The sequence below is a fragment of the Streptomyces sp. CC228A genome, from assembly GCF_021390935.1.
GTDB lineage: Bacteria > Actinomycetota > Actinomycetes > Streptomycetales > Streptomycetaceae > Streptomyces.
This window is the reverse complement of record NZ_JAJPUI010000002.1, coordinates 115,344-173,014: the sequence shown is the minus strand read 5'-3', so window position 1 is coordinate 173,014 and position 57,671 is coordinate 115,344. Positions and strand designations below refer to the sequence as shown.

Genomic DNA, 57,671 nt, shown 5'->3' with positions numbered 1-57,671 from the left:
ACCGCAAGCGCAAGGAGAAGGCGCTGCGGAAACTCGACGCCATGCAGGCCAACCTCTCCCGCGTGCAGGACCTCGCCGACGAACTGCGCCGCCAGCTCAAACCCCTCGGCCGCCAGGCCGCCGCCGCCCGCCGCGCCGCCGTCATCCAGGCCGAACTGCGCGACGCCCGCCTCCGGCTCCTCGCCGACGACCTCGTACGGCTCCGGGCGGCCCTGCAGGCGGAACTCGACGACGAGGCCGCCCTGAAGGAGCGCAGACGGGCCGCGGAGGCCGCGCTGCGGGAAGCCCAGGAACGCGAGGCGGCCCTTGAGGAGGAGGTGCGCCGCCTCACCCCGCGCCTCCAGCGCGCCCAGCACACCTGGCACGAGCTGTCCCGCCTCGCCGAGCGGGTCCGCGGCACCGTCTCCCTCGCCGACGCGCGCGTCAAGAGCGCCACCGGCCAACCGCCCGAGGAGCGCCGCGGCCGCGACCCCGAGGACCTGGAGCGCGAGGCCGCCCGCGTGCGGGAGCAGGAAGCCGAACTGCAGGCCGCGCTGGAGGCCGCCGAGCGGGCCCTGGAGGACACCGTCGCCCACCGCGCCGAGCTGGAGCGCGCCCTCGCGGCGGAGGAGCGGCGCCTCAAGGACGCCGCCCGCGCCCTCGCCGACCGGCGGGAGGGCCTCGCCCGGTTGACCGGCCAGGTCGGCGCCGCCCGGTCCCGGGCCGCGGCCGCTCAGGCCGAGATCGACCGGCTGGCGGCCGGCCGCGACGACGCGCGGGAACGCGCCGCCGCCGCACAGGAGGAGTACGAGCGGCTCAAGGCGGAGTCCGACGCCCTCGACGCGGGCGACGCGGAGCTGACCGCCGCCCACGAGGCCGCCGAGCGCGAACTGGCCGAAGCGGAAGCCGCCTTCACCGCGGCCCGCGAAGCCGCCACCGAGACGGAGCGCCGCCGCGCCGCCGTCCAGGCCCGCCACGACGCCCTCGCTCTCGGGCTGCGCCGCAAGGACGGCACCGGCGCCCTGCTGGACGCCCGCGACCGGCTCACCGGCCTGCTGGGGCCCGCCGCCGAACTGCTCACCGTCACGCCGGGGTACGAGGCTGCCGTCGCCGCCGCCCTCGGGGCCGCCGCCGACGCGCTCGCGGTGAGCGGTCCCGCCGCTGCCGCCGAGGCGCTGCGGACCCTGCGGAAGCAGGATGCGGGCCGGGCGGCGCTGCTGCTGGCGGGCGCGCCGGAACCCGTACCGGAGCCGGGCCGCGCCGACGGCGCCACCCTCGCCGCCGACCTCGTGCGGGGCCCCGCCGAACTGCTGCCCGCCGTGCGCAGGCTGCTGCGGGACGTCGCGGTGGTGGACACGCTGGACGACGCCGAGCGGCTCGTGTACGCCAGGCCGTCGCTGGTCGCCGTCACCGCGGAGGGGACGTGCTCGGCGCCCACTTCGCGCAGGGCGGCTCCGCCGGGGCGCCCAGCCTCCTGGAGGTGCAGGCGTCCGTCGACGAGGCCGCCGCCGAACTGGCTGACCTGGCCGTACGGTGCGACGACCTCGCCGTACGCCAGGAGGAGGCGTCCCGGCGGCGGCGGGCCTGCCAGGACCGCGTGCGGGACCTGGGGAGCGGCGCCGCGCGGCCGACCGGGAGCGGTCCGCCGCCGCCCAGCAGGTCGCCCGCCTCGCCGGGCAGGCCCGCGCCGCCGCCGGGGAGGCCGAGCGGAGCGGAGCCGCCGTCGCCCGCGCCCAGGAGGCCCTGGAGCGGGCGGTGGAGGAGGCGGAGGAGCTGGCCGAGCGGCTGCTCGTCGCCCAGGAGGTGCCCGCGGAGGAGGAACCCGACACCTCCGTGCGGGACCGGCTGAGTGCCGACGGCGCCAACGCCCGCCAGACCGAGATGGAAGCCCGCCTCCAGGTCCGCACCCACGAGGAGCGGGTGAAGGGCCTGGCCGGCCGCGCGGACTCGCTCGACCGGGCCGCGCGCGCCGAGCGGGAGGCCCGTGCCCGCGCCGAGCAGCGCCGCGCGCGGCTGCGCCGCGAGGCGGAGACCGCCGGGGCCGTCGCCGCGGGCGCCCGCCGGCTCCTCGCGCACATCGAGGTGTCGCTCGTACGCGCCGAGGAGGAGCGGTCCGCCGCGGAGGCGGCCAGGACCGCCCGGGAGCAGGAGCTGGCCGCCGTCCGCACCGAGGGCCGCGACCTCAAGGCGGAGCTGGACAAGCTGACCGACTCCGTGCACCGCGGCGAGGTGCTGGGCGCGGAGAAGCGGCTGCGCATCGAGCAGCTGGAGGGCCGGGCGCTGGAGGAGCTGGGCGTCGAGCCGGCCGCGCTCGTCGCCGAGTACGGCCCCGACCAGCCCGTACCGCCCGCGCCGCCCGCCGGCGGCGAGGCGCTGCCCGACGACCCGGAGCACCCGCGCAACCGGCCCCGGCCCTTCGTGCGGGCCGAGCAGGAGAAGCGGCTCCGGTCGGCCGAACGGGCCTACCAGCAGCTCGGGAAGGTGAATCCGCTGGCCTTGGAGGAGTTCGCCGCGCTGGAGGAGCGCCACCGGTTCCTCAGCGAGCAGCTCGACGACCTGAGGAAGACCCGCGCGCACCTGCTCCAGGTGGTGAAGGAGGTCGACGAGCGCGTCGAGCAGGTGTTCACCGAGGCGTACCGGGACACGGCACGCGAGTTCGAGGGCGTCTTCTCCCGCCTGTTCCCGGGAGGCGAGGGCCGCCTCGTGCTGACCGACCCGGACGACATGCTCACATCCGGTGTGGACGTGGAGGCGCGGCCACCGGGCAAGAAGGTCAAGCGGCTGTCGCTGCTGTCGGGCGGCGAGCGGTCGCTCACCGCCGTGGCCCTGCTCGTGTCGATCTTCAAGGCGCGGCCGAGCCCGTTCTACGTGATGGACGAGGTGGAGGCCGCGCTGGACGACACCAACCTCCAGCGGCTGATCCGGATCATGCAGGAGCTCCAGGAGAGCTCCCAGCTCATCGTGATCACGCACCAGAAGCGGACGATGGAGGTCGCGGACGCGCTGTACGGCGTGTCGATGCAGGGAGACGGCGTCTCCAAGGTCATCAGTCAGCGGCTCCGCTGATCAACTCTTCAAGATCAATTCAACTCATGAATCCAGGGTTCCTGCAGTGCCGTGAGCTACTGGGTACTGGGCTGACAGTCACGCGGGGGAAGTTGTTCTGATCCAAGTATTGACTTCACAACTTGAAGGCATAGTCTCTCCAGCGTTGCATTTACCTTCAAGTGGTGGGCGGCGTGAGGTTGTGCGCCACTGGAAGGGCCCCGCCCCCACACCCGGCGACGAGGCCGGGTCAGGAGTACTCGTGACCAGCACCGCACGGACCCCGGCGCCGGGCGCCCGGCAGGCCCACCCGGACCACCTCAGCCACGTCGTCTTCATCACGGCGGCAGCCGCCATGGGCGGCTTCCTCTTCGGCTACGACAGCGCCGTCATCAACGGCGCCGTCGAAGCGATCCGCGACCGCTACGACGTCGGCTCCGGCACGCTCGCCCAGGTCATCGCCATCGCGCTCATCGGCTGCGCGGTCGGCGCCGCGACCGCGGGCCGCCTCGCCGACCGCATCGGCCGCATCCGCGTCATGCAGATCGCCGCCGTCCTCTTCACCGCCAGCGCCGTCGGCTCCGCCCTGCCCTTCGCCCTGTGGGACCTCGCCCTCTGGCGGGTCGTCGGCGGCCTCGCCATCGGCATGGCCTCGGTGATCGGTCCGGCGTACATCGCCGAGGTCGCGCCCGCCGCCTACCGCGGCCGCCTGGGCTCCTTCCAGCAGGCCGCCATCGTCATCGGCATCGCGGTCTCCCAGCTGGTCAACTGGGCCATCCTCAACGTCGCCGACGGGCGCCAGCGCGGCGAGATCCTCGGGCTCGAAGCCTGGCAGTGGATGCTCGGCGTCGAGGTCCTGCCCGCCGTGCTGTACGGGCTGCTGTCCTTCGCCATCCCCGAGTCGCCGCGCTTCCTCCTCTCCGTCGGCCGCCGCGAGCGCGCCCGCGAGGTCCTCGCCGAGGTCGAGGGTCGCGCCGTCGACCTGGACGCGCGCGTCGCCGAGATCGAGCAGGCCATGCACCGCGAGCACAAGTCCACCTTCCGGGACCTGCTCGGCAACCGCTTCGGCCTGCTGCCCATCGTCTGGGTCGGTATCGGCCTGTCCGTCTTCCAGCAGCTCGTCGGCATCAACGTCGCCTTCTACTACTCCGCGACCCTGTGGCAGTCCGTCGGCGTCGACCCGTCGGGCTCGTTCCTCTACTCCTTCACCACGTCGATCATCAACATCGTCGGCACGGTGATCGCGATGGTCCTCGTCGACCGCGTCGGCCGCCGGCCGCTGGCCCTCGTCGGCTCCGCCGGCATGGCCCTCGCGCTGGCCTGCGAGGCGTGGGCGTTCTCCGCGGACCTGGTGGACGGCAGGCTGCCCGAGACGCAGGGCGTCGTCGCCCTCGTCGCCGCCCACGCCTTCGTCCTCTTCTTCGCCCTGTCCTGGGGCGTGGTGGTCTGGGTCCTGCTCGGCGAGATGTTCCCCAACCGCATCCGCGCCGCGGCCCTCGGCGTCGCCGCGTCCGCCCAGTGGCTGGCGAACTGGCTCATCACCGCCACGTTCCCCTCGCTCGCCGAGTGGAACCTGTCCGGCACCTACGTGATCTACACGGTCTTCGCCGTGCTCTCCATCCCCTTCGTGCTCAGGTTCGTGAAGGAGACCAAGGGCAAGGCGTTGGAGGAGATGGGCTAATCCCCGCTGCCCCTCTCCTCGTTCTTCCGGCTGCCCCGTCCCGCCTCTTCCGTGCGGGCCGGGGCAGCCGACCCTTTCTGCCCCGGCGCCCGCTCCCGTGCGGCGCGGCGCGCCCGCAGTCGTCCTCCAGGCCCTGCGAGCAGGGCGCCCGCGCCGTACACCAGCGCCGCCACCCCGGCCGTCAGCACCCAGCCCAAGCCGTGCCGGCCCGGCCAGCTCCCCGCGAGCGGTCCCGCGAACCACTCCACCCGCGTGAAGAGCAGCCCCACCGCCAGCCCCGCGTTATGTTTTCTGCGGCTCCGCAACGGGGCCGCTGGCCTCCGGGCCCGGCATGACTGTTGCCCCCTGTCGAAGGCATGACCTGGGGGGTGGTGTCACCGGGTCCGGGGGTGTTCGTCGGAGACGCTGATCAGAGGTCCGGCCACCGTCCGGTCCGGCGCAATGCCGGACAGTTCGCGGGCGGCAGGTCTGCATAACGTGGATGCGCGAGCACGACACCCGAGCCGAGGCCGGCACCGCCAACACCCCCTGGGAAGGGGCACGATGTTCGAGATCGAAGACGTGGGCGTGTTCCTGGGCCTGGACGTCGGCAAGAGTGCCCACCACGGTCATGGGCTCACCCCGGGCGGGAAGAAGGTCTTCGACAAACCGCTGCCCAACAGCGAGCCCAGGCTGCGGGCCGTCTTCGACAAGCTGCGCGACAAGTTCGGCACCGTCCTGGTGATCGTGGACCAGCCCGCCTCCATCGGCGCCCTGCCGCTGACCGTCGCCCGCGACGCCGGCTGCCAGGTCGCCTACCTGCCCGGACTCGCGATGCGCCGGATCGCCGACCTCTACCCGGGCGAGGCCAAGACCGACGCCAAAGACGCCGCCGTCATCGCGGACGCCGCACGGACTATGCCGCACACCCTGCGCTCGCTGGAACTGACCGACGAGATCACTGCCGAGCTCACCGTGCTCGTCGGCTTCGACCAGGACCTCGCCGCCGAGGCCACCCGCACCTCCAACCGGATACGCGGTCTGCTCACCCAGTTCCACTCCTCGCTGGAGCGCGTCCTGGGCCCGCGCCTGGACCACCAGGCCGTGACCTGGTTGCTGGAGCGCTACGGATCCCCGGCCGCCCTGCGCAAGGCAGGCCGCCGCAGACTCGTGGAGCTGATCCGCCCGAAGGCCCCGCGCATGGCCACCCGGCTGATCGACGACGTCTTCGACGCGCTCGACGAACAGACCGTCGTGGTCCCGGGCACCGGCACCCTCGACATCGTGATCCCCTCCCTGGCCGCCTCGCTCACCGCTGTTCACACCCAGCGCCGGGCGATGGAAGCCCAGATCAACGCTCTGCTGGAGGCTCACCCTCTTTCCCCGGTCCTGACGTCGATGCCCGGCGTCGGCGTCAGGACCGCCGCCGTCCTGCTGGTTACCGTCGGCGACGGCACCAGCTTCCCCACCGCAGCCCACCTCGCCTCCTACGCCGGCCTCGCACCCACCACGAAGCAGTCCGGGACCTCGATCCACGGCGAACACGCACCCCGAGGCGGAAACCGGCAGCTCAAACGGGCGATGTTCCTCTCGGCCTTCGCCTGCATGAACGCCGACCCGGCCTCCCGCACCTACTACGACAAGCAACGAGCCCGCGGCAAAACCCACACCCAGGCACTCCTCCGCCTCGCCCGCCAACGCATCAGCGTCCTGTTCGCCATGCTCCGCGACGGCACCTTCTACGAACCCCGGACACCGACGGACGTCGAACTCGCCGCATAGCTTCAGCAAGCCCGAACCACCCGAAACCCGACAGAGGTGCCTTGACGAAAGACATAGAGGCACCCCCCACCCGGTCACCGCCCGCCACGCGAAGCCGCCCCGGTACCAGTAGCCACTCGACCGGGACGTGTCCAGCAGCGCCCCCGCGTCGTACGACCCGCGGCGCAGCATGTCCGCGCCGAACACGCCGATCCACGCCGAGAACGCCACCCCCAGCAGCGTCAGGAACGACACGAACGCCGCCAGGAAGCCCTGCGCCACCAGCATCAGCACCCCGCCCGCCAGCGCGCTGATCACCGCGTTCAACCCCACCGCCCACGCCCGCCGCAGCCGGAAGCCCAGCGTCTGCGCGGTGAAGCCCGCCGAGTACATCGACATCGCGTTGATCAGCAGCGTCCCCACCAGGGCGATCAGCAGGTACGGCACCGACAGCCACAGCGGCAGCAACTCCCCGATGAACGACACCGGGTCCCGCGCCGACGCCAGCCCCGGCAGCGAGTCGGCCATCACCGCCCCCATCAGCACCAGCGGGACCACCACGACCGCCGCCCCCGCGACGGTCGCCCCCACCACCGCCGCCCCCGACGCGTGCCGCGGCAGGTAGCGGGTGAAGTCCGGCGCCGACGGGGCCCAGCTGATCGCCCCGGCGGCGAGCGTCCCCACCCCCACGACCATCAGCGCCGCCGGCCCCGACGGGCGGCCGAGCACCGCGCCCCAGTCGGTCCGCGCGACCAGATGGCCCAGCACCAGCAGCGAGAACGCCCCGAACAGGTACGCCGACCAGCGGCAGCACCACCGCAGCGCCCCGATACCGAGCCCCGACACGAGGAACGTGCCGCCGACGAAGAGCAGCAGCGCCAGGACCGACGGCAGCACCCCCGGCCGCACCCCGGACAGCAGGTCGACGACCGTCAGCAGGGCGTACGCGCCGGTCACCGCGTTCACGGCCTCCCAGCCCCAGCGCGCCACCCAGATCACCGCACCCGGCAGCAGGTTCCCGCGCTGCCCGAACACCGCCCGCGACAGCGCCATGCCCGGCGCCCCGCCCCGCTTCCCGGCGATCGAGACCAGCCCCACGATCCCGTACGACACGACCGGCGCCGCCGCCGCGACGACGAGCACCTGCCAGAAGTTCAGCCCGTGCAGCACCACCAGGCCGGCCCCCATGGTCAGGAGCAGGACGGAGATGTTCGCCGCCACCCACGTGGGGAACAGTTCGCGGACCCGGCCCACGCGCGCTGAGTCGGGCACGGGCTCCAGCCCGCGACTCTCATACATTCCCCGCAGAATTCCCTAAAAGGGGATATCCGGGCAAGGAGGTCAGGGGTGGCCGGAGGGTCTCGCGCATACTGGACGCACCATGGAATACGTCATCCTCGCTGTAGTCATCGCCCTGGTCACGGCCGGAGTGGCCGGCTACCTCCTGGTGAGCGGCCGCCGCAGCAAGCAGCTGCCGCCGCCCGAGGCGCCGACCGCCACCCCCACCATCACCGCCCCGCCCGCCGAACCGCGCGTCGGCGAGGAGGCGGAGACCCCGCGGGAAGAACCGCGCCGCACGATCGAGGAGGTCGGCCTCCCGACCGCCGACGAGATCGTCACCGAACCGACCGCCCTCGAAGACCCGGTCATGGCCGCGCCCCCGGCCCCCGAGGTCGAGGTCCCGGCCCCCACCGCCGGCCGCCTGATCCGGCTGCGCGCCCGGCTCGCCCGCTCCCAGAACGCCCTCGGCAAGGGCCTGCTGACCCTGCTCTCCCGGGAGCACCTCGACGAGGACACCTGGGAGGAGATCGAGGACACCCTGCTGACCGCCGATGTCGGCGTGAAGCCCACCCAGGAGCTCGTGGAGCGGCTGCGCGAGCGCGTCAGGGTCCTCGGCACCCGCACCCCGCAGGAACTGCGCACCCTGCTCCGCGAGGAGCTGCTCGCCCTCGTCGGCACGGACTTCGACCGCACGGTCAGGACCGAGAGCGACCTCGACACCCCCGGCATCGTCATGGTCGTCGGCGTCAACGGCACCGGGAAGACCACCACCACCGGCAAGCTGGCCCGCGTCCTCGTCGCCGACGGCCGCTCCGTCGTCCTGGGCGCCGCCGACACCTTCCGCGCCGCCGCCGCCGACCAGCTCCAGACCTGGGGCGAGCGCGTGGGCGCCCGCACGGTGCGCGGACCCGAGGGCGGCGACCCGGCCTCCGTCGCGTTCGACGCGGTGAAGGAAGGTATCGCCGAGAGCGCCGACGTCGTCCTGATCGACACCGCAGGCCGCCTCCACACCAAGACCGGCCTCATGGACGAGCTCGGCAAGGTCAAGCGCGTCGTCGAGAAGCACGGCCCGCTGGACGAGGTCCTGCTCGTCCTGGACGCCACGACCGGGCAGAACGGCCTGGTCCAGGCGCGGGTCTTCGCGGAGGTCGTCGACATCACCGGCATCGTCCTGACCAAGCTGGACGGCACCGCCAAGGGCGGCATCGTCGTCGCCGTCCAGCGCGAGCTGGGCGTGCCCGTCAAACTGATCGGCCTCGGCGAGGGCCCCGACGACCTGGCGCCCTTCGAGCCGGAGGCGTTCGTCGACGCCCTGCTCGGCGACTGACCGCCGCCTCCTCCGAAGACCCCGGCCCCGGCGCTCCGTCGGCCGCCTCCCCGCTCAGGGGAGGCGCCCAGCGGAGCACCGGGGCTTTCGTACGGGGGAGCGGGCTTCCGTCCGGGGGAGTGCCAGGGCTTTCCGCACGGAGGAGCCCCGGGATTTCCGTACCGAGGAGCGCCGGGATTTCCGTACGGAGGAGCCCCGGCCGGGGCGTTCCTTGCGTGCCCGAGCGGGGCCTTCGGCCTCAGCGCCGGGCCCGCGGGGTCACGCGCGGTGGCAGATGTACGCCAGGGTGCCCAGCAGCAGCCGCGCCTGCGGAGGCGTGTGCGGCGCGTCCAGGGACGGGGGCCGCAGCCAGCCGACCGGGCCCAGACCGCCCAGGTCCGACGGCGGCGCCGTCACGTACGCGCCCGGCCCCAGGCACCGCAGGTCCAGGTCCGCGTCCTCCCAGCCCATCCGGTACAGCAGCCGCGGAAGCTCCGCCGCCGCCCCGGGCGCCACGAAGAACCGCACCCGGCCGGTGGGCGTCACGCACACGGGCCCCACCGGCAGGCCCATCCGCTCCAGCCGCACCAGCGCCCTGCGGCCCGCCTCCTCCGCCACCTCCAGGACGTCGAACGCCCGCCCCACCGGAAGCATCAGCGCCGCACCCGGGAACCGCGACCAGGTCTGCGCGACCACGTCCAGCGGCGCGCCGGCCGGGACCACCGGCGCGAAGCCCAGCGGGTGCGCCCCGGGAGCCGTGCACGCGGTGTCACCGCAGGAGCACTCGCCTGCCGAGGCGCGGGCACCCGGCACGACGTCCCAGCCCCACAGACCGGTGTACTCCGCCGCCGCCGTGCACTCCGCCGAGCGGGCCGCCCGCCGGCGGGACGCCGTGAACGCCGTGAAACCGGTGAATCCCGTCCACCCGGAACGCCTGTCGCGGATGCGCGTGCCGCCGATCGTGAAGCCCATGCCCCCTCCAACGGGTCGAACTCGCCGGTGGTTACGACTCGGAGTGCCGGCGTGACACTGCGTTGTGCTGTCCCTCGTTCGGGTGGTACGCAGAAGCGGTCGCGGTGGTGTGTGACCCCGCGCGCGCTGGCCGTACACCTCAGTGCGCCCGGCTCCCGATCGCCGTATGCCCAGTCAATCGCGCCCCGTGCTCCGCGCGTTCATTCGAAGGGGTGGCGAATGGTGGCGTTTAGCGAAACGGGCTCGCGGGGCGGGTGATCGTAGGATTACTTTCGGTGCACGAACTCCGGGTAGCGTTCCGGCTCATGGGTATGCCGGAGGCAAGCGGATTCCCGTGCGGGGCGGCGTGAAGGGGAGGGTTCCCGGACAGCGGCCCACGGCACACGGCAATCTGACAAGGGTTCGGCAACACGGCGACACGGCAGATGGGGGCCTTCCAGTGGGCGGCAGCGGCGCAGACGGTCCTACGGCTACCGGGAAGCGCCCGAACGAGCAGCTCGGCTCGTGGTTCGTGCGCAGCGGCTGGTCGAAGGGCGAACTCGCACGGCAGGTGAACCGCAGGGCGCGCCAGATGGGCGCACACCACATCAGCACCGACACCTCGCGCGTCCGGCGCTGGCTGGACGGCGAGCAGCCCCGCGAGCCCATCCCGCGCATCCTCTCCGAGCTGTTCTCCGAGCGGTTCGGCGCGGTCGTCGGCATCGAGGACCTCGGCCTGCGCCCCGCACACCAGTCACCCTCCGTCTCCGGGGTCGACCTGCCCTGGGCCGGCCCCCAGACCGTGTCGCTGCTCAGCGAGTTCTCCCGCAGCGACCTCATGCTCGCCCGCCGCGGCTTCCTCGGCACCTCCCTCGCCCTCGCCGCCGGACCCGCGCTCATCGAGCCCATGCAGCGCTGGCTGGTACCCGCCCCCGCCGCGGACCGCGTCGAGCCCGCCGGAGCCGGCCGCCGCCCCAAGCTCTCCAGGGCCGAAGTGGAGATGCTGGAGTCCACCACCGTCATGTTCCGCACCTGGGACGCCCAGTGCGGCGGCGGACTGCGCCGCAAGGCCGTGGTCGGGCAGCTCCACGAGGTCACCGACCTCCTCCAGGAACCCCACCCGGCCCCCACCGCCCGGCGCCTCTTCCGCTGCGCCGCCGAACTGGCCGAGCTGGCCGGTTGGATGAGCTACGACGTGGGCCTCCAGCCCACGGCCCAGAAGTACTTCGTGCTCGCCCTGCACGCCGCCAAGGAGGCCGGCGACAAGCCCCTCGGCTCGTACATCCTCTCCTCCATGAGCCGCCAGATGATCCACCTCGGGCGGCCGGACGACGCCCTCGAACTCATCCACCTCGCCCAGTACGGCAGCCGCGACTGCGCCACCGCGCGGACCCAGGCCATGCTGTATGCGATGGAGGCCCGGGCCTACGCCAACATGGGGCAGCCCAGCAAGTGCAAGCGCGCCGTCCGCATGGCCGAGGACACCTTCGCCGACGCCGCACTCGACGACGACCCCGAGCCCGACTGGATCCGGTTCTTCTCCGAGGCCGAGCTCAACGGCGAGAACTCCCACTCGTACCGCGACCTCGCCTACGTCGCCGGGCGCAGCCCCACGTACGCCTCCCTCGCCGAACCCGTCATGCAGCGGGCCGTCGACCTCTTCTCCACGGACGATGAGCACCAGCGCTCCTACGCCCTCAACCTCGTGGGCATGGCCACCGTCCACCTCCTCAAGCGGGAGCCCGAGCAGGCCGCCGTCCGCGCCGAGCAGGCCCTCACGGTCGCCAAGCGGGTCCGCTCCGAGCGCGTCAACACCCGGCTCCGCAAGACCGTCGCCAACGCCGCGCGGGAGTTCGGGGACCTGCAGGAAGTCGTCCACCTCACCGAGAAGCTCGCCACCGAACTCCCGGAGTCCGCGGAAGCGGTCTGACCCCGCCCGCGGCCCCCACCACCCCGCGCAGCCGCCACCTCCCCGCCCGCGCCCGCAGACTCCGGCCGCGGCGGTCCACCCCGTGCAGCCCGACTCGGTTCCCCCACCGCCAGGTCAACGGGTGCGACCGCCGCGGCCGGTCCGCGTGCCCGCGGCCGCGGGCGACAGCGGCAGAGGATAGCGCCGTTACCCAACCGTGATGCGGCAGTTCATGGTGACGTAACACACCCGAAGGGTTCGTCACCGCGCCGAAACAACGGGCGGCATCGACGGAAACCGCGCTGCGCGAATCTCCTGCGTCATAACCGGCCACCTCCCAGCCGCGCAGCCTCCCGGCGCGCACCCCCGCACAGGCCGACCGACGACGAGGAGACCGCCGCGATGTCCCCAGGCATCCTGACGCTCGCCGCAGAGGAAGCACCCGCGCTCTCTGCCGCCAACACCGGATTCATGCTCATCTGCTCCGCCCTGGTGATGCTCATGACGCCGGGCCTGGCCTTCTTCTACGGAGGCATGGTCCGCGTCAAGAGCACCCTCAACATGCTGATGATGAGCTTCGTCAGCCTGGGGATCGTCACCGTCCTCTGGGTGCTCTACGGCTTCAGCATCGCCTTCGGCGCCGACACCGGCTCAGTCATCGGCTGGTCCTCCGACTACGTCGGGCTCAGCGGTATCGGACGCGACGAACTGTGGGGCGCCACGACCATCCCCGTCTTCGTCTTCGCCGTCTTCCAGCTGATGTTCGCGATCATCACGCCCGCCCTCATCAGCGGCGCCCTCGCCGACCGCGTCAAGTTCGGCGCCTGGGTCCTCTTCATCACGCTGTGGGCCACCGTCGTCTACTTCCCCGTCGCCCACTGGGTGTGGGCGGAGGGCGGCTGGCTCTTCGACATGGGCGTCATCGACTTCGCCGGCGGCACCGCCGTCCACATCAACGCCGGCGCCGCCGCCCTCGGCGTCATCCTCGTCATCGGCAAGCGCGTCGGCTTCAAGAAGGACCCGATGCGCCCGCACAGCCTCCCCCTCGTCATGCTGGGCGCCGCCCTCCTGTGGTTCGGCTGGTTCGGCTTCAACGCCGGCTCGTGGCTCGGCAACGACGACGGCGTCGGCGCCGTGATGTTCGTGAACACCCAGGTCGCCACCGCCGCCGCCGTCCTCGCCTGGCTCGCCTACGAGAAGGTCCGCCACGGCGCCTGCACCACGCTCGGCGCCGCCTCCGGCGCCGTCGCAGGACTCGTCGCCATCACCCCCGCCGGCGGCTCCTGCTCCCCGCTCGGCGCGCTCGCCATCGGCGCCATCGCCGGCCTCGCCTGCGCCATGGCCGTCGGCCTCAAGTACAAGTTCGGCTACGACGACTCCCTCGACGTCGTCGGCGTCCACCTCGTCGGCGGCATCATCGGCTCGGTCCTCGTCGGCTTCTTCGCCACCGGTACCGTCCAGTCCGACGCCAAGGGCCTCTTCTACGGAGGCGGGGTCGACCAGCTGGTCAAGCAGGTCATCGGTGTCGTCGCGGTCCTCGCCTACTCCCTGGCCGTCTCCGCCGTCCTCGCCCTCGTCATCCACAAGACGATCGGCATGCGCGTCAGCGAGGACGACGAGGTCGCCGGCATCGACCAGGTCGAGCACGCCGAGACCGCGTACGACTTCAGCGGAGCGGGCGGCGGCGCCGCCCCCCGCAAGACCGTCCTCGCCGCGGCCGAGACCGCCGCGGCAGAGCAGCAGAACAAGAAGGTGGACGCATGAAGCTCATCACCGCCATCGTCAAGCCGCACCGGCTCGACGAGATCAAGGAAGCCCTCCAGGCCTTCGGAGTGCAGGGCCTGACCGTCACCGAAGCCAGCGGCTACGGACGCCAGCGCGGTCACACCGAGGTCTACCGCGGCGCCGAGTACACCGTCGACCTCGTCCCCAAGATCCGCATCGAGGTCCTCGTCGAGGACGACGACGCCGAGCAGCTCGTCGACGTCATCGTCAAGGCCGCCAGGACCGGCAAGATCGGCGACGGCAAGGTGTGGAGCGTCCCCGTCGAGACCGCCGTACGCGTCCGCACCGGCGAGCGCGGACCCGACGCACTGTAAGGAGCTGCCGGGTGTCGAGCATCGACCACACCTCAGGAACCTCAGGCATGTCAGAGACCTCGGGAACCTCAGGAACCGAACACTCGGGACCCGGCGGCTACGCGGCGGCCCGGCTGAGCCTCCTCCACCAGGAGGCCCGGCCCGGGCCGTCGCGCCGTGCCGAGCTGGCCCGCCTCACCGACCACTGGCTGGCCGCCCTCTTCGCCGCCGCCGCCCCGCCCCGCGGCACCGCCCTCGTCGCCGTCGGCGGCTACGGCCGCGGCGCGCTCTCGCCCCGCAGCGACCTCGACCTGCTGCTCCTCCACGACGGCACCGCCGACCCCGCCGCCGTAGCCGCCGTCGCCGACCGCGTCTGGTACCCCGTCTGGGACCTCGGCCTCGCCCTCGACCACTCCGTACGCACCCCCGCCGAGGCCAGGAAGACCGCGGCCGACGACCTGAAAGTCCAGCTCGGCCTCCTCGACGCGCGGCCCCTCGCCGGCGACCGCGGCCTCGTCGCCGCACTGCGCACCACCGTCCTCGCCGACTGGCGCAACCAGGCCCCCGTCCGCCTCCCCGCCCTGCGCGAACTCTGCCGGGAGCGCGCCGAACGCACCGGGGAACTGCCCCACCTGCTGGAACCGGACCTCAAGGAGTCCCGCGGCGGCCTGCGCGACGCCACCGCCCTGCGCGCCGTCGCCGCCTCCTGGCTCGCCGACGCCCCCGCGACGGCCTCGCCGACGCCACCCGCACCCTCCTCGACACCCGCGACGCCCTGCACCTCACCACCGGCCGCGCCACCGACCGCCTCGCCCTCCAGGAGCAGGACCAGGTCGCCTCGGCCCTCGGCGTCCCGGACGCCGACGCCCTGCTGCGGCAGGTCTACGAAGCGGGCCGCACCATCGCCTACGCCTCCGACGTCACCTGGCGCGACGTCCAGCGCGTCCTGCGCGCCCGCTCCGCCCGCCCCCGCCTGCGCGCCCTCCTGGGCGGCGCGAAACCCCCGCCGGAACGCACCCCCCTCGCCGAAGGCGTGGTGGAGATGGACGGCGAAGCCGTCCTCGCCCGCACCGCCCGCCCGGAACGCGACCCCGTCCTCCCGCTGCGCGCCGCCGCCGCAGCGGCCCAGGCGGGCCTGCCGCTGTCCCGGCACGCCGTACGGCACCTCGCGACCGCCGCGAAACCCCTCCCCGCACCCTGGCCCGCGGAGGCCCGAGAGCAGCTCATCACCCTGCTCGGCGCGGGCGAGCCGACCCTCGCGGTCTGGGAGGCACTCGAAGCGGAGGGCCTGGTCACCCGCCTCCTCCCCGACTGGGAGCGCGTCCGGTGCCGGCCCCAGCGCAACCCCGTCCACACCTGGACCGTCGACCGCCACCTCGTCGAGACGGCGGTGCGCGCCGCCGCCCTCACCCGCCGCGTCGGCCGCCCGGACCTGCTGCTCGTCGCCGCCCTCCTGCACGACATCGGCAAGGGCCGGCCAGGCGACCACTCCCTCGCCGGCGAGGCCATCGCCCGGGACACCGCCGTGCGCATCGGCTTCGACGCCGCGGACGCCGACGTCGTCGCCGTCCTCGTCCGGCACCACCTGCTCCTCGTCGAGACTGCCACGCGCCGGGACCTCGACGACCCGGCCACCGTCGAGTCGGTCGCGAAGGCCGTCGGGTCCCTGTCGACCCTTGAGCTGCTGCACGCCCTGACGGAGGCGGACGCCCTGGCGACCGGCCCGGCCGCCTGGTCCTCGTGGCGGGCCTCCCTGGTCGCCGACCTCGTCAAGCGGGTGGCCGGCGCCCTCGCGGGGGACATCCCGCAGGTGGCCCGGCCCGCGGCGCCCGGCGCCGCGGAGGAGCGGCTCGCCGTGGAGGCCCTGCGGACCGGCGAACCCGTGCTGGACCTGCACGCCGAAGCGGCCCCGCAGGACGGCGCACCCGAACCGGTCGGCGTGGAGCTGCTCATCGCCCTGCCCGACCAGCCGGGCGTCCTCCCGGCCGTCGCCGGCGTCCTCGCCCTGCACCGGCTCACCGTGCGCTCGGCCGACCTCCGCGCCATCGACCTGGACCCCTCCTTCGGCGGCCCCGCCGTGCTGGTCCTCAACTGGCGGGTCGCCGCGGAGTACGGCTCCCTCCCGCAGGCCGCGCGGCTGCGCGCCGACCTGGTGCGGGTACTGGACGGGTCCCTGGACGTCGCGGCCCGGCTGGCCGAGCGGGACGCCGCGTACCCGAGGCGGCGGGGGTCCCGGCCCCACCGCCTCGGGTGACGGTCGCCCCCGCGGGCTCCGCCGCCCGCGCGACGGTCATCGAGGTGCGGGCCCAGGACGCCCCCGGGCTGCTGCACCGGATCGGCCGGGCGCTGGAGGGCGCCGCCGTCCGGGTGCGCAGCGCGCACGTGAGCACGCTGGGCGCGAACGCGGTGGACACCGTCTACGTGACCAGGGGCGACGGCACACCGCTCGCGGGCGAGGAGGCGGCGGAAGTCGCCAGGGGACTGGAACAGGCGCTGTCGACGGCGTGACCGGACAGTGCGTCGGCCGTTCCGCTCGGGTGGCTCGGGTGGCTCGGGTGGCTCGGGTGGCTCGGGTGGCTCGGGTGGCTCGGGTGGCTTGGGTGGCTTGGGTGGCTTGGGTGGCTTGGGTGGCTTGGGTGGCTTGGTTGGCTGGGGTGGCTTGGGTGGCTTGGGTGGCTTGGGTGGCTCGGGTGGCTCGGGTGGCTCGGGTGGCTTGGGTGGCTCGGGTGGGGGGCGGGGGCCCGGGACCGCGGTGGCGGTGCCCCGCGCGGTGGCGTCTCTTCCGCGTACGCGGGGGACGCGCCCCCGCCCGTCGGATCCGGCGGGCGAGGGCATCCTCGTCGCGCGGCCGGATACCCTTGACTCCGACTGTCCGCTTGCCCCCTAGACCCGAGGATCCGCGACCGCCGTGTTCGATACGCTCTCCGACCGCCTCAGCGCGACTTTCAAGAACCTCAGGGGCAAAGGTCGCCTCAGCGAGGCCGACATCGACGCCACGGCACGTGAGATCCGTATCGCGCTGCTCGAGGCGGATGTCGCCCTGCCCGTCGTGCGCGCCTTCATCAAGAGTGTGAAGGAGCGGGCGCTGGGGGCGGAGGTGTCCAAGGCGCTCAACCCCAGCCAGCAGTTCATCAAGATCGTCAACGACGAGCTGGTGGGCATCCTCGGCGGCGAGACCCGCCGGCTCCGCTTCGCCAAGCAGCCTCCGACCGTGATCATGCTCGCCGGCCTCCAGGGCGCCGGCAAGACCACGCTCGCAGGGAAGCTCGGCCGGTGGCTCAAGGGCCAGGGCCACACCCCGCTGCTCGTCGCCTGCGACCTCCAGCGGCCCAACGCCGTCAACCAGCTCAGCGTCGTCGCCGAGCGTGCCGGTGTCGGCATCTACGCCCCGGAGCCGGGCAACGGCGTCGGCGACCCGGTCCAGGTCGCGAAGGACTCGATCGAGTACGCGCGGACCAAGCAGTTCGACATCGTGATCGTCGACACCGCCGGCCGCCTGGGCATCGACCAGGAGATGATGCAGCAGGCCGCGGACATCCGGGACGCGGTCTCCCCCGACGAGATCCTCTTCGTCGTCGACGCCATGATCGGCCAGGACGCCGTCAACACGGCGGAGGCCTTCCGCGACGGCGTCGGCTTCGACGGCGTCGTCCTGTCGAAGCTCGACGGCGACGCCCGCGGCGGTGCCGCGCTCTCCATCGCGCACGTCACCGGCCGCCAGATCATGTTCGCCTCCAACGGCGAGAAGCTGGACGACTTCGACGCGTTCCACCCGGACCGCATGGCGTCCCGCATCCTCGGCATGGGCGACGTCCTGTCGCTCATCGAGAAGGCGGAGCAGACGTTCAGCCAGGAAGAGGCCGCCAAGATGGCCTCCAAACTGGCGAGCAGCAAGGGCAAGGACTTCACCCTCGACGACTTCCTGGCCCAGATGGAGCAGGTCCGGAAGATGGGCAGCATCTCGAAGCTGCTCGGCATGCTGCCCGGCATGGCCCAGATGCGGGAGCAGATCAACAACATCGACGAGCGGGACGTGGACCGCACCGCGGCCATCATCAAGTCGATGACCCCGGCCGAGCGCCAGGACCCCACGATCCTCAACGGCTCCCGCCGCGCCCGCATCGCCAAGGGCTCCGGTGTGGACGTCAGCGCCGTCAAGTCGCTCGTCGAGCGGTTCTTCGAGGCCCGCAAGATGATGTCCCGCATGGCGCAGGGCGGCGGGATGCCGGGCATGCCGGGCATCCCGGGCATGGGCGGCGGCCCCGGCCGGCAGAAGAAGCAGCAGAAGCAGGCCAAGGGCAAGCGCCGCAGCGGCAACCCGATGAAGCGGAAGGCCGAGGAGCAGGCGGCTGCCGAGCGCCGCGAGCAGGCGCAGGCCCAGCAGGCCGGCGCGGCGTTCGGGCTGCCGCCGGGCGAGCCGGGCAAGGACTTCGATCTGCCGGACGAGTTCAAGAAGTTCATGGGCTGACGGCCCGGCACCGCAAGGGCCCTGCGCCCGCACGACCTGCCTGCGCGTAAGGGGTGCCCCTCCCTGGGAGGGGCACCCCTTACGCGTACCGGCAATCGGGGCCGTCGCAGGTCACGTACGCCCGCCCGCGGCCGCCGGGTGGGCGGCCGGTCGAACGGGCGAATGCCGGGTAGGGGCGGCCCCCCGCCGCCCCGCCCTCGTCCGCGGACCCGCTACGGGATCCTGGCGACGAGGTACCGGAACACGTTCGACATCCACACCGTGCCGTCGGGGCGGACATGCGGGTGCAGCGCCTCGGTGATCTCCTTCTCCACCGTCGCCAGGTCGCAGGCCCGTACCGCCGCATCGAAGTGCCCGGTCGACAGCAGGCCGCGTACGGCGCTGTCCGTGTCGGCGTAGCCGAAGGGGCAGGACACGCGCCCCGAGCCGTCCGGCCGCAGGCCCGCCCGCGCGGCGACGTCCTCCAGTTCGTCGCGCAGCGCGGGACGCCAGGCGTCCTGCGGCCGCAACCGCTCGGTGAGGCGGCCGGCGACCCGCAGCACCCCGGTGGTCGCGCAGCGCTCCGGAGGGCCCCAGCCCGCCAGGACGACGGCGCTGCCCCGCTCGGCGAGGCGGGCGGCCGCGCGCAGCGTGGGCACCAGCCCCTCCGCGTCGTCCGCGGTGCACCCGATCGGCTGAAGCGCCGTGACGAGGTTGTACGCAGGACGGGCGGGATCGGCGGCCTGCGCCGCCTCGTCGGGCCCGCCGTAGAGCAGCGCGGTCTCCAGTCTCATCCCGGGCCCGCCGCCGGGCCCGGGATGCGCCCCGGGATCCGGCAGCAGCCGCTGCCTGGCCAGGTCCACGCGTGCGTGGTCCGTGTCCACCCCGGTGACCTGCGCCCCGCGCGTGGCGGCCATGAGCAGGGCGAGCCCCGAGCCGCAGCCGAGACCCAGGAGCCGCGTCCCGGTGCCGACCTCCAGGTGCTCGTACACCGCTTCGTAGAGCGGCACCAGCATCCGCTCCTGGATCTCCGCCCAGTCGCGGGCGCGGCTCGGCGCACGCGACGGCGCCGGGGAGGCCGGGGCCGGGTGGGGGTGGTGCTGGACGAGCATAGGTGTCATCGAAAGCGCCCCAATCAGCCGAGAGGTGCATCTGTGCGTCCGTGCCCTGATTGACAGCCCCCGTGTGCGCGCTCGCACGTCCGTGAAGCCAGAGAACTCCGCATTCGCCATCGCGTCCAGGGGGTGGGCAGCGCAATGCTCGCGTGCTCCGGTCGTGCGCCCCCTGGCCCGGCACGAACCAGTTCCATAGTGAGGGCGCCGCGCGAATCCCGCCATGCAAGCCGGGCCGGTGCCCCGCACACCGGGCCGCCCGGGTACTGTCACCTCCGCGAACACCGGCCGCGGACGCACCGGGCGCCGCTCAGCACCGTGCGGCGGACCGTGCGGCTGCCCGGCCGCCCGGGGAACCGGCGCTCGCTGCTGCGGCCCGCGAGCATCGCGATCCTCCGCACCACCCCGCACACCCCCGTACTCCCCTGCACTTCCTGGTAGTTCCTCGCAGAACCTGGTAGATCCTCCGCAGATCAGCGCACTGACCCTCGTCAGGACGCATGAACGGCAACTGACGGGTACGTGCAAATTATTTGGGATGCCCCGTAATGGAACCCCCTGGCTCTCCGGCTCGTTGTCACGACGTGAGCACGACACCACCTGTCCTCGCCGCAGAACTGGCACAGGCGTGGGCCGACATTCAGCGGCACCACCCCGAGCTGCCCGATCTCGCCGCGCCAGAGTCCCTGATCGGAGAGTCGTCGTCCGCCTGCGGCGCCGAGCTCTCCTTCGAGCGACTGCTCCACGAGGCAGTCCACGGCATCGCCGCCGCGCGAGGTGTCCGCGACACCTCACGCGCCGGCCGCTACCACAACCGACGCTTCCTGGCGATCGCCGAGGAGATGGGCCTGGACCACGCGGAGGAGCCCCACCCCAGCAGCGGCTTCTCCCTGGTCACGCTCAGCCCCGAGGCGAAGCGCCGCTACCGCCCCACCATGGAGCGGCTGCAGCGCGCCCTCAAGGCGCACAGCGCCGCGACGGCCGCCGACACCAAGCGCTCCTTCCGCGGGCCCGCCGCCCGGCACGGCTCCTCCGGCGGCGGCGTGCGGGTCAAGGCGGTGTGCGACTGCGGCCGCAATGTCCGGGTCGTCCCCTCGGTGCTCGCCCAGGCGCCGATCCTGTGCGGCAGTTGCGGGAAGCCGTTCCGTATCCCGGAAGCCGTCGGCGCGGCCCGGTGACCGTACGGGTGCCGCACCCCGCGGCCGGGCGGATGCGCGGGGTGTGGCACAATGGCTAGCTGTACTCGACAGTCGAACAGGACCCCTCTCTCCTCCGGCTGACGCGTCCATCGGGCACTCGGGTACCGCAACCCCACGTGGCATCTCGTCGTGCCCACCACGTCAAGACCAGGAGACACCACACCCGTGGCAGTCAAGATCAAGCTGAAGCGTCTGGGCAAGATCCGTTCGCCTCACTACCGCATCGTCGTCGCCGACTCCCGCACCCGCCGTGACGGCCGGGCCATCGAGGAGATCGGTCTGTACCACCCGACGTACAACCCGTCGCGCATCGAGGTCGACTCGGAGCGTGCGCAGTACTGGCTGTCCGTCGGCGCCCAGCCGACCGAGCCGGTGCTCGCCATCCTGAAGCTGACCGGCGACTGGCAGAAGCACAAGGGCCTGCCCGCCCCGGAGAAGCCGCTTCTGGCCCCGGCCACGAAGGACGAGAAGCGCTCTTCCTTCGACGAGTTCGCCAAGACGCTCGAGGGCGACGACACCAAGGGTGAGGCGATCACCCCCAAGGCCAAGAAGGCTGACAAGAAGGCGGACGAGGCCGAGGCGGCCGAGTCCACCGAGTCGACCGAGGCCTGAGCATGCTCGAAGAGGCGCTTGAGCACCTCGTGAAGGGCATCGTCGACAACCCCGACGACGTGCAGGTGGCCGCGCGCAACCTGCGCCGCGGGCGCGTGCTGGAGGTCCGGGTCCACCCCGACGACCTCGGCAAGGTGATCGGCCGCAACGGCCGCACCGCGCGTGCTCTGCGCACGGTCGTGGGAGCCATCGGCGGCCGAGGCGTCCGGGTCGACCTCGTCGACGTGGACCAGGTTCGCTGAGCGAAGTTGAACACCGGCGCACGGGCCGGGGAGGGCATGCGCCCGCCCCGGCCCGTCGTCGTCCGACCAGGAGAATTCGAAAAGTGCAGCTGGTAGTCGCGCGGATCGGCCGCGCCCACGGAATCAAGGGCGAGGTCACCGTCGAGGTACGCACCGACGAGCCCGAACTGCGGCTCGCCCCCGGCGCCGTACTGGCCACCGACCCGGCCGCCGCCGGGCCTCTCACCATCGCCACCGGCCGCGTCCACAGCGGCCGGCTCCTGCTGCGCTTCGAGGGCGTCCACGACCGGAACGCCGCGGAGGCGCTGCGCAACACCCTGCTCATCGCGGACGTCGACCCCGACGAGCGGCCCGAGGAGCCCGACGAGTACTACGACCACCAGTTGATCGACCTCGACGTGGTACTGGCCGACGGCACCGAGGTCGGGCGGATCACCGAGATCTCCCACCTGCCGTCCCAGGACCTCTTCATCGTGGAGCGGCCCGACGGCAGCGAGGTCATGATCCCCTTCGTGGAGCAGATCGTCACCGAAGTCGACCTGCACGCCCAGAGGGCGGTCATCGCACCGCCGCCGGGGCTGATCGACGACCGTGCCGAAGTCGCCTCCACCCGCGAAGCCGGGACTCAAGCGGAGCCCGGTGCCGAGGCCGCAGGCGCCTCCGCGGGTGCGGAGGCCGGAGCCGGAGACGAGGCCGGTACTGCCGAGGCGGCCGGATCCGGGACCACGGCTGAGGCCGTGGACGGAGCCGGCTCCGTTTCGGACACGGCGACCGGCGGGGAGTCCCCGGGCGGCAGCGGGCCGGCCGGCAGCAGCGGGGCCGCCGACACCGGTGAGGACGAGCGCTGATGCGACTCGACGTCGTCACGATCTTCCCCGAGTACCTCGAACCGCTGAACGTGTCCCTCGTCGGCAAGGCGCGCGCCCGCGGCCGGCTGGACGTACACGTCCACGACCTCCGGCAGTGGACGTACGACCGCCACCACACCGTCGACGACACCCCCTACGGCGGCGGGCCCGGCATGGTCATGAAGACCGAGCCCTGGGGCGACGCACTGGACCACACCCTCGCCGCCGGATACGAGGCCGGCGCCCACGGACCGGCCCTCGTCGTCCCCACGCCCAGCGGCCGGCCCTTTACCCAGGAGATCGCCGTCGAACTGTCGCAGCGGCCGTGGCTGATCTTCACCCCGGCCCGCTACGAGGGCATCGACCGCCGCGTCACGGACGAGTACGCCACGCGGATGCCCGTCTACGAGCTCTCCATCGGCGACTACGTCCTGGCCGGCGGGGAGGCCGCCGTCCTGGTGATCACCGAGGCCGTGGCCCGGCTGCTGCCCGGCGTCCTCGGCAACGCCGAGTCCCACCGCGACGACTCCTTCGCGCCCGGAGCCATGGCCAACCTCCTCGAAGGGCCCGTGTACACCAAGCCTCCCGAGTGGCGCGGCCGCGGCATCCCCGACGTCCTCCTCAGCGGCCACCACGGCAGGATCGCCCGCTGGCGCCGCGACGAGGCGCTCCGCCGCACCGTGCAGCACCGGCCGGACCTCATCGAACGCTGCGACCCCGCCGCCTTCGACAAGAAGGACCGCGAGATCCTGTCCATCCTGGGCTGGGCCCCCGACCCCGAGGGCCGATTTTGGCGCCGGCCGCAGGCCGTGGAAGAATAGGCCGCTGCTGTACGTCCGGACGGCGCCCCTGCCACAGGGGGACGCGCGCCGGCCCCCGACGCACAGCCATCCCACTCTCCGTTTCTCGTTGCCGCTGATGACCTGTGGCATCAGTGAGGAAGCAGACACACATGTCTCACCTGCTCGACTCCGTCAACTCCGCCTCCCTGCGGACCGACATCCCGGCGTTCCGTCCCGGTGACACCGTGAACGTCCACGTCCGCGTCATCGAGGGCAACCGCTCCCGTATCCAGCAGTTCAAGGGTGTCGTCATCCGCCGCCAGGGCGCGGGCGTCTCCGAGACCTTCACGGTCCGCAAGGTCTCCTTCTCGGTCGGCGTCGAGCGCACCTTCCCGGTGCACAGCCCGATCTTCGAGAAGATCGAGCTCGTCACCCGCGGTGACGTCCGCCGCGCCAAGCTGTACTACCTCCGTGAGCTGCGCGGCAAGGCCGCGAAGATCAAGGAGAAGCGCGACAACTGAGCTCCCGCTCACCTCGCACAGCGCCCACTTCGGATGAGTCCTCACAGGGCGGCCGGTTAGGCTCAGGCCCTCATGGACACCGAAGCACAGCACCCGGAGCGCGACCTGCCTCCCGACGCCGACACGCGTACGGAGGGCGGGTCGCGCTTCGCGCGTTCCCGGCGGTCCCGTCGGCGCGGCGGAACCCCGACCGGGCAAGGACCGTCCGTGACCAGGGAGCCGGCCCCCGGCACGGCCGCCGATCAGGCCGCTGCCACGGCTTTCGCCCCGGATCCCGCGCCGGATCCCGCGTCGGCTCCGCCGGAGCCCACCGCGGCCGCCCCCGCCGGGTCGGTGCCTGCCGGGTCGGCTCGTACCCCGCCCGGCTCCACCGCATCGGTGTCCACCGCTTCCGAGCCCGCCGGATCCGCCTCCACCAGGTCGGCGCCTGCCGGGTCGACTCCCACCGCGCCGCCCCCGCCGGACCCGAGCCCGCGGGGTCCCACTCCGCGGCGCCGGGGACCACTGCGCCCGAAGCCACCGCGCCCGGCGCCGACGCTCCCGCGTCCAGCGCTCCGGCGACCGGAGGCCGGACCGCCGCGGAAGGAGGACCGGCGCCGGACGAGGCGGCCCCGGAAGCCGGGGCCGGGACGCCCGAGGAGCAGCAGCGGGGGGCCGGCTGGCTCGGCGGGCTGTCATGGCGCAGGACCGGGGCCATCGGGCTCGTGTGCGCGCTGGGCGTGCTGCTCCTCGGGCAGCTCGTCATCCCGCCGTACCAGATCCCCAGCAGATCCATGGAGCCCACGCTCCAGGTCGGCGACCGGGTGCTCGTCAACCGGCTCGCGTACCGCTTCGGCAACCTCCCCCAGCGCGGCGACGTCATCGTCTTCGACGGAACCGGATCGTTCGTCAGGAACGTTCCCGAGGAGAACGCGGTCGCCGGGATGCTGCACGGCACCGCCGCGGCGCTCGGCCTCGCCGAGCCCTCGGACACCGTCTTCGTCAAGCGCGTGATCGGCGTGGGCGGGGACCGCGTGACGTGCTGTGACAAGGAAGGCAGGGTCGAGGTGAACGGAACAGCCGTCGACGAGCCGTACCTGCAGCCGGGCGACGCGGCCTCCCGGGTGCCGTTCGACATCGTCGTGCGCCAGGGGACCCTGTGGGTGATGGGGGACCACCGGAGCCAGTCACGGGACTCCCGCGAGCACCTCGGCGCCCCCGGCGGCGGCACGGTGCCCGTGGAGCGGGTGATCGGCAGGGCCGACTGGATCGGCTGGCCGGCCGGCAGATGGTCGGTGGTCGGGCGCACCGGTGCCTTCGACGCCGTACCCGCGCTGCCGCACGGGACGGCAGCGGGCGGCGCCCATGGGTAGGCGGGGGCGGCGCGGAGGGCACAGCTCCGACACCCGGCTGCCCACCGGTACGCGGCCGACCGACGGCCGCAGGCCGCTTCCGGGGCGCGCCGAGCGGCGCAGGCTCGCCCGCCGGGTCAAGCGGCGGCGCAGGCGCTCCGCGATCAAGGAGATCCCCGTCCTGATCACCGTCGCCGTCCTCATCGCGCTGGTCCTCAAAACGTTCCTGGTGCAGGCCTTCGTCATCCCGTCCGGTTCCATGGAGCAGACGATCCGGATCGACGACCGGGTGCTCGTGGACAAGCTGACCCCCTGGTTCGGCACGCGGCCGCAGCGCGGGGACGTCGTCGTCTTCCGCGACCCCGGGGGCTGGCTGGAGAGGGAAGACGTCCCGGCGGACGCGGACCCGGTCGTCGTCAAGCAGGTCAAGCAGGCCATGACGTTCATCGGGCTGCTGCCGTCCGACGACGAGCAGGACCTCATCAAGCGTGTCGTCGCGGTCGGCGGCGACACCGTGCAGTGCTGCGACGACCGCGGGCGCGTCACCGTCAACGGCGTACCCGTGGACGAGCCGTACCTCCACCCGGGCAACGCGCCCTCCGAGATCGGCTTCGACGTCCGCGTGCCCGCGGGGCGGCTCTTCGTCCTCGGAGACCACCGGGAGCGGTCGGCCGACTCCCGGTTCCACCTCGACGAGGAGTTCCAGGGCACCATCCCCGAGGACGGCGTCGTCGGGCGGGCCGTGTTCATCGCCTGGCCGTTCTCCCACTGGCGCGGCCTGGAGGAACGCGACGTCTTCGGTGCCGTGCCGGACGCGCCGCCGCCGTCCGGTGCCGCGACGGTGCTCGGCGCGTCGCATAGTGTGTCCTCTCGGAATCCGAATGGATCGCTACGGCTCCCGACCCCTGCGGAACTCCCGCTCGTTATGGGAGTGGTGGGCCTTCCCCCTGCTTCGGGGCGGGCGAGTGCACGGACTGAGGAGTGGATGTGGGGGATCTGGCGGTCGGCGCACGATCCGGACGCGACGAGCCGGAGAAGGGGCGCGAAGAACTCGCTGAGCGATCCCCCGGCCCGGTCGGCACCGGTACGGCGGTCGGGACCGGTACGGCAGTCGGAGCCGGCGCGGCGGCCGGCGCCGGTGGCGCCGACGCGACCGGGGGCGCGGGTGACACGTACAGCGCGGACAACGCCGAGGGCGGCAACGTGGACGACCACACCGGCAACGACGGCAGCGGCGGCACCGGCGGCGACGGCGCCGAGGCGGGCGGCGACGGGCCCGAGCGCAAGAAGCAGCGCGCGTTCTGGAAGGAACTGCCGCTGCTCATCGGTATCGCGCTGGTGCTGGCGCTGCTGATCAAGACGTTCCTGGTGCAGGCGTTCTCCATCCCCTCCGAGTCGATGATGAACACCCTGCAGCGCGGCGACCGCGTCCTGGTCGACAAGCTGACCCCGTGGTTCGGCTCGGAGCCGGAGCGCGGAGAGGTCGTCGTCTTCCACGACCCGGGCGGCTGGCTCAGTGAGCCCGCGCCCGAGCCCAACGCGGTGCAGCGCGTCCTGAGCTGGATCGGCCTCATGCCCGACTCGTCGCAGCAGGACCTCATCAAGCGGGTCATCGCCGTCGGCGGCGACACCGTCGAGTGCAAGAAGGGCGGCAAGGTCCAGCTGAACGGCAAGCCCCTGGACGAGACCGCCTACCTGTACCCCGGTTCGACGCCGTGCGACGACCAGCCGTTCGGGCCGATCAAGGTGCCGGAAGACCGGATCTGGGTGATGGGCGACAACCGCCAGAACTCGCTGGACTCCCGCTACCACCAGGAGCTCCCGGGCAACGGCACCATCTCCAACGAGGGCGTCGTCGGGCGCGCCATCGTCGTGGCCTGGCCGGTCACCCGCTGGTCCACCCTCCCGGTGCCCGACATCTTCGACCAGCCGGGCCTCGGCGCGGCCGCCGCGCTCACCGCGGGGCCGGGCGCCCTCGGACTGGCGGGCGCACTGCCCCTGGTCCTGTGGCGCCGACGCCGGCTGCTCGCGCGGCAGGACGTCTGAGGGGCGCTCCTCCTCCGCGGCGAGCCCTCGGCGCCCCGGACAGGCAGGGTGCACGGCGAGCCGCGTCCTCCACCGCCTCGGGCCCTCGGCGCCCCCGACCCGGCTCCACCCCGCGGCGCGCGCCCGTACCGCGGCAGCGTGACCGGTCACCCGATGGCCCCTTCTGCGCCGTACTCCCTCGGCGTTTCGGGCCAGGCAACCCGCCTGGCGGGCTTCCGCCTCCCGGGGCGACGCCGTGACCGCGCCCATTGCCTGCCCTACGCGCTTGGTGTCTCGGCGGCGTACCGCAGGTAGCGACCCGCCGGTAGGGTTCCGTCCCGGGTCACCGATCCGGGACGAGGGAGCGCGGGCATGGGCGGAAGCGGGACGGGCGCGACGACACGCGGCGACGGCCACAGCCGGCTCGGCAGCACACTGTCCGGGCTGGCCGTGGCCGTCGGCTGCGTCCTGTTCCTCGGCGGCTTCGTCTGGGCCGCCCTCGTCTACCGTCCGTACACCGTGCCCACGGACTCCATGAGCCCGACCGTGACCTCAGGGGAACGCGTGCTGGCCCAGCGCATCGACGGCGCCGAGGTCCGGCGCGGCGACGTCGTCGTCTTCACCGACTCCCGCTGGTCGAACACCCCCATGATCAAGAGGGTGGTGGGCGTCGGCGGCGACAAGGTCGTCTGCTGCGACGACCGGGGGCGCCTCACCCTCAACGGCGAGGCGGTCGAGGAACCGTATCTGCACCCCGGCATCCCGGGGGACGAGCAGACAGCCTCCCCGACCGAATTCAGCGCGACCGTGCCCGACGGCCACCTCTTCCTCCTCGGGGACCACCGCGCCGGCTCCCAGGACTCCCGTGTGCACCTGACGGAACCCGGTCAGGGCTCGGTGCCCAGGAAGGCCGTCACCGGACGGGTCGACGCCGTGGTGTGGCCCCTGGACGGTGTGGTGGAGCGGCCTGACGCGTTCGCGGCGCTCCCGGGCGGTGTGTCGCGTCCGGGGCCGGTGGTGCCGCTGACGTGGGCCGTCGTCGCCGGAGCCGGCCTCATCTTCGGTGGGGCCGCGTACGGCCCGGTCGCGGCGGCGCTGCGGCGCACCGGCCGGCGCGGCGAGGCGGGGGCGGCGGCACGTGGTTGAGGACGTGGCGGCCCGACGGGGACCAGTACCGGCGGGAGCGAGGACGACGGCTCCGGAACCAGGCGGGCTGGATGCGGGCGGGCTGGAGCCGGGCGTACGGGAGCGGCGCGGGCTGGAGCCGGGCGTATGGGAGCGGCGTGGGCTGGATGCGGGCGGGCTGGATGCGGGCGTACGAGAGCGGCGCGGGCTGGAGCCGGACGGACTGGACCCGGGCGGAACGGCCCCGGGCGGTGTGCGCCCGGACGATGAGCCGCGGCCGGCCGGTCAGCTCGGCATGGCCGCTCTGGGTGAGCTGCGCCGGGTGGCCCGCGTCGTGCTGCTCGACCCCGACGACCGCATCCTCCTGCTGCACGGCTTCGACCCCGCGGACCCCGTGAAGGACTGGTGGTTCACCCCCGGCGGCGGCGTGGAGGGCACGGAGACCCGGGAGCAGGCCGCGCTGCGCGAACTGGCCGAGGAGACCGGCGTCACCGACGCCGCACTCGGGCCCGTCCTGTGGCAGCGGGTCTGCTCCTTCCCCTTCGACGGGCGGAGGTGGAGCCAGGAGGAGTGGTACTACCTCGCACGCACCCGCCGCACCGCGGTCGCCCTCGGCACCGACCTCACGGAACTGGAGACCCGCAGCGTCTCGGGGCTGCGCTGGTGGACCTCCGCCGAACTGTCGGCGACGCATGAGACCGTGTACCCGACACGACTCGCCGACCTGCTGCGCACACTGCTCGACGACGGCCCTCCGCGAACGCCGCTCGTCCTGTCCCCGGAAATCGTCTAGGGGTACGGATCGCTGGCGCACAATGGGGGCACGCACGGCTGAAGGGGAACATGCCATGAGCGCCGAGGACCTCGAAAAGTACGAGACCGAGATGGAGCTGAAGCTCTACCGGGAGTACCGCGATGTCGTCGGGCTGTTCAAGTACGTCATCGAGACCGAGCGCCGCTTCTACCTGACGAACGACTACGAGATGCAGGTGCACTCCGTGCACGGCGAGGTCTTCTTCGAGGTGTCGATGGCGGACGCCTGGGTCTGGGACATGTACCGGCCGGCCCGCTTCGTGAAGAAGGTCCGCGTCCTGACCTTCAAGGACGTGAACATCGAGGAGCTGAACAAGACCGACCTGGAGCTCCCCGGCAGCTGACCCCGCACACCGGCACGGAACCGGTCGGCCCGCGCCGACCCGCTCATCCAGCGCCGGATCCGCCAGGGCCGGCCGGATCCGGCCGCCCCAGGCGAGGAACAACCAGCCGCGGCGGCCTAATCGCCAACCACTGAACCGACTGGTCCACGTCGGCTCCACGTCGGCCGGTCCATGCATGGCCGATTCACGCCGGGGCGGTCCACGTCGGCTCCACGCCGGCCGGTCCACGCCGGCCGGTCCACGTCGGCCGGTTCACGTCGGCCGGTTCACGCCGACTCCACGTCGGCCCGTCCTCGGTGGCGGCTCTCCGGCCATCCGAACGGGTGGCCGAGTTGTCCACAACCGGCTCGTTGTCCACCAAGATCCACACGGCGGTGCCCGGTCCGTCACAGTCGGTACCGGAGGTGGTGCCGCAATGAACGCGACCGGGGCACTCGGACACTACGGAGAACGGCTGGCCGCACGTCGGCTCAGCCAGGCGGGCATGACCGTGATCGCCACGAACTGGCGGTGCGGACGCCGCGGCGAGATCGACATCGTCGCGCACGACGGCGACGCCCTCGTCGTCTGCGAGGTCAAGACCCGAAGGGCGGACTCCTTCCAGCACCCCTTGGCGGGCATCACCCCCGCCAAGGCCGACCGGCTGAAAGCGCTCGCCGCCTGCTGGCTCGACCACCACGGCGGAGCACCACCCGGCGGACTGCGCATCGACCTCGTCGGGGTCCTCCTGCCCCGGCGCGGCGCGCCCGTCGTCGAGCACGTGCGGGGGGTGGCGTGATGGGTTTCGCCCGTGCCTGCTCCGTCGCCCTCGTCGGCGTCGACGGGGTCGTCGTGGAGGTCCAGGCCGACCTGGAACCCGGCGTCGCCGCGTTCACCCTGGTCGGCCTTCCCGACAAGAGCCTGTCGGAAGCCCGGGAACGTGTCAGGGCCGCCGTGGTCAACTCCGGAGCCGAATGGCCCCAGCGCAAGCTCACCGTCGGCCTCAGCCCCGCGTCCGTCCCCAAAGCGGGATCCAGCTTCGACCTCGCGGTGGCCGTCGCCGTCCTCGCCGCCGCCGAACTGATCGACCCGCGCACCATCGCCGACCTCGTGCTCATCGGGGAACTCGGCCTCGACGGCCGGGTCCGGCCCGTCCGAGGTGTGCTGCCCGCCGTCCTCGCCGCAGCCGAAGCAGGCTACGAGCAGGTCGTCGTCCCGCAGCAGACCGTGGGCGAGGCCGCCCTCGTGCCCGGCGTCTCCGTCCTCGGCGTACGCAGCCTGCGCCAGCTCATCGCCGTCCTCACCGACGCACCCGTCCCCGACGAGGAGCCACCCGACGAAGGCAGGCCCGACCCCATGCTCGCCGGCCTCCTCGTCCCCGGCGCAGGAGTCGGCACCGGCTTGGCCTCCGCAGCCGCCGACGCCCCCGACCTCAGGGACGTCGCCGGCCAGCGCGGCGCCCGCCTTGCCCTCGAAGTCGCCGCGGCAGGCGGCCACCACCTCTTCCTCTCCGGCCCGCCCGGCGCCGGCAAGACCATGCTCGCCGAGCGCCTCCCCGGGATCCTGCCGCCCCTCAGCCGCCGCGACTCCCTGGAAGTCACCGCCGTGCACTCTGTCGCCGGCATCCTCCCGCCGGGCAAACCCCTGGTCAGCGCGGCGCCCTACTGCGCGCCGCACCACTCGGCGACCATGCAGTCCCTCGTCGGCGGAGGCAACGGCACCCCTCGCCCCGGCGCCTGCTCCCTCGCCCACCGCGGCATCCTCTTCCTGGATGAAGCGCCTGAATTCGCCACCAAAGCCCTCGACGCCCTCCGGCAGCCCCTCGAATCAGGCCATGTCGTCATCGCCCGCGCCGCAGGCGTCGTACGACTCCCCGCCCGCTTCCTGATGGTGCTCGCAGCCAACCCCTGCCCCTGCGGACGCCACGCCGTCCGCGGCGACACCTGCGACTGCGCCCCGTCCGCCGTCCGCCGCTACCAGTCCCGGCTCTCCGGCCCCCTCCTCGACCGCATCGACCTCCGCGTCGACGTCGAACCCGTCACCCGCGCCGACCTCCTCGGCGGCGGGGGAGAAGCCACCGCCACCGTCGCGGCACGCGTCCGCACCGCACGGGCACGCGCCGCCGCCCGCCTCCACGGCACGCCCTGGCAGCTCAACGCGAACGTGCCCGGCCACGAACTGCGCACCCGCTGGCACCCCGCACCCGGAGCCCTCGCCACCGCCGAACGCGACATCGAACGGGGCCTGCTCACCGCACGCGGACTCGACCGCGTCCTCCGCGTCGCCTGGACCCTCGCCGACCTCGCAGGCCGCGACCGCCCCGACGCACGCGACGTGGACCTCGCCCTGGAACTGCGCACCGGCATCGCCCGCGGCGTGCCCGCCACCGCGGGACGGCCGTCATGAACGGGCACCACCAGGACGGGGGACACCATGCCCGCATCCGATGAGGAGCGGACGGCCCGCGCCGCCCTGTGCCGCATCCTCGAACCAGGCGACGGGCACGGCGGCCGCTGGCTGCGCGACCTGGGCCCCGTCGAACTCCTCCGCCGGCTCACCACCAGCCCGTACCGCCCCGGATCCCTCCCCGGCGCGAGCGACCGGCGCATCCAGGGCCTGCTCCGCCGCGCCACCCGCATCCGCCCGCGGCAGGACCTCGAAGCCATCCAGGCCGCGGGCGGGCGGTTCATCGTGCCCGGCGACCCCGAATGGCCCACCCAACTCGACGACCTGGGCGCCGCCCGGCCCCTCGGACTGTGGATCCGCGGCCACCACGACCTGCGCCGATGGGCGCTGCGGTCGGTCGCCGTCGTCGGCGCCCGCGCCTGCACGCCGTACGGGGCCCACATGGCCGCGGACCTCGGCGCGGCCCTGGCCGAACGCGGCTGGGTCGTCGTCTCCGGCGCCGCGACCGGCGTCGACGCCGCCGCCCACCGAGGATCCCTCGGCGCCGCCGGAGCCACCATCGCCGTCCTGGCCTGCGGCGTCGACGTCGCCTACCCCCGCGGGCACACCGCCCTCATCGACCGCATCGCACGCCAGGGCCTCGTCATCGGCGAACTCCCACCCGGCGACCACCCCACCCCCACCCGGTTCATCCTCCGCAACCGCGTCATCGCGGCCCTCACCCGCGGCACCCTCGTCGTCGAAGCCGCCCACCGCAGCGGCGCCCTCGCCACCGCACGGGAGGCCCAGCGCCTCAACCGCCACACCATGGGCGTCCCAGGCCCCGCCACCAGCGCACTCTCCGCAGGCGTCCACGAACTGCTCCGCGGCGGCGCCACCCTCGTCACCGACGCCGACGACATCACCGAACTGGTCGGCGCCATCGGTGACCTTGCACCCGCCCGTCGCGGACCCGTCCTGCCCCGCGACCTCCTCGACCCCGCCACCGTCCGCGTCCTCGAAGCCCTCCCGCCCGCCGGCCGGCCGGCCTCCCCCTCGGACGTGGCGACGGAGGCCGGGACCAGCGTTGACGACGCACTCGGCAGGCTGTACGAACTCCACGCGCTCGGTCACGTCGCGCGGGAAGGCGACCTGTGGCGGCTGCCACCCGCCTCCCCGCGTCACCCGAACACCCGGCGAGGCGCTCCTTGACCTGGGGCATTCGGGTGACAAGGTGATCCCGATGAGCCGCGAAGCGTCCTCGGCGACCCCCGCCGCACCGCCACCCCCGCCGCCGACCCCATTCGAAGATGCGCCCGACGGCACGTCCCCACCATGGGGCGATCCCCACGACTTCGCTCACCGCAACGGCCCAGTCACGCTACGCTCACCATCACCCGCCTTCCGGCAAGCCCCTAACCAAGCCCCCACATCCGTCCCCCGCACACCACGGCAGAACGGCTCAAGGCGACGCATGCCCCAGCACACCTCCGGGTCCCGCCCGGCAGCGGTCTCTCCCGCTGCCGGGAGCACCCTGCGGCCGCCCGCCCCCTCGTCACTCGACGAGTTGTGGCGGTCGTACAAGGAGACGGGTGACGAGCGGCTGCGGGAGCAGCTCATCCTGCACTACTCGCCGCTCGTGAAATACGTCGCCGGGCGCGTCAGCGTCGGCCTGCCCTCCAACGTCGAGCAGGCCGACTTCGTCTCCTCCGGCGTCTTCGGCCTCATCGACGCCATCGAGAAGTTCGACCTCGACCGGTCCATCAAGTTCGAGACCTACGCGATCACCCGGATCCGCGGCGCCATGATCGACGAACTGCGCGCCCTCGACTGGATCCCCCGCTCCGTGCGCCAGAAGGCCCGAGCCGTCGAACGGGCCTACGCCACCCTCGAAGCCCGACTGCGGCGCACCCCCACCGAGAACGAGGTCGCCGGCGAAATGGGCATCGCCGTCGAGGACCTCCACAGCGTCTTCAGCCAGTTGTCCCTCGCCAACGTCGTCGCCCTCGAAGAACTCCTCCACGTGGGCGGTGAGAACGGCGACCGGCTCAGCCTCATGGACACCCTTGAGGACACCGCCGCCGACGACCCCGTCGAAGTCGCCGAGGGCCGCGAACTGCGGCGCCTCCTCGCCCGCGCCATCAACACCCTCCCCGAACGGGAGAAGACTGTCGTCACGCTCTACTACTACGAAGGGCTCACCCTCGCCGAGATCGGCAACGTCCTCGGCGTCACCGAGAGCCGCGTCAGCCAGATCCACACCAAGTCCGTCCTCCAACTCCGGGCCAAGCTGGCCGATCTCGGGCGCTGACCCGACACCGCGCCCCGGCGCCGCACCAGCCGCCGTACAGTGGTGCCGTGCCAAGGATTCGAGCGGCCTCCGTGGCCGAGCACCGGACCATGCAGCGCGCCGCCCTGCTGGACGCCGCGCGCACCCTGCTGTCCGAAGGCGGAACGGACGCGCTGACCTTCCCCGCCCTCGCCGAGCGCACCGGCCTGGCCCGGTCGTCGGTGTACGAGTACTTCCGCTCGCGCGCCGCCGTCGTCGAAGAGCTCTGCGCCGTCGACTTCCCGGTATGGGCAGCCGAGGTCGAAACCGCCATGGCGGGAGCCGAAACCCCCGAGGCCAAGGTCGAGGCCTACGTACGCCGCCAGCTGGAACTCGTCGGCGACCGCCGGCACCGGGCCGTCGTCGCCATCTCCGCCAGCGAACTCGACGACCGCGCCCGCGAGAAGATCCGCGCCGCCCACGGCGGCCTCATCGCGATGATCGTCCAAGCCCTCGCCGACCTCGGCCAGGCCGAACCGCGCCTCGCGGCCATGCTGCTCCAGGGCGCCGTCGACGCCGCCGTACGCCGCATCGAACTGGGCGCCGCCGAGGACCCGTCGGCCATCGCCGACACGACGGTGGCGATGGCCCTCTACGGCGTACGGGGAGCCTGACACCCACAGGGAGGGGACCTCCCTCCCCCCCCGCCCCCGCCCCGTTATGTTTTCTGCGGCTCCGCAACGGGGCCGCTGGCCTCCGGGCCCGGCATGACTGTTGCCCCCTGTCGAAGGCATGACCTGGGGGGTGGTGTCACCGGGTCCGGGGGTGTTCGTCGGAGACGCTGATCAGAGGTCCGGCCACCGTCCGGTCCGGCGCAATGCCGGACAGTTCGCGGGCGGCAGGTCTGCATAACGTGGATGCGCGAGCACGACACCCGAGCCGAGGCCGGCACCGCCAACACCCCCTGGGAAGGGGCACGATGTTCGAGATCGAAGACGTGGGCGTGTTCCTGGGCCTGGACGTCGGCAAGAGTGCCCACCACGGTCATGGGCTCACCCCGGGCGGGAAGAAGGTCTTCGACAAACCGCTGCCCAACAGCGAGCCCAGGCTGCGGGCCGTCTTCGACAAGCTGCGCGACAAGTTCGGCACCGTCCTGGTGATCGTGGACCAGCCCGCCTCCATCGGCGCCCTGCCGCTGACCGTCGCCCGCGACGCCGGCTGCCAGGTCGCCTACCTGCCCGGACTCGCGATGCGCCGGATCGCCGACCTCTACCCGGGCGAGGCCAAGACCGACGCCAAAGACGCCGCCGTCATCGCGGACGCCGCACGGACTATGCCGCACACCCTGCGCTCGCTGGAACTGACCGACGAGATCACTGCCGAGCTCACCGTGCTCGTCGGCTTCGACCAGGACCTCGCCGCCGAGGCCACCCGCACCTCCAACCGGATACGCGGTCTGCTCACCCAGTTCCACTCCTCGCTGGAGCGCGTCCTGGGCCCGCGCCTGGACCACCAGGCCGTGACCTGGTTGCTGGAGCGCTACGGATCCCCGGCCGCCCTGCGCAAGGCAGGCCGCCGCAGACTCGTGGAGCTGATCCGCCCGAAGGCCCCGCGCATGGCCACCCGGCTGATCGACGACGTCTTCGACGCGCTCGACGAACAGACCGTCGTGGTCCCGGGCACCGGCACCCTCGACATCGTGATCCCCTCCCTGGCCGCCTCGCTCACCGCTGTTCACACCCAGCGCCGGGCGATGGAAGCCCAGATCAACGCTCTGCTGGAGGCTCACCCTCTTTCCCCGGTCCTGACGTCGATGCCCGGCGTCGGCGTCAGGACCGCCGCCGTCCTGCTGGTTACCGTCGGCGACGGCACCAGCTTCCCCACCGCAGCCCACCTCGCCTCCTACGCCGGCCTCGCACCCACCACGAAGCAGTCCGGGACCTCGATCCACGGCGAACACGCACCCCGAGGCGGAAACCGGCAGCTCAAACGGGCGATGTTCCTCTCGGCCTTCGCCTGCATGAACGCCGACCCGGCCTCCCGCACCTACTACGACAAGCAACGAGCCCGCGGCAAAACCCACACCCAGGCACTCCTCCGCCTCGCCCGCCAACGCATCAGCGTCCTGTTCGCCATGCTCCGCGACGGCACCTTCTACGAACCCCGGACACCGACGGACGTCGAACTCGCCGCATAGCTTCAGCAAGCCCGAACCACCCGAAACCCGACAGAGGTGCCTTGACGAAAGACATAGAGGCACCCCCCGCCCCCTTCCCCCTCCCGTGTCCCAGCGCTCGTCGCTCCGTCGGCTGCGGGGCGTGAGGCCGGATCCGGCCCTCGGCTCGGTGGGCGTGCGGCCGGCCCTGTAGGCGTGCTTTTGCCGGGCGCCGGCCGCCTGTGTCCGCGGTCGGTGCCGCCGCGTCTCCCTTTGCTGTACGGGCCGGCAGCTCGGCCGGCTTGTGCGGCCCGCGGCCCTCGTCGGGCCGGTCACTTCCGTGTGCTGCCAGTCGCGCCGGTCGGGTGTTTGCGGTGGCGCCTCGGTACCGGCCGCGCGCTTCGCGTCACTGCCGGGCTCCGCGGAGCTGCCCGCGAGCCCCTTCGGGCGGGCCGCTCGCGTCGGCCCTCCGGCGTCACCGTGCCACCGCGTCACCGTGCCACCGCGTCACCGCGTCACCAGGCCCACGGCACCGACCTCCCCACCTCCGTGCCTGCCCGCGCCCGCCCGCGTACCCCCGCCTCCGCGCCTGCCCGAGCCCTCCGAGCCTGTCCGCGCCCGCCCGTGTACCCCCGGACCCAGCGTCCGCCCGCATCCACCGCCCGCCCGCACCCACGCCCTGTGGGTCCTCCCGGCTCCGCCGCCGGCCCTCGTCGCCGCTCCCGTCCCCGTTCCCGCGCCCAGCCATGGGCCCGGCCCAGCAGGACCCGCCGAGGGGGGCACCCGCCCGCGATTGCGGGCCTGCGGTGCGGTCATGGGTCGGCTGCGAGGGGGAGGAGGCGGGAGGGCGGGCGGCGCAGGAGGCCGGGTGGGAGCAGGGCGAGGGGGTCGAGGTAGGTGTCGCCCCGGCGGAGGCCCCAGTGGAGGCAGGTGGCGGCGCAGTGCGACGCGGGGTCGGCGGTCGTGGTGGCGATGACCTGGCCGGTGGTGACGGCGGTGCCTTCGGGGAGCAGGCTGCGGACGGGTTCGTACGTGGTGCGCAGGGGGGTGGTGCCGGGGGGTGCAGGCAGGGTGACGGCGAGGGTGCCGCGGCCGCCGACGGGGCCGCTGAAGGTGATGCGTCCGCCGGCGGCCGCGCGGACGGGGGTGCCGGGCGGGGCCGCAAGGTCGATGCCGCGGTGGCCGGGGCCGTAGGGCGTGGCGGGTGGTTGCCAGGCGCGCAGGACGCGGGGGCGGGGCGGGCCGAGGGGCCATACGCCGGTGCGGGGCGCGGCGCGGGCGGCCTGCTCCGGTGGGGGCGGTGCGGGGGCCTGCGGGGGCGGACCGGCGGCGGCGAGGGTGAGGAGGAGCAGGGGCGTGGCCAGGAGGGTGCGGTTCATGGGGGAACTGTGCCGGAGCCGGGCGGGAGTTCGCTGATCATGGTCGGGGGCTGTGGACGGGCGGCCGGTTGTGGACAGCGCCGTCACCTGCTGGTGTCGGGGTCCCGTACACTTCTGCTGGCGGCCCGGGTCACCGGGTCGACTTCGCACGCCCCGCCGCCGGCCGGTATCGGCAGTGGCAGCGCCCATCGGTCCCCTGCGGGGGCGCGGCGCGTCGGGGCGTCAGGATGCAACCGAGAACACACGAGGAGATACGGCCATGGCCGTCGTCACGATGCGGGAGCTGCTGGAGAGCGGCGTCCACTTCGGTCACCAGACCCGTCGCTGGAACCCGAAGATGAAGCGCTTCATCTTCACCGAGCGTAACGGCATCTACATCATCGACCTGCTCCAGTCGCTGTCGTACATCGACCGCGCCTACGAGTTCGTCAAGGAGACCGTCGCGCACGGCGGCTCCATCATGTTCGTCGGCACCAAGAAGCAGGCGCAGGAGGCCATCGCGGAGCAGGCCGCCCGCGTCGGCATGCCGTACGTCAACCAGCGCTGGCTGGGCGGCATGCTCACCAACTTCTCCACCGTCTACAAGCGCCTCCAGCGTCTGAAGGAGCTTGAGGCGATCGACTTCGAGGACGTGGCCGCTTCCGGCCTCACCAAGAAGGAGCTGCTGGTCCTCTCCCGCGAGAAGGCCAAGCTGGAGAAGACCCTCGGTGGTATCCGCGACATGCAGAAGGTGCCGAGCGCCGTCTGGATCGTCGACACGAAGAAGGAGCACATCGCCGTCGGCGAGGCTCGCAAGCTCAACATCCCGGTCGTCGCGATCCTGGACACCAACTGCGACCCGGACGAGGTCGACTACAAGATCCCGGGCAACGACGACGCGATCCGCTCCGTCACCCTGCTCACCCGTGTGATCGCCGACGCCGTCGCCGAGGGCCTCATCGCCCGCTCCGGTGCCGCCACCGGTGACAGCAAGCCGGGCGACAAGGCCGCCGGTGAGCCCCTCGCCGAGTGGGAGCGCGACCTGCTCGAGGGTGAGAAGAAGGCGGACGCCGACGAGGCCGAGAAGCCGGCCGAGGCCGCTGCCGAGGCTCCGGTTGCCGAGGCTCCGGCTGAGGAGGCTCCGGTTGCGGAGGCTCCGGCCGCCGAGGGCGAGCAGGCCTGACCCAGCGGTCCGGACCGGCGGGTCCGGGCCTGCTGGTCCGGGCCCCCGGGTCGGACCGGTCCGGTCGCTCCGGCCGGTTCGTCCCGGTCGGTTGATCCTTCCGGTCGGGCCCACGCGGTCCGGCCCCGGCCGTTCGGCGGTTCGTTCCGAGCCGTTCGGCCGGATCCGGTAGGGATCGGTTCGGTCGTCGACGGCGGACGCCACGGGTGTCCGCCGTCCACCCCCAGATCTTCGTAGATCTTCCAGACTTCGAGAGAGATTCACAGATCATGGCGAACTACACCGCCGCTGACGTCAAGAAGCTCCGCGAGCTCACCGGCGCGGGCATGATGGACTGCAAGAAGGCGCTGGACGAGGCCGACGGCAACGTCGACAAGGCCGTCGAGGCGCTGCGCATCAAGGGCCAGAAGGGCGTCGCCAAGCGCGAGGGCCGCTCCGCCGAGAACGGTGCCATCGTCTCCCTGATCGCCGACGACAACACCTCCGGTGTCATCCTCGAGCTGAAGTGCGAGACGGACTTCGTCGCCAAGGGCGAGAAGTTCCAGTCCGTCGCCGAGGCCCTCGCCGCCCACGTCGCCAAGACGAACCCGGCCGACATCGAGGCGCTGCTCGCCTCCGAGATCGAGGCCGGCAGGACCGTCCAGGCGTACGTCGACGAGGCCAACGCGAACCTGGGCGAGAAGATCGTCCTGGACCGCTTCGCGCAGTTCTCCGGCGGCTACGTCGCCGCGTACATGCACCGCACCATGCCGGACCTGCCGCCGCAGATCGGCGTCCTCGTGGAGCTCGACAAGGAGAACGCCGAGCTCGCCAAGGGTGTCGCCCAGCACATCGCCGCCTTCGCGCCGAAGTACCTCTCCAAGGAGGACGTCCCGGCCGAGGTCGTCGAGGCCGAGCGCCGCGTCGCCGAGGAGACCACCCGCGCCGAGGGCAAGCCCGAGGCCGCGCTGCCGAAGATCGTCGAGGGCCGCCTGAACGGCTTCTTCAAGGACGCGACGCTGCTCGGCCAGCCGTACGCGCTCGACAACAAGAAGTCCGTCCAGCAGATCCTGGACGAGGCCGGTGTCACCCTGAAGCGCTTCAGCCGCATCAAGGTCGGCATCTGAGGCCAGTCCGTGAGCAACTCACGGGACTCATGTCCGTACGCCACGGACACCGGACCCCGGTAGGGTCGGAAGCAGTCGTCGGCGCTCGCGCCGGGCGACCGCAGATCTGACGAGGAGGCCATTGCCGCAAGGGACACCAACACCCACGGCAATGGCCTTCTTCGTATGTGCACGAGGAGATCTCCAATGAACCAGGGCGCCGCACAGAGCGACGACAACACCGGCAAAAAGACCGGCCGCTTCCTGCTGAAGCTGTCCGGCGAGGCCTTCGCCGGCGGCGGCGGCCTCGGCGTCGACCCCGACGTCGTGCACGCCATCGCGCGGGAGATCGCCGCGGTCGTCCGCGACGGGGCGCAGATCGCCATCGTGATCGGCGGCGGCAACTTCTTCCGCGGCGCCGAGCTCCAGCAGCGCGGCATGGACCGGGCGCGCTCCGACTACATGGGCATGCTCGGCACCGTGATGAACTGCCTCGCCCTCCAGGACTTCCTGGAGAAGGAGGGCATCCAGTCCCGCGTGCAGACCGCCATCACGATGGGGCAGGTCGCGGAGCCGTACATCCCGCTGCGCGCCGTGCGCCACCTGGAGAAGGGCCGCGTCGTCATCTTCGGCGCGGGCATGGGCATGCCCTACTTCTCCACCGACACCACGGCCGCCCAGCGTGCCCTGGAGATCGACGCCGAAGCCCTCCTCATGGGCAAGAACGGGGTCGACGGGGTCTACGACTCCGACCCCAAGGCCAACCCCGACGCGGTGAAGTTCGACGCACTGGGGTACGGCGAGGTGATCGCCCGCGACCTGAAGGTCGCCGACGCCACCGCCATCACCCTCTGCCGCGACAACAAGCTGCCGATCCTCGTCTTCGAGCTGCTCACGGCCGGCAACATCGCGCGCGCCGTGAAGGGTGAGAAGATCGGCACCCTCGTGAGCGACCAGGGCACCCGGCACTGATCCCGGGTCGCCCCGCCCGGGGATGGACAAAGCCCTGACGGTCGGACACCGTGCAGGGGTACCAGACGCGACGCAGGTTCCGCGGCCGCCGAGCACGCCGGGACTGACCACACGACACGCAGGAGCAAGTGGTGATCGAAGAGACCCTCCTCGAAGCCGAGGAGAAGATGGAGAAGGCCGTCCTGGTCGCCAAGGAGGACTTCGCCGCGATCCGTACGGGCCGGGCGCACCCGGCCATGTTCAACAAGATCGTGGCCGACTACTACGGGGCGCTCACACCGATCAACCAGCTGGCCTCCTTCTCGGTGCCGGAGCCGCGCATGGCCGTGGTGACCCCGTTCGACAAGTCGGCGCTGCGCAACATCGAGCAGGCCATCCGCGACTCGGACCTGGGCGTCAACCCGACCAACGACGGCAGCATCATCCGGGTGGTCTTCCCCGAGCTCACCGAGGAGCGCCGCCGCGAGTACATCAAGGTCGCCAAGGGCAAGGGCGAGGACGCCAAGGTGTCGATCCGCTCCGTGCGCCGCAAGGCGAAGGACGCCATCGACAAGTTCGTCAAGGACGGCGAGGTCGGCGAGGACGAGGGCCGCCGCGCCGAGAAGGAGCTCGACGACACCACCGCGAAGTACGTCGCGCAGGTGGACGAGCTGCTCAAGCACAAGGAAGCCGAGCTGCTTGAGGTCTGATGAACGACGCTTCCTGGGGGGCCCCGCCGCGAGGCGGACACGGGGGTCCGCCCGACCAGGGGTTCGGCCCTGCCGCCCCGGCGGGTCCCACCTACGATGAGCGGGTCGCGCAGCAGACTCGGCCCATGCCCATCGTGCCCGATGTTCCCGCGCCCGTAGGCGGCGTGTCCGGCATGCCGGGCGTGCCGGCCGCGATCGGCGCCGGGAGCCAGGACGACAGCGAACGGGGGGCCGCTCGGCTGAGCGGTCCCCTGTTCCGTGACGAGATGCCGCAGGAGCCCATGCCGCCCTCGGAACCACAGCCCTCGACGCCGCAGCCCCGGTCGGCGGGATCGCCGAGGAAGCAGCAGAGGGAGAAGAAGCAGGCCGGACGGGACCTGCGGGCCGCGATAGGGGTCGGTGTCGGACTCGGCGCCGTCATCATCGCGTCGCTGTTCGTCGTGAAGGCCGTGTTCGTCGGCGTGGTCGTCGTCGCCGTCGTCGTCGGCCTGTGGGAGCTCACCTCCCGGCTGCAGGAGCGCAAGGGCATCAAGGCGCCCCTCGTGCCGCTCGCTGTGGGCGGCGCCGCGATGGTCGTCGCCGGCTATGCGCGCGGAGCCGAGGGCGCGTGGGTCGCCATGGCGCTCACGGCGCTCGCCGTCCTCGTGTGGCGGATGGCCGAGCCGCCGGAGGACTACCTGCGGGACGTCACGGCGGGCGTGTTCGCCGCGTTCTACGTGCCGTTCCTCGCGACGTTCGTGGCGCTGCTGCTCGCCGCGGAGGACGGGTCGTGGCGGGTGCTGACGTTCCTGGTGCTCACCATCGTCAGCGACACCGGTGCGTACGCCGTCGGCTGGCGGTTCGGGACGCGCAAGCTCGCCCCGCGCATCAGCCCCGGCAAGACCCGCGAGGGCCTGCTCGGGGCGGTGGCGTTCGCGATGGCGGCCGGCGCCCTGTGCATGGAGTTCCTCATCGACGGCGGCTCCTGGTGGCAGGGTCTCCTGCTCGGGCTGGCCGTGGCCGTCAGCGCCACCCTCGGCGACCTGGGCGAGTCGATGATCAAACGCGACCTCGGCATCAAGGACATGGGCACGCTGCTGCCCGGTCACGGCGGCATCATGGACCGGCTGGACTCGCTGCTGCCGACGGCGCCGGTGGTTTGGCTGCTGCTGGTGATCTTCGTCGGGGCGGGTTGACAGCCAGGAGGTACCCTGGAAGGGCTCGCGGCACCGGCTGCGGGCCCTTCCGTTTGGTCCCTGTCCGATCCCCGAGGGGCGTCCGCGCCCGCGGGACCGGCCCGGTGAGGTCTCCCGGCTTCGGCGCACCGCCGCCGTCGTCCTCCCGCCCATGGGGGCCTGACCTCAGTCGTCACGAGGAGTTGCTCGCGTGGTACGCCCTGTTCCCGGCGAACTCACATTCGTCGCCCCGCGCGGGGCCAAGAAGCCGCCGCGGCACCTCGCCGACCTCACACCGGCCGAACGCAGGGAAGCGGTCGCCGCGATCGGCGAGAAGCCGTTCCGCGCCAAGCAGCTGTCCCAGCACTACTTCGCGCGGTACGCGCACGACCCCGCCGAGTGGACCGACATCCCCGCCGCGTCGCGGGAGCGGCTCGCGGGCGAGCTGCTGCCGGAGCTGATGACCGTGGTCCGGCACATCTCCTGCGACGACGACACCACCCGCAAGACCCTGTGGCGGCTGCACGACGGCACGCTCGTCGAGTCGGTGCTCATGCGCTACCCCGACCGGGTCACCATGTGCATCTCGTCGCAGGCGGGCTGCGGCATGAACTGCCCGTTCTGCGCCACCGGGCAGGCCGGTCTGGACCGGAACCTGTCCACCGCGGAGATCGTGCACCAGATCGTCGACGGCATGCGCGCCCTGCGCGACGGCGAGGTCCCCGGCGGCCCCGCCCGGCTGTCGAACATCGTCTTCATGGGCATGGGCGAGCCCCTCGCCAACTACAACCGGGTCGTCGGCGCGATCCGCCGCCTCACCGACCCCGAGCCGGACGGGCTCGGCCTGTCGCAGCGCGGCATCACCGTCTCCACGGTGGGCCTCGTCCCGGCCATGCTGCGGTTCGCCGACGAGGGCTTCAAGTGCCGTCTCGCCGTCTCCCTGCACGCCCCCGACGACGAGCTGCGCGACACCCTGGTGCCGGTCAACACCCGCTGGAAGGTCCGCGAGGTCCTCGACGCGGCCTGGGAGTACGCCGAGAAGTCCGGCCGCCGCGTCTCCATCGAGTACGCGCTGATCCGCGACATCAACGACCAGGCGTGGCGGGGCGACCTCCTCGGGCGCCTCCTGAAGGGCCGGCGGGTCCACGTCAACCTGATCCCGCTCAACCCGACACCGGGCTCCAAGTGGACCGCTTCCCGCCCCGAGGACGAGAAGGCGTTCGTCGAGGCCATCGCCGCCCACGGGGTGCCCGTCACGGTCCGCGACACCCGCGGTCAGGAGATCGACGGGGCCTGCGGACAGCTCGCCGCGGCCGAGCGGTAACCTGTCCGCCAGACAAACGCATATTCCGACAGGGGAGCGCCACAGCGCTGAGAGTGCGGTGACCGTCAGACCGCAGACCCTCCGAACCTGGCCCAGGTCATTCTGGGTAGGGAGATCGGTCGTTACTCGAGCTGTTGCGCCCTGCCCGCCGCCCGTCAGGCGGCGGGCAGGGCCGCGTCTCTTCCTGGCACCCACCAGGAGGAATGACCAGTGAGCACCACCAGCAAGCTCGCCGCGGGCGCCGTCGCCGCGGCCGTGGGCGTCACCGCCCTCACCGCCTGCGGCGGCGGGTCCGGTGACGGAGCCGACCGGGGCGGCAAGGACGGCGGCGCGAAGGACAAGACCGTCACGCTCGTCGCCCACGACTCCTTCACCGCCTCCGACGAGGTCCTGAAGCAGTTCACCGCGAAGACCGGGTACACCGTCGAGGTCCTCAAGAGCGGCGATGCCGGGGAGGCCGTCAACAAGGCCGTCCTCACCAAGGGCGCCCCGCAGGGCGACGTGTTCTTCGGCGTCGACAACACCCTGCTGTCCCGCGCCCTCGACCACGACGTCTTCGAGCCGTACGAGGCCAAGGGCCTGGACCGGGTCCGCCCCGGGGTCCGGCTCGACGCGGACAAGCACCGCGTCACCCCCGTCGACTACGGCGACATCTGCGTCAACTACGACAAGAAGTACTTCGCGGACAAGAAGCTCGCCCCGCCGCAGACCCTCGACGACCTCGCCAAGCCCGCCTACAAGGACCTGCTGGTCGTCGAGAACCCCGAGCGGTCCTCCCCGGGCCTCGGCTTCCTGCTGGGCACGGTCGCCGCGTACGGCGACGCGGACGGCGGCTGGCAGGGCTACTGGAAGAAGCTGAAGGACAACGGCGTCAAGGTCGTCGACAGCTGGGAGATCGCCTACAACCAGGAGTTCTCCGGCTCCTCCGGCGGGAAGCAGGCCAAGGCCGAGCGGCCGCTCGTCGTGTCGTACGCCTCCAGCCCGCCCGCCGAGGTCCTCTACAGCGACCCGCAGCCCAGCGAGGCCCCCACGGGCGTGTCCACCGGCACCTGCTTCCGCCAGATCGAGTTCGCCGGCCTCCTCAAGGGCGCCGGGAACCCCGACGGAGGCAAGGCCCTCATCGACTTCCTGATCGGCAAGGAGTTCCAGGAGGACGTGCCGCTGAACATGTTCGTGCACCCCGTCGCCGAGGACGCGGAGCTGCCCGAGCTGTTCACGAAGCACGGGGTGGTGATCGACGAGCCGCTGACCATGGCTCCCGACAAGATCGCCGCGAACCGTGACCAGTGGATCCAGTCGTGGTCCTCGCTCGTCCTGCAGTAGCCGCCGGGGGCCGGCGGGCCCGGCTCGGGGGCCGCGCCGTGCGCGGCGCCCTGGTGCTGGTGCCCGCCGTGTTCTTCGCCGTCTTCTTCGCGTACCCGGTCGCCGCGATCGTCGGTCGGGGGCTGCGCACGGAGGACGGCGGCTGGCAGCCGGCCCGGCTCGGCGAGGTGCTGGGCCGGTCCGACATCCTCGACGTGCTGTGGTTCACCACCTGGCAGGCCCTCGCCTCCACGGCGCTCACCCTGCTCGTGGCGCTCCCCGGCGCGTACGTGTTCGCCCGCTACGACTTCCCCGGCAGGCGGCTGCTGCGGGCCGTCGTCACCGTGCCGTTCGTGCTGCCCACCGTCGTCGTCGGCACCGCGTTCCTCGCCCTCGTCGGCCGCGGCGGGCTGCTCGACGACCTGTGGGGCGTCCGCCTCGACACCACCGTGTGGGCGATCCTCCTCGCCCACGTCTTCTTCAACTACGCGGTGGTCGTCCGCACCGTCGGCGGGCTGTGGGCGCAGCTCGACCCGCGCCAGGAGGAGGCCGCGCGGGTGCTGGGCGCCTCCCGGTTCGCGGCCTGGCGGCGCATCACGCTCCCGGCGCTCGCCCCCGCGGTCGCCGCGGCCGCGCTGATGGTGTTCCTCTTCACGTACACGTCCTTCGGCGTGGTCGTGATCCTCGGCGGGCCCGCCTACCGGACCCTGGAAGCGGAGATCTACCGGCAGACGGCGCAGCTTCCTCGACCTGCCCACCGCGGCCGTGCTGACCCTGGTGCAGTTCGCGGCGGTCGGCGGGATCCTCGCGGTGCACGCCTGGACGGTGCGGCGCCGGGAGGCGTCCCTGCGCCTGGTCGACCCGGCCCGCACGGCCCGCCGGCCGCGCGGCGCCGGGCAGTGGGCGCTGCTCGGCGGGGTCCTCGCCTCCGTCGCGGCGCTGATCCTGCTGCCCCTCGGGGTGCTCGTGGCCCGGTCCTTCGACGGATCGGGCGGCCTCGGCTACTACCGGGCGCTGACGTCCGCGGACGCCGGCGGGGGCACTTTCGTGGTGCCGCCGCTGGAGGCCGTGGGGAACTCGCTGCGGTACGCGCTGGCCGCCACCGCCATCGCCGTGGTCGTCGGGGGCTCGCCGCGGCCGCCCTCACGCCCCGCTCCCGGCCCGGCGCGGCAGGGCGGACGGGACCCTCCGGGGCCGGGCGGCTGCTGAGGGGCTTCGACGCGCTGCTGATGCTGCCGCTCGGCGTGTCCGCCGTGACCGTGGGCTTCGGGTTCCTCATCGCACTGGACGAGCCGCCGCTCGACCTGCGACAGGAGTGGATCCTCGTGCCGCTCGCGCAGGCCCTCGTCGGGGTGCCGTTCGTGGTGCGGACGATGCTGCCGGTGCTGCGGGCGGTGGACGAGCGGCTGCGGGAGGCCGCCGCCGTGCTGGGGGCCTCACCGCTGCGGGTCTGGCGCGAGGTGGACCTGCCGATGGTCCGGCGCGCCGTGCTGGTCGCGGCCGGATTCGCGTTCGCCGTGTCGCTGGGCGAGTTCGGCGCGACCGTGTTCATCGCCCGCGCCGACGAGCCGACCCTTCCGGTGGCCGTCGCCCGGCTGCTGGGGCGGCCCGGGGAGCTCAACTACGGCCAGGCGATGGCCCTGTCCACGATCCTGATGGTGGTGTGCGCGGTGGCGCTGCTGCTGCTCGAACGGGTCCGCACGGACCGCACGGGGGAGTTCTGACGATGCTTCGGCTCGATGGTGTGAGCGTGCGCTTCGGGGCCAGGACGGCGCTGGACGCCGTGGACCTGGCGGTCGCCGAGCACGAGATCGTGTGCGTCCTCGGGCCGAGCGGCAGCGGCAAGTCGACGCTGCTGCGGGTCGTCGCGGGCCTGCAGCCGGCCGATGAGGGGCGGGTGCTGCTGGCCGGCGCCGACCAGGCGGGGGTGCCCGTGCACCGGCGGGGCGTGGGGCTGATGTTCCAGGACCACCAGCTGTTCCCGCAGCGGGACGTCGGCGGGAACGTCGCCTTCGGGCTGCGGATGCGGGGGACCGCCCGCGCGGAGCGGGCCGCGCGCGTCGCGGAACTGCTGGACCTCGTCGGCCTGCCGGGTGCGGAGCGGCGCGCGGTGGCCGCGCTGTCCGGCGGGGAGCAGCAGCGCGTGGCGCTGGCCAGGGCGCTCGCGCCCAGTCCGCGGCTGCTGATGCTGGACGAGCCCCTGGGCCAGCTCGACCGGGGGCTGCGGGAGCGGCTCGTCACCGAGCTGCGGGCGCTGTTCGGGCGGCTCGGCACCACGGTGCTGGCCGTGACGCACGACCAGGGGGAGGCGTTCGCGCTGGCCGACCGGGTCGTGGTGATGCGCGACGGGCGGGTGGCCCAGGCGGGCACGCCGCGCGAGGTGTGGCAGCGGCCGGCGTCCCCGTTCGTGGCGCGGTTCCTCGGCTTCGACAACGTGGTGGAGGGCGCCGTCGGCGGCGGGGCCGCCGAGACGCCGTGGGGCAGGGTGCCGGTGCCCGCCGGCACCCCGCAGGGCGCGGCCCGGCTGCTGGTGCGGCCCGGCGGGGTCCGCATCGGCGACCCCGGCGAGGGGCTGCGGTGCACGGTCGAGGCCCGTACCTTCCGGGGCCACCGTGTGGCGTGTGGCGGTGCGGGACTCCGCGCGGACGGGCGGGCGGCGCCCCGCCCCTGGAGGCGGAGTGCGCGCTGCGGGACGCGCCGGACGAGGGCGCGGTGGTGGGCGTGACCTTCGACGGGGACGAGGTCGTCGCCCTCGGGGCGGACTGACCTGTCCTTCAGGCGGCCGGACCGCCGCGGGGCCCGCCTGCGGACCGACCGCCCGGCGAAGGTTCGCGGCCCCGGCCGTCAGGAGGTCAGCGGCAGGGCGGTGAGCGTCGCCACCGCCCATGTCACGGGCGCGAAGACGGCGAGGAGCACCGCGGCCCGCAGGAGCGCGGCGGAGCGCAGCAGGGCCGCGGGTGCGCCGAGGCGGATCAGGGCCGCCGTCGATCCCGCGCGGAGCTGCCGGGTCTCCAGGGCCGCGGAGAGGACGGTGGCCGCCGCGCAGGCGAGGACGAGTGCGGCGCCCAGCCCGGCGAGGGGGCCGAAGGGGCGGGCGCCGGCGGCCTGGCCGTACAGCTCGGCCGCGGTGATCCACGCCGCCACGACCGCGCTGAGCACGCCGAGGGGCCGGCCGACGCGGCGGGCCTCGTCCATGAGGGCGCGGCCCGCGAGCAGCCTGGTGGCGCCGGGGCGGTACGCCTGGACGACCCGGCCGCACAGGTGGGCGAGGCCGGGGCCGGCGATGGCGAGGCCCACCGCCGTGAGCGCCCAGCCGGCCAGGACGCCCAGGGTGATGCCGGGCACTCCGCCGGGCAGCGGCAGCCGGGGGCTGTCCCCGCCCCGTGTGCCGTAGACCTCGACGGCCAGTCCGATGGCGACGAGGGCGGTGCCCCAGGGCAGGCCGGTCGGCGCGGGCGCCGGGTCGAAGGGGTCGCGGGCCTCCTCGGTGCCGAGGCCGCCGTCGACGCCCCGGTCCGTGCCGGCCCTGCCGGCGGTGCCGGGGCGCCCGTGGCGGCGGCGCGGCTGCCGCGGCCGCAGGGTGAGCGCGGCCGCCGCGGACGCGGCCGCGGGCGTGACGGCCAGGAGGGTGAGCGCGGCCGGCAGCGGCAGCGGCCGGCCCGCGGCCAGCAGGTCGGCGGCCGCCCGGTCGAACGGCAGGCCCGTGAGGTCGCCCCGCAGATGCAGGAAGAACAGCAGGGCGAGGGCGGAGCCGAGGGTGCAGGAGACGGCGGTGGACGCGGCGGCGATGGCGGCGAGCCGCCCGGGGCCGAGCCCCAGGGAGGACAGGCCGGGCCGGGGCCGGGTGCTCGGGTCCGTGCGGGCGACCGCGACCGCCAGGTAGACCGCGGCGGCCAGCGGCGGGAGGCACCAGGCGAGCCGCAGCACGGAGGCCGCGGACCGGTCGGGGTGTGCCATGGCGTGCGCGAGGGCGCACAGCAGCAGGAAGCCCACGCCCGCGGAGGCGGCGGCGACGAGCAGCCGCCTGAGCAGGACCAGCGGGTGGGCGTTGCGGGCTAGACGGAGAGCGAGCACGCGTCGCGCCCCTCCGCTCCGTCGAGCCCCACCGCGCTTCCGGGGCCGTCGGGTTCGGCGGCACCGGCGGGTCCGGCGGGTTCGCCGGGACGGCCGGGGTCGTGGAGGTCGGCGAGCTGGACGGAGCCCGTGCGGCGTCCGTCGACCAGGCTGACCGTGCGGTCCGCGAGCGCGGCCACGTCGTCGTCGTGGGTGGCGAGGACGACCGTGATGCGGTGGGAGCGGGCCGCCGCGGTGAGGGTGCGCAGCAGGTGTCCGCGGTCCTCCTGGTGGAGGCACGCCGTGGGCTCGTCCGCGAAGAGCACGGCCGGGCCGCCCACCAGCGCGCGGGCCGCGGCGACGCGCTGGCGCTGCGACTGCAGCAGGGCGTGCGGGCGGCGGGCCGCGCAGGGGCCGGTGTCGAGCCGCTCCAGCCATTCGAGGGCGGCGGCCTTGGCGGCGCGGTGGGAGCAGCCGCGCAGCAGCAGCGGCAGGGCGGCGTTCTCCCAGGCGGTGAGCTCGGGCAGCAGGGCGGGCTCGGGGCCGAGCCACCCGAACCGGTCGCGCCGCAGCCGCTCACGCCGGCGGGCACTCATGGTGTGGACGGGGGTGCTGTTGAACCACACCTCTCCGTCCTGCGGGAGCAGCTGGCCGGACAGGCAGCGCAGGAGGGTCGTCTTGCCGCTGCCGCGCGGGCCGTGCACGGCGAGGATCTCGCCTTCGCGGACGCCGAGGGAGACGCCGCCGAGTGCGGGTGAGCCGTTGTGGGTGTGGTGCAGGGAACGCGCCCACAGTACGTCGTTGTCCGGCGGGGCCACCATGGTCGAAAACACCTCAGATCGGGTCAGAGCCTTCCATGTCCCCCCCTAATCCCCCGAACCGGTCGGAACATAACACGCGGCTCGTCGGGCCCCAACGCGGTGCTGCGGCAACAGGAAACGGCCGCGGCCCGGATGCACCCGTTCGGGTGCGTCCGGGCCGCGGCCGCTGTCGGCGGACGGCTGCCGGGCCGGTCGGTGAGGGGGAGTCCGGTCCGGCGGTCCGCCGCCCGGCGGGGCCGGGGCCCGCCGAGGGGCCGCCGGTCCGCCGGCGGGCGGGGGCTCAGAGCTTCGTCCACGCCTCCGTGAGGGTGGCGCGCAGGATCTGCTCGATCTCGTCGAACGTCGACTGGTCGGAGACCAGCGGCGGCGCCAGCTGGACGACCGGGTCGCCGCGGTCGTCCGCGCGGCAGTACAGGCCGTTGTCGAACAGCGCCTTGGAGAGGAACCCGTACAGGACGCGCTCGGTCTCCTCCTCGTTGAAGGACTGCTTGGTGGCCTTGTCCTTGACGAGCTCGATCCCGTAGAAGTAGCCGTTGCCGCGGACGTCGCCCACGATCGGCAGGTCGTGCAGCTTCTCCAGGGTGGCGCGGAAGGCGCCTTCGTTGTCGAGCACGTGCTGGTTGAGGTTCTCGCGCTCGAAGATGTCGAGGTTGGCGAGGCCCACGGCCGCGGAGACCGGGTGGCCGCCGAAGGTGTAGCCGTGCAGGAAGGTGTTGTCGCCCTTGTAGAACGGCTCGGCCAGCCGGTCGGAGATGATGCACGCGCCGATCGGGGAGTAGCCGGACGTCATGCCCTTCGCGCAGGTGATCATGTCCGGCACGTAGCCGAACTTGTCGCACGCGAACATGGTGCCGAGGCGGCCGAAGGCGCAGATGACCTCGTCGGAGACGAGCAGCACGTCGTACTGGTCGCAGATCTCGCGGACCCGCTGGAAGTACCCGGGCGGCGGCGGGAAGCAGCCGCCGGCGTTCTGCACCGGCTCCAGGAAGACCGCGGCCACGGTGTCCGGGCCCTCGAAGAGGATCTGCTGCTCGATCTGGTCGGCGGCCCAGCGGCCGAACGCCTCCGGGTCGTCGCCGTGGATCGGGGCGCGGTAGATGTTGGTGTTGGGCACCTTGTGCGCACCCGGCACCAGCGGCTCGAAGGGGGCCTTCAGGCCCGGCAGGCCGGTGATGGACAGGGCGCCCTGCGGGGTGCCGTGATAGGCGACGGCCCGCGAGATGACCTTGTACTTGGTGGGCTTGCCGACCAGCTTGAAGTACTGCTTGGCGAGCTTCCACGCGGTCTCGACGGCCTCGCCGCCGCCCGTCGTGAAGAACACCTTGTTCAGGTCGCCCGGCGCGTGCTGGGCGATCCGCTCGGCCAGCTCGACGGCCTTCGGGTGCGCGTACGACCACACGGGGAAGAACGCGAGCTCCTGCGCCTGCTTGTAGGCGGTCTCGGCCAGCTCGTGCCGGCCGTGGCCCGCCTGCACCACGAACAGGCCGGCGAGGCCGTCGAGGTAGCGCTTGCCCTTGTCGTCGTAGATGTAGGTGCCCTCACCGCGGACGATGGTCGGGACGGGGTTGTTCTCGTACGACGACATGCGGGTGAAGTGCATCCACAGGTGGTCGTAGGCGGTCTTTGACAGGTCGCTGCGGGAGTTGCTCACGGCTATCGGGTTCCCCACATGTAGGTCTGCTTCTTGAGCTTGAGGTAGACGAAGCTCTCGGTGGAGCGCACGCCGGGGAGGGTGCGGATGCGCTTGTTGATGACATCCAGCAGGTGGTCGTCGTCCTCGCAGACGACTTCCACGATGAGGTCGAACGAGCCCGCGGTCAGCACCACGTACTCGCACTCGGGCATGGCCGCCAGCGCGTCCGCGACCGGGTCCACGTCGCCCTCGACGTTGACGCCGAGCATCGCCTGCCGCCGGAAGCCCACGGTGAGCGGGTCGGTGACGGCGACGATCTGCATCACGCCCTGGTCGAGGAGTTTCTGGACGCGCTGCCGCACGGCCGCCTCGGACAGGCCGACGGCCTTGCCGATCGCGGCGTAGGGACGGCGTCCGTCCTCCTGGAGCTGTTCGATGATCGCCAGGGACACGGCGTCGACCGCGGGGGACGATCCGCTGCCGGTCCTGGGGTCTGCACTTCGACTGGCCACGTCTTCACTGTGCACCGAGTCTCGTCGGTCTGGCAACCCCGGAGTGATGAAATTCGTTGTCCAAGCGTCGTGATCTCACTGAATCCGAAGTTGTAGGGGGTCAGGGCTGTCGAAAGCGTGGTGCCAGCGACTAGGCTGGACGTCTCACCCACCGGACGGACCGGCGGGACCACCGGACAACGGGGTCCGGATATCCGGACACGTCGTCCGCGATACCGGACGCCGCGACCATGACACCCGAGATCGACTAGGAGGGGTGGCCACGTGACCACCGAGCTGCGTCGTCTGCGCAACTACATCAACGGCGAGTTCCGGGACGCCGCCGACGGACGGACCATCGACGTCGTCAACCCCGCCACCGGGGAGGTCTACGCCACCTCTCCGCTCTCCGGGCAGGCGGACGTCGACGCCGCCATGGAGGCCGCCGCAGCCGCCTTCCCCGCCTGGCGCGACACCACGCCGTCCGAGCGGCAGAAGGCCCTGCTGAAGATCGCCGACGCGTTCGAGGAGCGCGCCGAGGACCTCATCGCCGCCGAGTGCGAGAACACCGGCAAGCCGATCGGCCTCACCCGCAGCGAAGAGATCCCCCCGATGGTGGACCAGATCCGCTTCTTCGCCGGTGCCGCCCGGCTCCTGGAGGGCAAGGCAGCCGGCGAGTACATGGACGGCATGACCTCGATCGTCCGGCGCGAGCCGGTCGGCGTCTGCGCCCAGGTCGCCCCGTGGAACTACCCGATGATGATGGCGGTGTGGAAGTTCGCCCCGGCCATCGCCGCGGGCAACACCGTCGTCCTCAAGCCCTCCGACACCACCCCGGCGTCGACCGTCCTGATCGCCGAGATCATGGGCGCGATCCTGCCCAAGGGCGTTTTCAACGTCATCTGCGGCGACCGCGACTCCGGCCGCGCCATGGTCGAGCACCCGACCCCCGCCATGGCCTCCATCACCGGCTCCGTACGCGCCGGCATGCAGGTCGCCGAGTCCGCCGCCAAGGACGTCAAGCGCGTCCACCTGGAGCTCGGCGGCAAGGCCCCCGTCGTCGTCTTCGAGGACGTCGACATCGACAAGGCCGTGGAGGACATCTCCGTCGCCGGGTTCTTCAACGCCGGCCAGGACTGCACCGCCGCCACCCGCGTCCTCGTCCACGAGTCGATCCACGACGACTTCGTGGCCGCCCTCGCGAAGGCCGCCGCGGAGACGAAGACCGGCCTGCCGGACGACGAGGACGTGCTCTACGGCCCGCTCAACAACGCCAACCAGCTGGCCCAGGTCACCGGCTTCATCGACCGCCTCCCCGCGCACGCCAAGGTCGAGGCGGGCGGCCACCGCGTCGGCGACAAGGGCTACTTCTACGCCCCGACCGTCGTCTCCGGCCTGCGGCAGGACGACGAGATCGTCCAGAACGAGGTCTTCGGCCCGGTCATCACCGTGCAGTCCTTCCGCGACGAGGAGCAGGCCGTCCAGTACGCCAACGGCGTCGAGTACGCGCTGGCGTCCTCCGTGTGGACCAAGGACCACGCCCGTGCGATGCGCATGTCCAAGGCCCTCGACTTCGGCTGCGTGTGGATCAACACCCACATCCCGCTGGTCGCCGAGATGCCGCACGGCGGATTCAAGAAGTCCGGCTACGGCAAGGACCTCTCCGCGTACGGCTTCGAGGACTACACGCGCGTCAAGCACGTGATGACGTCCCTGGGCTGACCCGCCCCGGAGCCCCTGCACCGGCAGGGGCTCCACCCGCCGGGCACCGGGCGCACCGCGCCCGCCCTGCCCTGCCCCCTCCAGGCCCGCGCCCTGTCGGCTCGGGCCTGGCCCCGTTCCCGGCCCCCGCCCCGGCGGACGGCCCGCCGGGCGTCGTGGCACGCGCGGCCCGGGCGGCACCCGGTACGCGCGGCCCGGCCGGCACCCGGTACGGGCGCGGGAGGGCTGGGCCCGGCGCCCCGCCCGCACGTGCCCCGGCCCGCGGGCCCGGAGGCCGCCCGGCCCACCCTCATCCGGCCACCGCCGGGCCCGCGCCGCGTCCGCGCATCCGCGCCTGCGCCGCCCCGTCCTGCGCCCCGCCGGGGCGGGTCAGGGTGCGCGGAACAGCAGGACCGCGTTCTGGCCGCGCAGTGTGCACACCGTGCTCAGCGCCGCCCGCACCGGGCGGCGCCGCGGCGACTTGGTGACCACGTCCAGTTCGATCTCCGGGTCCAGCCGGTCCAGGTTCGCCGTCGGCGGGATCGCCTGGTCCCGCAGTGTCAGGACCGTGCACGCCGCCTCCACCGCGCCCGCGCCGCCCACCGAGTGGCCGATCACGCTCTTCACGGCCGTCACCGGCGGCGGGGTCCAGCCGAACACCCGCCGCAGCACCCGCGCCTCCACCAGGTCCTCCAGCGGCACCCCGCTGCCGTGCGCGTTCACGTGGTCCACGTCCTCCGGACCGAGCCCCGCGTCCGCCAGCGCCGCCCGCAGCGCCCGCTCCACCCCCGGCCCTCCAGGTCCGGACCCGGCTCCGCCAGCGGCCGCGCCGACGCCCGTACCCGGCCAGCACCGCGCGCACCCGCGCACGGCGCGCCCGCGCGTCCGCGCAGCGCTCCAGCACCAGCACCCCCGCGCCCTCGCCCAGCACGAAGCCGTCCCGGTCCGCGTCGAAGGGCCGCGACGCCCCGGCCGGGTCGTGGGTCCGGGCCGACAGCACCCTCCCGCCGCGCCGCTCCCGTACGCCGCCACCGCCGCCCGGCCCCGCACGCTCTCCGCGCCGCCCGCCACCGCGACATCGCACGCCCCGGCCCGCAGCAGGTCCCGCGCCACCCCGAGGGCGCTCGCCCCGGAGGCGCAGCCCGCAGCCGTCACGAACGACGGGCCCGACGCCCCCAGGGCCGTACCGATGCCGTGGGCGAGCCCCTCGCCGCCGTCGCCGCCGCTGCGGCCGATCACGACCGCCACCCGCGCCCCCGTCCAGGCGGAGCCCGCCGCCGAGAGGCCCGCGTCGGCGAGGGCCTCACGGGCCGCCGCCACCCCCATCCGCAGCGCCCGCTCCGCCCCGTCCTCCGGAGCCGCGGGGCCCAGGCCCGCCACCCGGCAGGAGAAGTCCACCGGCAGCCCCGCGAGCAGGTCGTCGCGGGCCGCGGTCGGCCGGCCGTCCAGCAGCCCGTCCCACGTCGACTCGGCGTCCGGCCCGGCCGGGGTCACGAGCCCCAGTCCCGTGACCGCGACATCGGTCTGCTGTCGTACTCCGGCAGGTACATGCACGCGCAAGGTCGACTCCAGGCGGGAGAGCTGACGGTACGAGGGGGAGACGGCGCCGTCTCGGGAGAGGCGCCACCTTATGGGCGGCCCGGCCCGGCACCGGCACGCCGCAGCGCCGATCGGCGCCGTACCCGGGCCAAAAGCACCCGCGCGGGTGACGTGCCCTCGCGCTGTCGACGCACCCCTGCCAGTGCCGTTGGCGCGGAACCGTCAACTCCGCGCCGATACGGGCGGCATGCAGAACGATGACGTGCACCACGCCGTCCCCTGGGGCCCGTTGGCGGCCCGCGCGCTGCACGCCGCCGAGGGGGCGGCGTTCGGCCCCCACCATGCCGCAGGCCCGCCTGCCGGAGCTGCGGGAACGCCTCCCGTCCGCACCCGAACGGGTGTGGCAGGCCGCCGAGTCGGTCGACCAGCGGGGGTTCGCGGTCGCCGCCGGCGCCCTGGGCGCGACCGCGGCCGCGGCGGCCGCCGCCGGGGCGCGGACCGGCGGGCGGTCGGCTTCCGCCGGGGCGCCGACCGGGAGCGGGCTGCACGGCTCGGTGCGCTTCGCGCAGGCCGCGGCCGCACGGGGCCACCCGCCCGGATCGGCGGCCACGCCGCCGGTCGTCCTGCACGCTGCGGCCACGCGGCCGGCTGCGGCGCCCCGGAGTGCTCAGGCCCGCCCGGGGCGCCCCACGTGGCGGCCGGGCTCGCGGCGGCGGCCGGCGCCACCCTCGCCCCCACGCGTTCGCCCGCAGGGTCACCGCCGCACGGTGAACACCCGCCAGGGGCGGCCGCCGCAGCGGCCCGGTCGGGCCGGGCGCCCCGCTCAGGCCCTCGGCGAGCCGCCGGTGAACCGGGCACGGCAGGCCGCGGTGACCGGGCCGGCCGCACCGCCCTCCCGCTGCCGGACCGCGGCTCGGGGCGGCGCTCCGCCGACCGCACCGGCCGCGTGACCGCGGGTCCACCCGCCACGGGCGGGCGGTCGACGCGGCGCGGAGCCGGATCACCCGGTGCTCCGCGCGGAACGGACGGAGACCAGCGCGTCCACCCGGTTGGTGGTGACGGAGTCCACGCCGGCGTCGATCAGCCTGCGCATGGTGCGCCGGGTGTCGGCCGTCCACGCCGAGACCAGCAGCCCGTCCCGGTGTACGCGGTCCGCCAGGGCGCCGCTGACCAGCCCGAAGCGGTAGTTGAGCCAGCGCGGGGCGAGGGCGGCGAGCAGCGCCGGGCGGGCCGGGGCGAGCGTCGTCCACGTCAGCGCCAGCTCGGCCGCCGGGTCCTCGGCCCGGACCAGCAGCATCGCGGGCGCGCCGGAGCAGTAGTAGACGCGGTCGGCGGCGCCGCAGTCGCGGACGGTGCCGACCACGGCGCGCACGGACCGGGCGGTCGCCCCCGGCAAGTCGATCATGACCCGGCGGGGACCGGCCGCCTCCAGTGCCTCCCGGAGGGTCGGCACGCCCTGCGGACCGGTGAGCTCGCGGACGTCGGCGAGGGTCAGCGCCGCCAGCGGGCGGTCGATCCGCCACAGCCGCTTCAACGTGTCGTCGTGGAGCAGGACCGGGACGCCGTCGCGGGTGAGCCGCACGTCGACCTCCACGGCGTCCGCGCCGCGGGCCAGGGCCGAGCGGATCGAGGCGAGGGTGTTCTCGCGGACCCGGTACGGGTCCCCGCGGTGGGCGACGGCGGTGACGGGCCGGGGGCGGCCCGCGGGGGCGGGGCCGGTCACGGCGCGAGCCACTGCTCCGTGTACGCGTCGATCTCGGCGCTGATGCGCGTCTTGCCCGCCGGGTCGAGGAAGGACGCCTCCACGGCGTTCTTCGCGAGCGCGGCGACCCCGCGCTCGTCGAGGCCCAGCAGGCGGGCGGCGATCGCGTACTCCTTGTTCAGGTCCGTGCCGAACATCGGCGGGTCGTCGGAGTTGACGGTGACCAGGACGCCCGCGGCCACCATCTCCGTGATCGGGTGCTTGTCGAGGTCGGTGACGGCCCGGGTGGCGATGTTCGAGGTGGGGCAGACCTCCAGGGCGATGCGGTGCTCGGCGAGGTGGGCCAGCAGCTCCGGGTCCTGGGTGGAACTCGTGCCGTGGCCGATGCGCTCGGCGCCCAGGTCGTTCAGCGCGTCCCAGACGGTCTGCGGCCCGGTCGTCTCCCCGGCGTGCGGCACGGACCGCAGCCCCGCGGCCCGGGCCCGGTCGAAGTACGGCTTGAACT

Annotated in this window: 42 protein-coding genes, 9 pseudogenes and 1 riboswitch (2 of these 52 cut by a window edge); of the genes and pseudogenes, 37 read left to right on the top strand and 14 right to left on the bottom strand. The window is 73.3% G+C overall.

Translation table 11 applies throughout. From position 1 onward, the window contains the following. Together smc and L6E17_RS06170 are read left to right on the top strand one after the other, a co-directional pair. Positions 1–3,045 (top strand): annotated as a pseudogene (gene smc / locus L6E17_RS06175) (chromosome segregation protein SMC) (it extends 508 nt beyond the left edge of the window). A gap of 241 nt (positions 3,046–3,286) precedes the next feature. Then, the gene (locus L6E17_RS06170) at positions 3,287–4,705 is read left to right on the top strand and encodes a sugar porter family MFS transporter (protein WP_236239774.1); all 1,419 of its coding nucleotides are present in this window, start codon (positions 3,287–3,289) and stop codon (positions 4,703–4,705) included. Here the strand turns inward: L6E17_RS06170 and L6E17_RS06165 are convergent. After that, positions 4,702–4,974 carry a hypothetical protein gene (locus L6E17_RS06165; protein WP_236240432.1) on the bottom strand — a complete coding sequence of 91 codons (273 nt, stop codon included), beginning with the start codon at positions 4,972–4,974 and terminating at the stop codon, positions 4,702–4,704. The genes L6E17_RS06170 and L6E17_RS06165 overlap by 4 nt on opposite strands. Before the next feature lie 274 nt (positions 4,975–5,248). Between L6E17_RS06165 and L6E17_RS06160 the strand changes: the two genes are divergently transcribed. Continuing rightward, positions 5,249–6,466, top strand: a complete 1,218-nt coding sequence (locus L6E17_RS06160) for an IS110 family transposase (RefSeq protein ID WP_236239756.1) — start codon at positions 5,249–5,251, stop codon at positions 6,464–6,466. A gap of 54 nt (positions 6,467–6,520) precedes the next feature. On the opposite strand, the pseudogene L6E17_RS06155 reads toward L6E17_RS06160, so the two are convergent. After that, positions 6,521–7,744, bottom strand: a pseudogene (locus L6E17_RS06155) (cytosine permease); the annotation flags it as partial. An 82-nt stretch (positions 7,745–7,826) separates the two neighbouring features. On the opposite strand from L6E17_RS06155, the gene ftsY reads away from it, so the two are divergent. Then, positions 7,827–9,053 (top strand): signal recognition particle-docking protein FtsY, encoded by a 1,227-nt coding sequence (gene ftsY / locus L6E17_RS06150; protein ID WP_236239773.1) that lies wholly within the window; start codon positions 7,827–7,829, stop codon positions 9,051–9,053. Between the two features lie 258 nt (positions 9,054–9,311). Here the strand turns inward: ftsY and L6E17_RS06145 are convergent, their stop codons facing one another. Continuing rightward, the gene (locus L6E17_RS06145; protein ID WP_236239772.1) at positions 9,312–10,004 is read right to left on the bottom strand and encodes a bifunctional DNA primase/polymerase; all 693 of its coding nucleotides are present in this window, start codon (positions 10,002–10,004) and stop codon (positions 9,312–9,314) included. Between the two features lie 439 nt (positions 10,005–10,443). Between L6E17_RS06145 and L6E17_RS06140 the strand changes: the two genes are divergently transcribed. From L6E17_RS06140 to ffh, 5 genes and pseudogenes are all read left to right on the top strand, one after another. Then, a complete protein-coding gene (locus L6E17_RS06140) occupies positions 10,444–11,913 on the top strand; it encodes a hypothetical protein (protein WP_236239771.1) in 1,470 nt (489 codons plus the stop codon). Between the two features lie 381 nt (positions 11,914–12,294). Continuing rightward, positions 12,295–13,656 carry an ammonium transporter gene (locus tag L6E17_RS06135; RefSeq protein ID WP_236239770.1) on the top strand — a complete coding sequence of 454 codons (1,362 nt, stop codon included), beginning with the start codon at positions 12,295–12,297 and terminating at the stop codon, positions 13,654–13,656. Then, a complete protein-coding gene (locus L6E17_RS06130) occupies positions 13,653–13,991 on the top strand; it encodes a P-II family nitrogen regulator (RefSeq protein WP_071272357.1) in 339 nt (112 codons plus the stop codon). The genes L6E17_RS06135 and L6E17_RS06130 overlap by 4 nt, the downstream gene beginning before the upstream one ends. Positions 13,992–14,038: 47 nt before the next feature. Then, a pseudogene (locus tag L6E17_RS06125) lies at positions 14,039–16,478 on the top strand ([protein-PII] uridylyltransferase). A 400-nt stretch (positions 16,479–16,878) separates the two neighbouring features. After that, positions 16,879–18,438, top strand: coding sequence for a signal recognition particle protein (ffh, locus tag L6E17_RS06120; RefSeq protein ID WP_236239769.1), 1,560 nt, complete (start codon positions 16,879–16,881; stop codon positions 18,436–18,438). Positions 18,439–18,650: 212 nt separating this feature from the next. On the opposite strand, the gene L6E17_RS06115 is transcribed toward ffh, so the two are convergent. Next, positions 18,651–19,538 (bottom strand): methyltransferase domain-containing protein, encoded by an 888-nt coding sequence (locus tag L6E17_RS06115; protein ID WP_236239768.1) that lies wholly within the window; start codon positions 19,536–19,538, stop codon positions 18,651–18,653. Positions 19,539–20,113: 575 nt separating this feature from the next. Between L6E17_RS06115 and L6E17_RS06110 the strand changes: the two genes are divergently transcribed. The 18 genes and pseudogenes from L6E17_RS06110 (at position 20,114) to L6E17_RS06025 (ending at position 36,201) form a co-directional block, all read left to right on the top strand. Next, positions 20,114–20,707, top strand: a complete 594-nt coding sequence (locus tag L6E17_RS06110) for a hypothetical protein (protein ID WP_177204494.1) — start codon at positions 20,114–20,116, stop codon at positions 20,705–20,707. Positions 20,708–20,893: 186 nt separating this feature from the next. Further along, complete coding sequence (rpsP, locus tag L6E17_RS06105; protein ID WP_236239767.1) at positions 20,894–21,340, top strand: 30S ribosomal protein S16; 447 nt, start codon at positions 20,894–20,896, stop codon at positions 21,338–21,340. A gap of 2 nt (positions 21,341–21,342) precedes the next feature. After that, positions 21,343–21,582 (top strand): RNA-binding protein, encoded by a 240-nt coding sequence (locus L6E17_RS06100; protein WP_071267134.1) that lies wholly within the window; start codon positions 21,343–21,345, stop codon positions 21,580–21,582. An 83-nt stretch (positions 21,583–21,665) separates the two neighbouring features. Further along, on the top strand, positions 21,666–22,430 hold the full coding sequence (gene rimM / locus L6E17_RS06095; protein ID WP_236239766.1) for a ribosome maturation factor RimM: 765 nt from the start codon (positions 21,666–21,668) through the stop codon (positions 22,428–22,430). Beyond that, positions 22,430–23,251: a tRNA (guanosine(37)-N1)-methyltransferase TrmD gene (trmD, locus tag L6E17_RS06090; protein ID WP_236239765.1), complete on the top strand. Its 822-nt coding sequence runs from the start codon at positions 22,430–22,432 to the stop codon at positions 23,249–23,251. The genes rimM and trmD overlap by 1 nt, the downstream gene beginning before the upstream one ends. Positions 23,252–23,382: 131 nt before the next feature. Beyond that, positions 23,383–23,733, top strand: a complete 351-nt coding sequence (gene rplS, locus L6E17_RS06085) for a 50S ribosomal protein L19 (RefSeq protein WP_236239764.1) — start codon at positions 23,383–23,385, stop codon at positions 23,731–23,733. A 572-nt stretch (positions 23,734–24,305) separates the two neighbouring features. Continuing rightward, a pseudogene (gene lepB / locus L6E17_RS06080) lies at positions 24,306–25,085 on the top strand (signal peptidase I); the annotation flags it as partial. Then, a pseudogene (gene lepB, locus L6E17_RS06075) lies at positions 25,078–26,122 on the top strand (signal peptidase I). The pseudogenes lepB (L6E17_RS06080) and lepB (L6E17_RS06075), both read left to right, overlap by 8 nt. Further along, positions 26,061–27,110 (top strand): signal peptidase I, encoded by a 1,050-nt coding sequence (lepB, locus tag L6E17_RS06070; RefSeq protein WP_268984922.1) that lies wholly within the window; start codon positions 26,061–26,063, stop codon positions 27,108–27,110. The pseudogene lepB (L6E17_RS06075) and the gene lepB (L6E17_RS06070) overlap by 62 nt, the downstream one beginning before the upstream one ends. Positions 27,111–27,461: 351 nt before the next feature. After that, on the top strand, positions 27,462–28,235 hold the full coding sequence (lepB, locus tag L6E17_RS06065; RefSeq protein ID WP_236239762.1) for a signal peptidase I: 774 nt from the start codon (positions 27,462–27,464) through the stop codon (positions 28,233–28,235). Between the two features lie 274 nt (positions 28,236–28,509). Continuing rightward, positions 28,510–29,007, top strand: a complete 498-nt coding sequence (locus L6E17_RS06060; protein WP_236239761.1) for an NUDIX hydrolase — start codon at positions 28,510–28,512, stop codon at positions 29,005–29,007. A 55-nt stretch (positions 29,008–29,062) separates the two neighbouring features. Continuing rightward, positions 29,063–29,371 (top strand): DUF2469 domain-containing protein, encoded by a 309-nt coding sequence (locus L6E17_RS06055; RefSeq protein WP_071264879.1) that lies wholly within the window; start codon positions 29,063–29,065, stop codon positions 29,369–29,371. 415 nt (positions 29,372–29,786) lie between these two features. Beyond that, positions 29,787–30,149 (top strand): YraN family protein, encoded by a 363-nt coding sequence (locus L6E17_RS06050; RefSeq protein ID WP_236239760.1) that lies wholly within the window; start codon positions 29,787–29,789, stop codon positions 30,147–30,149. Further along, positions 30,149–31,756: a YifB family Mg chelatase-like AAA ATPase gene (locus tag L6E17_RS06045; RefSeq protein WP_236239759.1), complete on the top strand. Its 1,608-nt coding sequence runs from the start codon at positions 30,149–30,151 to the stop codon at positions 31,754–31,756. Before L6E17_RS06050 ends, L6E17_RS06045 begins: the two co-directional genes overlap by 1 nt. Before the next feature lie 27 nt (positions 31,757–31,783). Next, positions 31,784–32,947, top strand: a complete 1,164-nt coding sequence (gene dprA / locus L6E17_RS06040; RefSeq protein WP_236239758.1) for a DNA-processing protein DprA — start codon at positions 31,784–31,786, stop codon at positions 32,945–32,947. A gap of 262 nt (positions 32,948–33,209) precedes the next feature. Then, the gene (gene whiG, locus L6E17_RS06035; RefSeq protein ID WP_236239757.1) at positions 33,210–34,046 is read left to right on the top strand and encodes an RNA polymerase sigma factor WhiG; all 837 of its coding nucleotides are present in this window, start codon (positions 33,210–33,212) and stop codon (positions 34,044–34,046) included. A gap of 71 nt (positions 34,047–34,117) precedes the next feature. Further along, positions 34,118–34,678, top strand: coding sequence for a TetR/AcrR family transcriptional regulator (locus L6E17_RS06030; RefSeq protein WP_236240372.1), 561 nt, complete (start codon positions 34,118–34,120; stop codon positions 34,676–34,678). A 305-nt stretch (positions 34,679–34,983) separates the two neighbouring features. Further along, entirely contained in the window at positions 34,984–36,201 is a 1,218-nt protein-coding gene (locus L6E17_RS06025) for an IS110 family transposase (protein WP_236239756.1), read from the top strand. Between the two features lie 770 nt (positions 36,202–36,971). Here the strand turns inward: L6E17_RS06025 and L6E17_RS06015 are convergent. Next, positions 36,972–37,538: a M23 family metallopeptidase gene (locus L6E17_RS06015; RefSeq protein WP_236239755.1), complete on the bottom strand. Its 567-nt coding sequence runs from the start codon at positions 37,536–37,538 to the stop codon at positions 36,972–36,974. 259 nt (positions 37,539–37,797) lie between these two features. Between L6E17_RS06015 and rpsB the strand changes: the two genes are divergently transcribed. From rpsB to L6E17_RS05970, 9 genes and pseudogenes are all read left to right on the top strand, one after another. After that, positions 37,798–38,700, top strand: coding sequence for a 30S ribosomal protein S2 (gene rpsB, locus L6E17_RS06010; protein WP_236239754.1), 903 nt, complete (start codon positions 37,798–37,800; stop codon positions 38,698–38,700). 269 nt (positions 38,701–38,969) lie between these two features. Further along, entirely contained in the window at positions 38,970–39,806 is an 837-nt protein-coding gene (tsf, locus tag L6E17_RS06005) for a translation elongation factor Ts (RefSeq protein WP_236239753.1), read from the top strand. A gap of 186 nt (positions 39,807–39,992) precedes the next feature. Beyond that, on the top strand, positions 39,993–40,757 hold the full coding sequence (gene pyrH / locus L6E17_RS06000) for a UMP kinase (RefSeq protein WP_236239752.1): 765 nt from the start codon (positions 39,993–39,995) through the stop codon (positions 40,755–40,757). A 131-nt stretch (positions 40,758–40,888) separates the two neighbouring features. Next, entirely contained in the window at positions 40,889–41,446 is a 558-nt protein-coding gene (gene frr, locus L6E17_RS05995) for a ribosome recycling factor (RefSeq protein ID WP_071263653.1), read from the top strand. Then, positions 41,446–42,621, top strand: a complete 1,176-nt coding sequence (locus L6E17_RS05990; protein WP_236239751.1) for a phosphatidate cytidylyltransferase — start codon at positions 41,446–41,448, stop codon at positions 42,619–42,621. The genes frr and L6E17_RS05990 overlap by 1 nt, the downstream gene beginning before the upstream one ends. 190 nt (positions 42,622–42,811) lie before the next feature. Next, positions 42,812–43,924: a 23S rRNA (adenine(2503)-C(2))-methyltransferase RlmN gene (rlmN, locus tag L6E17_RS05985; RefSeq protein WP_236239750.1), complete on the top strand. Its 1,113-nt coding sequence runs from the start codon at positions 42,812–42,814 to the stop codon at positions 43,922–43,924. Positions 43,925–43,944: 20 nt separating this feature from the next. After that, positions 43,945–44,055: riboswitch (TPP riboswitch) on the top strand. A 79-nt stretch (positions 44,056–44,134) separates the two neighbouring features. Then, a complete protein-coding gene (locus L6E17_RS05980; RefSeq protein ID WP_236239749.1) occupies positions 44,135–45,247 on the top strand; it encodes a thiamine ABC transporter substrate binding subunit in 1,113 nt (370 codons plus the stop codon). 38 nt (positions 45,248–45,285) lie between these two features. Further along, positions 45,286–46,950 (top strand): annotated as a pseudogene (locus tag L6E17_RS05975) (ABC transporter permease). Positions 46,951–46,952: 2 nt separating this feature from the next. Next, positions 46,953–47,992 (top strand): annotated as a pseudogene (locus L6E17_RS05970) (ABC transporter ATP-binding protein). Between the two features lie 78 nt (positions 47,993–48,070). On the opposite strand, the gene L6E17_RS05965 reads toward L6E17_RS05970, so the two are convergent. The 4 genes from L6E17_RS05965 to L6E17_RS05950 all read right to left on the bottom strand — a co-directional run bounded on the left by L6E17_RS05965 (position 48,071) and on the right by L6E17_RS05950 (position 52,245). Further along, positions 48,071–49,300, bottom strand: coding sequence for a hypothetical protein (locus L6E17_RS05965; RefSeq protein ID WP_236239748.1), 1,230 nt, complete (start codon positions 49,298–49,300; stop codon positions 48,071–48,073). Next, positions 49,282–50,100: an ABC transporter ATP-binding protein gene (locus tag L6E17_RS05960; protein ID WP_236239747.1), complete on the bottom strand. Its 819-nt coding sequence runs from the start codon at positions 50,098–50,100 to the stop codon at positions 49,282–49,284. Before L6E17_RS05960 ends, L6E17_RS05965 begins: the two co-directional genes overlap by 19 nt. 280 nt (positions 50,101–50,380) lie before the next feature. Further along, entirely contained in the window at positions 50,381–51,751 is a 1,371-nt protein-coding gene (locus L6E17_RS05955) for an aspartate aminotransferase family protein (RefSeq protein ID WP_308315834.1), read from the bottom strand. 2 nt (positions 51,752–51,753) lie between these two features. Beyond that, entirely contained in the window at positions 51,754–52,245 is a 492-nt protein-coding gene (locus L6E17_RS05950) for an Lrp/AsnC family transcriptional regulator (RefSeq protein ID WP_236239746.1), read from the bottom strand. Between the two features lie 264 nt (positions 52,246–52,509). Here L6E17_RS05950 and L6E17_RS05945 point away from each other — a divergent pair, with 264 nt between their 5' ends. Beyond that, complete coding sequence (locus tag L6E17_RS05945) at positions 52,510–53,946, top strand: gamma-aminobutyraldehyde dehydrogenase (protein ID WP_236239745.1); 1,437 nt, start codon at positions 52,510–52,512, stop codon at positions 53,944–53,946. Between the two features lie 369 nt (positions 53,947–54,315). Here L6E17_RS05945 and L6E17_RS05940 read toward each other — a convergent pair whose 3' ends face one another. The 5 genes and pseudogenes from L6E17_RS05940 to L6E17_RS05925 all read right to left on the bottom strand — a co-directional run. Continuing rightward, a complete protein-coding gene (locus L6E17_RS05940; protein ID WP_236239744.1) occupies positions 54,316–54,711 on the bottom strand; it encodes a hypothetical protein in 396 nt (131 codons plus the stop codon). 145 nt (positions 54,712–54,856) lie between these two features. Beyond that, a pseudogene (locus L6E17_RS30420) lies at positions 54,857–54,925 on the bottom strand (hypothetical protein); the annotation flags it as partial. A 77-nt stretch (positions 54,926–55,002) separates the two neighbouring features. After that, positions 55,003–55,419, bottom strand: a pseudogene (locus L6E17_RS05935) (3-oxoacyl-ACP synthase); the annotation flags it as partial. Between the two features lie 1,045 nt (positions 55,420–56,464). Beyond that, positions 56,465–57,199, bottom strand: a complete 735-nt coding sequence (locus L6E17_RS05930) for a glycerophosphodiester phosphodiesterase (protein ID WP_374109006.1) — start codon at positions 57,197–57,199, stop codon at positions 56,465–56,467. Continuing rightward, positions 57,184–57,671: the end of an adenosine deaminase gene (locus tag L6E17_RS05925; RefSeq protein ID WP_236239742.1), read on the bottom strand. Its footprint extends 538 nt past the window's final position; the window shows 488 of its 1,026 coding nt (coding positions 539–1,026); its start codon lies off the right edge, out of view — the gene reads right to left on this strand; its stop codon occupies positions 57,184–57,186. The genes L6E17_RS05930 and L6E17_RS05925 overlap by 16 nt, the downstream gene beginning before the upstream one ends.

Excerpts from the sequence above, each read along its gene's own strand:
- L6E17_RS06115 (WP_236239768.1), bottom strand. The coding sequence starts at position 19,538 with ATGACACCTATGCTCGTCCAGCACCACCCCCACCCGGCCCCGGCCTCC.
- L6E17_RS06160 (WP_236239756.1), top strand. The coding sequence starts at position 5,249 with ATGTTCGAGATCGAAGACGTGGGCGTGTTCCTGGGCCTGGACGTCGGC.
- L6E17_RS06100 (WP_071267134.1), top strand. The coding sequence starts at position 21,343 with ATGCTCGAAGAGGCGCTTGAGCACCTCGTGAAGGGCATCGTCGACAAC.
- L6E17_RS06060 (WP_236239761.1), top strand. The coding sequence starts at position 28,510 with ATGGCCGCTCTGGGTGAGCTGCGCCGGGTGGCCCGCGTCGTGCTGCTC.
- L6E17_RS06145 (WP_236239772.1), bottom strand. The coding sequence starts at position 10,004 with ATGGGCTTCACGATCGGCGGCACGCGCATCCGCGACAGGCGTTCCGGG.
- ftsY (WP_236239773.1), top strand. The coding sequence starts at position 7,827 with ATGGAATACGTCATCCTCGCTGTAGTCATCGCCCTGGTCACGGCCGGA.
- lepB (WP_236239762.1), top strand. The coding sequence starts at position 27,462 with ATGGGCGGAAGCGGGACGGGCGCGACGACACGCGGCGACGGCCACAGC.
- L6E17_RS06055 (WP_071264879.1), top strand. The coding sequence starts at position 29,063 with ATGAGCGCCGAGGACCTCGAAAAGTACGAGACCGAGATGGAGCTGAAG.
- rplS (WP_236239764.1), top strand. The coding sequence starts at position 23,383 with ATGTCTCACCTGCTCGACTCCGTCAACTCCGCCTCCCTGCGGACCGAC.
- L6E17_RS05990 (WP_236239751.1), top strand. The coding sequence starts at position 41,446 with ATGAACGACGCTTCCTGGGGGGCCCCGCCGCGAGGCGGACACGGGGGT.
- L6E17_RS06135 (WP_236239770.1), top strand. The coding sequence starts at position 12,295 with ATGTCCCCAGGCATCCTGACGCTCGCCGCAGAGGAAGCACCCGCGCTC.
- whiG (WP_236239757.1), top strand. The coding sequence starts at position 33,210 with ATGCCCCAGCACACCTCCGGGTCCCGCCCGGCAGCGGTCTCTCCCGCT.
- pyrH (WP_236239752.1), top strand. The coding sequence starts at position 39,993 with ATGAACCAGGGCGCCGCACAGAGCGACGACAACACCGGCAAAAAGACC.
- L6E17_RS05960 (WP_236239747.1), bottom strand. The coding sequence starts at position 50,100 with ATGGTGGCCCCGCCGGACAACGACGTACTGTGGGCGCGTTCCCTGCAC.
- L6E17_RS06025 (WP_236239756.1), top strand. The coding sequence starts at position 34,984 with ATGTTCGAGATCGAAGACGTGGGCGTGTTCCTGGGCCTGGACGTCGGC.
- dprA (WP_236239758.1), top strand. The coding sequence starts at position 31,784 with ATGCCCGCATCCGATGAGGAGCGGACGGCCCGCGCCGCCCTGTGCCGC.
- tsf (WP_236239753.1), top strand. The coding sequence starts at position 38,970 with ATGGCGAACTACACCGCCGCTGACGTCAAGAAGCTCCGCGAGCTCACC.
- rpsB (WP_236239754.1), top strand. The coding sequence starts at position 37,798 with ATGGCCGTCGTCACGATGCGGGAGCTGCTGGAGAGCGGCGTCCACTTC.
- L6E17_RS06050 (WP_236239760.1), top strand. The coding sequence starts at position 29,787 with ATGAACGCGACCGGGGCACTCGGACACTACGGAGAACGGCTGGCCGCA.
- L6E17_RS06130 (WP_071272357.1), top strand. The coding sequence starts at position 13,653 with ATGAAGCTCATCACCGCCATCGTCAAGCCGCACCGGCTCGACGAGATC.
- trmD (WP_236239765.1), top strand. The coding sequence starts at position 22,430 with ATGCGACTCGACGTCGTCACGATCTTCCCCGAGTACCTCGAACCGCTG.
- L6E17_RS06015 (WP_236239755.1), bottom strand. The coding sequence starts at position 37,538 with ATGAACCGCACCCTCCTGGCCACGCCCCTGCTCCTCCTCACCCTCGCC.
- L6E17_RS06045 (WP_236239759.1), top strand. The coding sequence starts at position 30,149 with ATGGGTTTCGCCCGTGCCTGCTCCGTCGCCCTCGTCGGCGTCGACGGG.